Below are 57,671 nucleotides of genomic sequence, written 5' to 3' on the forward strand. Positions count from 1 at the left end.
ACAACAATATGTCCTTTTTCAACAATTTGTGTTGTAGAACCATCAGGACAGTTACAATGAATAATAGTATCGTTGCCCTCTTTTTCAAATTTAAAAGCTCTAAAATTTGGAAGAATTTCAATCCCTTCACTTTTCATTTGTTCAACTAAAACATCAGTAATGTCTTCGGTTTGACTTCGTAAAGGCCTATCGGTAAATTCTATGATACGTACTTTTACTCCTAAACGATTATATGCCATTGCCATTTCCAATCCGATATAACCTGCGCCCATTATGGTCAAGCTTTTGGGTTTTTCTTCCAAATCGAATAAGGACACATTAGTTAAATACCCAACTTCATTTAATCCTTCAATATTTGGAATATTCGTGGTTGCACCTGTTGCTATAACAACGTTTGTTGCAGTGTATGTGTCTTTACCATCAACAATAATGGTGTTGTTATTTACAAATTCTGCCCATCCTTTTAGCATCGTTAAGTTTTCAAAATCACTCACAACATCCATATACTTTTGCTGTTGCAGGGCTGCAACCAATGCTTTTTTGTCTTTTATTATTTGAGCAAAATCAATGTCAGCACCTTTTGGTTTTATTCCTGCAAAATTAGAATGTGTTGTATGGTAAGCCGTTTCAGCCGCACGGATTAAATTTTTGGAAGGTACACAGCCAACATTGACACAAGTGCCACCAAAATCTAATCCACCATTAACCATTAGTGTTGTGAGTCCTAAACTTTCAGCTTTTATGGCTGCTGAAAATGCAGCAGAACCACCTCCAATTACGATTAAATCGAATTGATTTTTTCCTTTGTTGGACGCTTTATCTGTCGTGCTATCCGAAATTGAATCACAACAATCCTCTTTTTCATTGCCTTTAACAACCGTATACTTACCAATGCTATTTACAGCGTTAATCAATTCCTCTTTATTCAACTTGGCAGTATCAAAAGTAAATTCTCCTTTACCAGTTTCGTGGTTCACAGAACTGATTAGAATACCATCTTTTTTATTGATATCCTTTTCGATATGTAATGAACAGCCACTACAGGTCATTCCTTCTATCTGTAATGAAACAGTTTCTGTTTTTTGAGATAACTCGTTTTTCTTTTTAAATAAATTCTTCATATTAAAAATGATTTGTTTTTATGTGGTGCTTAATAAATATAGGTGATTATTTTTAACAACATTTTAAGCCAATTTTATTCGATTCAAATAAATCTTCCATGGTTAATATCTTGCCATTTACATTGCTGTCAAGCCATTGTTTTGCGGTTTGTTCGCTTGCAAAAAAAAAGACGTGATTGCAAAAGGAACCTCTGATATTGCAAGAGTCCATTTTTTCAATCAAAGAGAGAAATATTGGATATGGATTAGATGATATCAAATGATCGCATTCAATATTCAACTCAATTATAGAATTGTCAATTGGGTCTTGAGATATAATTTGGGACGAAACATCCAGCCATTCGGTAAACAATATAGCGTCTAATGCACACCAAGTATAAAGTGTTTTGCCTTGCACTATAAACTTGTGGTTGGTAGGTGTAATCGACAAACCAGAAAAGGCTGTAATTTGGTTATTTTCATTTAGCTCTCCTAATAATTCCAACAGTGAATCAGCTTTCTCTTTAGTTGCATCGATAAGTGCATAAAATGTTGTTTTTGGCAGTGGATTGCCTTTAAGTAATTCCCTTTGGACATTCACGATAAAATTATTATCATCAAGTTGAATTTCAGATAACATGGTGTTTAATTGTTTGCCCAAATATTGCTTTGCTGTTTTCATTTTGTATATAATTTAGATTATGTTTATTTCATTTTCCGCACGAAGAAAATGCTGATCATTTTAACAAGTCGTACCTTGTCTGTTCTTTAAACTTAATGCCTTCAAATCGAAATAAGTAATACCAATATCACCGATGTCTTCTAAATTGAAAATGTCGTTGACCAATTCCGTATGGTTATCAAGATGAGTGCCTATAAGTGGAAATTGATTGCTAAAATTTTCCGTGAAAAGTATGTACTCATTTGAGCTAATTTTGTTTTTAAGAAGCCGATGTGCTATTATTAAATCTTTACCAAAGAGTTTACAATAGTCTTTTACCATTACAGAGCCAAGTTGTCCAAAATGAAGCACAAATTTTAGTGAAAGGTTATATAGATTTTGGCAAGACTCACACATACATTTCGATCGTTTAAATTCATCTATTCTTTGATGAAATTTGTCGAACATCAATTGACATTGACTAATTATTTCCGCTGCGGAAAATGGAAAATCATAACTGTAAAATAATATAGCATCACCTTCAATTTCAGAAATTTTAAATTTCAGGGAATTGTTTTCCAATAAGGATTCCAACAGCAATGCAATTTTATCTTGGCTATGTTCTATATTACACGAAGCAACATACTTTGTGAATCCGCTGATATCCGGAATAAGAATTAGAGACTGTTTACTTGTGTGACAAACTTCCATTTTGGCGAAATGTTTTAATTTATTTAAAAGTTAAATGACTATACCGATATAGTTTAATTAAAAGACTGGCTACATAAGCTTCAATTCTTAACCATCGTTTATTTGCCTCTATTCAAATTAATTTTTAGCAGTATTATTGTTTAAAAATGGCAATTCGGCTTTGTTAGAAGCCAAGTCGAAATTTTTTGTAACGTAAAACGATGCAGAAGCCGTATTTCCCAGTTGTGTTCCGTTATAATATCTATAAACTGGGATGTCTACAAGCAACGAAAAATTCCATTTATTTGTAGAGTAATTTAACTGTGGTGACAGGAAAACCAAATGACCTCCTGTGGCATCGAGCTTTGTGTCTTCAAAAGCATCTTTTCCTCTAAATTCGTGTCTTATCTGGGCAATTCCCGTATAATTGGATTGTTCCAAATTATAAGAGAAAAAGAATGCTGAAATCAATGCGGGTCCAAATTTATAATCTTTATAATCTTTGTAATTAATCTCTATTCTATTAATTAAGAATAATTGAATGCCATTAATAGGATAGCCTTTGTATAAAAAAGATTGACCAATAATTCCCATTGCATGTGATGATGTTTGAACATCCCTTGGCAATACTACATTGTTTTCTCTTGCATAATCTAAAATAAAAGGGAACTTAACACCTGATGAAACAGTCCACTCAAAAGGATTGTTTAAATTTGCTAAAACATTATACTTTGCAGAAATTATACCATTGCTAATACCTTGGTTTTTGATGTTTACATCAGATTCGAAATCATATATTTGAGATTTATCTAAATAATACCCAAATTCTGTTTCCACTGTGAGCTTATTAAATAAGCCATAAGACAAAATAGTTCCAACGTATTGATAGCTTGCTCTTTTTACAAGATTAAATATAGACTTATCGCTACCAGACCAATACCCAGCAGATTCACTATAACTAAAAAAAGAAGTGAAACGAAAATTATTCTTTTCAAGTATCCCAATATTTGTGCTCCCTCCAACTGGTATTCCTGCAGAACAACATTGAGCATTGACACTTTGGTACATAAACAATAAACTTATAAGTATAAAAATTAATTTCTTCATTTAATTAACTGTAATAGTCACTAAAAACTAACTTCAATAGTCACTGATTTGTGCTTCCAAGTATTCAGATTATCTCTAATAGAACATGTTATGGTATTACTCCCTTCACAACAAAATGCAGCTGTATAAGTTATTTGCTCACCGCTACCAACAATATCACCAAGGCTGGCAGACCAATAATATTCTAGTCCTTCTCCTGTAGCAGTTGCTGTAATAAGCGTACTCTCTCCAGTAGGTAAGGTTGTTTCATCTGCTATTAAGCTTGTATATTCAATTGTTGAGTTTGGGTTATCATCTCCGTTATCATTCCCATTCTCATCTAAAGCTTGCTCTTGAATCTGTTCATCATCATAAATTGTACAACCAACAGTGAAAGCTGATACTAACGTTATGACGACGAATAAGATTATTAATTTTTTCATGATTTTTAGATTTAGATTAACATTATCTATTATCATTTTTGGTTTCAAAACCTATTTTCTTTTTAAATTTTATAACTAATTTTTCTTTAGGTTTAAGAAACTCTTCAATAATTTTCTTACAATCACTGATAGGCTTTCCAATTAGTTTATCTATCAGTTCCTGTGGCGGATTTTGCAATTCGCAATCGCCAATCTCTATGCAACAATTCAAGTGGTCCGGATTGAAAACTTCCTTCTTTGAATGTTTCATACAAATAATTATTTTATTTAAATACTTAAATATATTTTGAAAAAAATTTGTGCTCCATATACACAAATTTTTTATTGATTAGTCTATTAACAATTTCATTGTTGATAGACTAACTTTTAGGTTTCATCAAACTCGCTGTATATGGTGTTTCATTAATCGCCTTAATAATGGCTTCTACTGTAGTTAACTTGGGATTGAAAGTCACAACCGCTCTGTCCTCTTTATACTCGACCAACGGTTCTATAACTCCCTCTACTTTTTTTAAAGCTTTCATCACATGGTTTGAACAAGACATGCAAGTCATGCCAGTGACTTTTAAGGTAACCGTTTTAACATCTTTACTAGTTACTTCTTTTTGAACTTCTTTGTTGTTGCTTTGTGCATTTGCTTGAAAAGATATTAAAAACAATGCTAGAACTGGTAATACTAATAATTTCTTCATAACTATATACTTTAAGATTATTTATTGATTATTGATATTGAATTGTCTCCATAATTAGAGACATATAATTTGCTGCCAATAGGTATAACCCCAATCGGTTTATTACCTGTTTTATATGAAATTGATTTCTTTTTGAGTGAAACTGCATCATACACGTATACTTCGGACAAATCAAAACTTACAACGTATAACAAATTTTCATCTTCTGATAAGACAGCTTCTTCTGGTGTTTTTATGTTTTCTATTTCCTTTACAATCTCTCCGTTTTTGGTATCTATAATATGAATTTTGTTTCCAAAGAAATTACTTATATATAATAGCGAACGGTCTTCGTTGCTGTGTATGAGTTCTGGTTTTCCTCCTGTTGTAATAATAGATTGTTTTCCTGTTTCAATATCAATTACAGAAATGCTTCCATCTTCTGTATTGGTAACGAACAGTTTTGAATCATCCTCAGAGATACCTATTCCGTCTGGTCCTTTTCCTGTAGAGAATGTTTTTAATATATTGAGAGTAGTAGCTTCCAATTGAAATACTTTATTGTCATCTATAGCTATTACATATATTAAATTTCCTTTTTTATTTGCAGTAATTCCACCTATATGAGTTTCAAATAGTTTCTCTTTTATAATCGTATGATTGTCAGAATCAATTATAACAACTTGCTTATCATAACCGCTCGCCGCAAGTAAATTACTTTCTGCTAACTGAGCAAAACCCCAAGGATACCTTATGCCTTCTATGTTTTTTAATACTTTATCTGTTTGGGTATCAATAACTGAAATTAATGTGTCCTCTACATTTGCAACATATAAAAAGGATTTATCAGGTGTTAAAAATAGCGCATCAGGTCCTTTGCCTACATATACAACCGAAGAACTGGTATTATTATCAACAGTATTACCCTCAATAATAGTCGTATCAGCTACTCTTTGTTTTTCCTTACAAGAAGTGAGTAATATGGTCATTATTAATAGGTAAAGAAACTTTCTCATCAATACCACACTTATTTGTTTATTACTTTATACCCTGTAGAATTAATTGCTTTTTCAATTTGTTCTTTAGAGGTTTTTGTATTGTCAAATTCCACTTCGGCATTAGCATTCTCATAAGAAGCAGCTACATTAACAATACCTTCTAATTCATTAACGGCATGTTTAACATGTTCCTCACAAGACGTACAGGTCATTCCCTTAACATCGAAGTTAACTGTTTGAATATCAGATTGGCTTACAACAACTACTTCCTTTTTATTGTCTGGGTAAAAAATTGAAGAATAATAAGGAAATGCAATTGAAACTACAGCAAATAATGTTATGCCAATTAAAAAGCCTTTGGTTTGATACCATTTTGGTTTTGCATCAACTTCGCAACAGTCATCGGCTTTTTTGGGCTTTAAGTAAGTATACCAGGCATACCCAATAGCTATTACAGCCAAACCTATTAAATAAGGCCTAAAGGGTTCCATCCATGATAATGCTGATGCACTTCCTCCTACACCTGCTATTAATGCAATAACTGGTGGTATGCAACACGATGATGCCGCAATAGCAGCAAACAGACCTGTATATGCTGCATTTTTTGATGTGTTTTCTGTTTTCATTTTTTAAAAATTATGCGATTTTTTTAATTAATTCTATGGATTTAAAAATACTTTCAAATAGCATCGTTTCATCACTATTTAATGAGTAGTAAAACGTTTGGCCGTCGCGTCGTGATGTAATAATTCCGGCATCTTTAATTTTACGAATATGTTGAGATATAGCAGGGACACTCATTTTTAGAATGTCTGCTAAATCACAAGGACACATTTCGCCTTCTTCTTCTAAAAGGTAGAGAATTTTTAAGCGTACCTCATTTCCAGCAATGGATAATAGTTTAGACATTTTTTTAAAGTTTATGTCCATACTTGCCAATGTTGACATACAGTTTAATAACTGTTTATGGTTGGCTTCTGCTCTTGTACAGGTTATTTCAAGTTTCATATTATTTACTTTAGACGCACAAATATATAATTAATTACTTCTTTAAGCAAATACTTAAATAATAAATATCAATTTGCGATAATTTTTAGTTTAGTTACTTTTGATAAAAGTGCTGGCGATATGCAGAAATAATCTAATTTCTGAAAGATTTATATAACAAAATCACTTCTGAAATAAATTGTATTACTATAGCTTTTAAACTTTTGGTTAACTCTAAAAAAATATCTTTCATAATGCTATTGCTGTTGTATGGATAGTAAAATGGCCAATGCCATAAATTTTATATTTGCGAAATTTGACAAATAACCGCCTTCATCTTTATTAGATAAGAAACCCAGCTCCAAGAGAACCGAAGCGCAATTATATACTGTTTCTCGAAGCACCTGAAAATTTGCAAACTTTACACCTCTACTCTCATATCCTATCTCTTTGCAAAGCGTCTTTTCAATTTGATAGCCGACATAAACAGATTCTTTAGAATATTCCGCTTGCTTTTTTGAAACATAAACTTCAATACCCCTAGCATTTGGATTATCCGAATGATTACAATGCAAGGAAACAAACACTTCAGCTTTTAGAGCTTTGGCTAGCTTCGTTCTATCCGATAGCGAAATAAGTGTATCATTATACCTGGTTAAATAAATATCCAGAGGCTTTTCTAAATTATTATTTAGCTTCAAAATGGCATTTGCAATACTCATTACAACATCTTTTTCTTTGATGCCATTTATACCTATTGCACCAAAATCTTTTCCACCGTGTCCAACGTCAATTACAATTCGTTTTTGAGTACTCGTTTCTTGTCCAAAAAAGATACACATTTTTAGAAGCAAAAAGACAAAACTGACGTTTTTGAGCACTTTTTTCATTTTCAATTTTCAGGTTATCAACAACTTTCCTTCAAAAACTCATAGAATTTGATACCAAATAATAGCAATTAAATTCAATTGATTTCAAAAAATATTTTATTCACAAATATTTGATTTTCAGTTATTTATAAACAAATATATGTAAATTTCTAACAACGAAAACAACACGAAAATCTAAACAATTTTATTATGAAAAAATCACACTATTTAGCATCAGTTCTTTCGCTCTTATCCACTTCGCTTTTCGCTCAAATTGGTGGCATAGAAGATTCCGTTAATGATGTTGGCGACACCATCAGAACCATTTTTCCAATTTTATTGGGTGTCATTTTCCTAGTTGGCTTTCTTTTTAATGCAGGGCATTTCTTTGGGGAAAATGCAGACCTTAAAAAAGGGATTACCAGAGTGCTTGTGTTTGTTTTGATTGCTGGCGCAGTTGTTGGCATCTTCACATACTTAATAGGAATCGTAGTATAAATGAACCCTCATCGAGGGCTTTATTAGAATAGCTGTATGAAGAAATACGAGGTCTATAAAAACATTAGGAAAAGGGCAGTCATTTTTGGGCTGCCTATTTCCCTGTTTGCGTTAATGATGGTTTCCATTTTGGCTTCGCTGCTCATCATAATCTTCTCTTTCAGCTTCGGGATAATAATTGGAATACTCGTTTTTAATGCTGCCTTGTACGTAGCCTTAACGAGAATAACACATAACCCACAAATTTTTCAGATGGCTAAGGCTTTTCCAAGAATAATAAGTAACAAAAGAAACTCTGGCTTCAACTATGAACAAGATTAATCTTTCAGCATATCAACCTATTGCAGATATTCAAGACAATATCATATTTGCCAATAATGGCAATGTAGTCCTGTGCTATGAAGGAACGTTACCAGAGATTTATTCCTTATCTGAAAAAGACTTTGAGGACATACACGGTGCCTGGTTTCAGGCTTTGAAATCATTGCCTATTGGTACAGTAGTCCAAAAACAGGACATCTACCTTAAAAAGACCTATACTTCAGAAGCACTTCCCAATAGAACATTTTTAGAAAAGGCTACGCACGACCACTTTAAAGGACGTGATTATATGGAACATCGTTGCTTTTTGTTCTTTACGCTCACTAAGAACAAGGCACTAAACAATTCAAAATATGTCAACCCTTTCCGAAAAGTTTCTAAGGGGATTGTCCAACAATTAGATGACAACATTAAAAGCTTTATCGGTTCTGTTAGTGATTCGGTTTCCTTCATAAACAATAGTCGTAAAATGAAGTTTGTTTCGCTCAACGCTCACGACATAAAGCAGTTAACCAATGGCTATTTCAATGGCTTTAATGATGGATTTGATACTGATATCATATTAGATAAAAAAAGCGTCAATATTGGCGAAAACCATTTTGATGCCCTGGCTATCAATAGCGAACTGTGCTTTGGCGAAAGTGTACAGAGTAGCAAAACCAATGAGAAATTCACTTCTGACGATTTTGTGTTTCATCAAGGGTTTATTGATGGCTTAGGGCTTACGCTTAATGAAAATCATATCGTCAATCAAATCTTATATCTGGATGACAAACAAAAGTGGCGTAAACTACTTGATAAGAAAGTTGAGGAACTCAACAAAAGTTCCAACTTCGGTTCGCAGAATAAAGTAGTCCTCGGTAAAATTCAGCATATCCTTGACCAAATCAACGCTGATGATAATGCACGCATTATTCGTGGTCATTTAAACATCATCTATTGGGACAAGAACCCAGAAAATTTAAGTCGAATTGGTTCAAAAATAAAGACCGAGTTTAAGGAACTAGACATTATTCCATACTACCCCAGAGGCGAGGAACGGAAGAACTATATACTAAATAGTTACTGCTGTTTTTCATCCAATTTTTCAAACAACGATTTATATGTTACTGATTTAAAACACGCCTTATGCCTTTTCATTAATAACACCAATTACAATTCCGATGCCATCGGAATCATCTTTAATGATAGGGAACATAACGTTCCAGTTCTAAAGGATGTTTGGGACGAGCGCAAGAAGCGCATTAAGGCACGAAACTTTGCCATTTTTGCCCCAACAGGTGAGGGCAAGTCCTTTTTGGCAAATAACATTCTACGCCAGTATTTTGAAAGTGGTGTCCGCCTGGTTATTATAGACCTCGGCGGATCCTACACCAAATTTGCCAAACTCTATCCCGAAAAATATACTGTGCTTCGCTATGAAAGTGGCAAAAACTTGGGTATCAATCCCTTTTATATAAGTGATACAAATGACCTGACACCTGAACGTTTGGAAGATTTATCAGTCTTTCTGTTTGAATTGTTTGCTTCAGACTTAAAAGTTACCAAAGCACAATCGGTTTCGGTCAAAAAGATATTGCGCCATTATTACAATAACACTACAAAAAATCATTCGCTGGATGGTTTCTACAACTTTATAGAGAGGAATCAGAAAGACCTTCTGGACACCTTAAAAATCCATCCCGACTACTTCAATATTACAAGCTTCTTGCACGTAATGTCCGAATATGTCGGCGATGGTCTATATAGCTTCCTTTTTGAAGTAAGCGAAGACCAGACCTATAAAATTGAGGATAAACGACTGATTGTTTTTGAGCTCGATGAAGTAAAGGATAACAAGGAAATCCTGTCAGTAATGTTGAAACTAATTAAGTCAGCCATCCAAAGAACTATTTGGAAAAACAGAGCTGAAAAAGGCATTATCCTTTTCGATGAGTTTGCAAAGCAATTGAAGTTTGAAAACGTATTGGAAAGTGTGGAATTCTACTATCAAGCGATTCGTAAACAGAATGGTGCGATAGGCATTATTCTTCAATCCATAAATCAGCTTCCCAACAATTCAACATCGGCAAGCATACTAGAAAATACACAGGTCATTTATAGCCTAAACAATGAAAAAGGTTATGACGAACTGGTCAAAAGACTCAATCTATCCAGCCACGATTTAAACCAATTAAAATCCATCAAAAACAATCTTTCTGGACCACGGAAGTATACCGAAATGTTCATCAAAATAGGAAAGGAAAGCAACATTTTTAGGCTGGAAGTTCCCAAAGAAGTGTACGCAGCCTACCTAACCGACGGACAGGAAAACGAGGCCATAATGGCCATTTATGAAAAGACCAATGATATGGAATTGGCTATTAAAAAATTCACATCTAAAACATAATATTATGAAATCGAAGATTCACGAATACCAAAACAAATTTTTTACAATGAGTAAAACAAAAATCAAAACAATCTTGTTCGGGCTATTCTTAACGGTTGGCCTTTTACTGCCTAGCGGTGCTACCGCTCAAGGAATGCCAGTTTATGACAATACCAACTTTGTAAGCTTGGTAAAATCGCTTGTGGAATCAGCAAAACAAACCTCACAACTTATCAAGTCCGTAAAGTTCTTGAAAGATGCAAAAGAAAGTATTGAGAAAGTATCAAGTGTGGTACAGCAACTCAGGGCGGTTCAGGAAATTGCCCAGAACAATCAACGCCTTATCAATGTAATGCAAAATGATTTGCAGGATATTTTAAACTCGCCTTACATCAAGCCCGAGGAAGTTACACGGGTTGCAGAATCATTTGATGCCATAGTCCAAAACTCTTTGGACACGGTTGATTTTATGGGCGAAATATTATCTAGCGATAATCTTAAAATGTCTGATGCCGAACGTGCTGAAGTCCTAAAGCAAAAAGAACAGGAATCAAAAGAAATGGTTTCCAATATCAAGACAAAAACTAAGCGCTATCGTGATATCATTTCCTTTAGAAAAATGCAGGATAAAGTGAATAACCGAGAAACAGAATATTAATAATGACCGCAACCATACTTTTAGGGATTGGACTGGAATACGTTGACGCAGTGTTTCAAACCATACAGAACAGCAGTTTCTCGCAATATACTATTGCAGGAATGAAAACGCTTGCCGTTTTGTTCTTTCTGGTCAATATCCTTAAAAAATACAATGAAGGCATTGCGGATAAAGATGGTTATACTTGGGGATTAAGCCCAGGGGAATTGACCAAGAATTTTGCTGTTGTTCTTCTGGTCATATTTTCAACACAAGTCCTGGGCTTTTTCGATAGCATCTTGGTTTCTATTGAAGCACAATATCGTGGTACAGCACCGGCTTTATTGCCTTTACAGATGCAAGATATTCCTATTGAAGAGGATGTAAGTATCATCGAGGTGGCACAAGCGGCAATGACGTTATTATACGAAGCCTTGGTCACACCACTTTACGGTTTCAAAATATTCGCATTCATCATAAGCCTCTTTCTTTGGATATTAGACTTGTTCATCTACCCTCTATTTCTTGCCGAACGCTATTTCCTCTTAGGCATAATGCAAGCTTTTTTCCCACTCGTAATAAGTCTGGCAGTTTTTGAAAAATTCCGTTCGCTTGCCTATACATTTTTCAAATTATACGCTGCCGTTTATATGTTGGTGCCGGCTTTCTTTTTGGTCAATGTATTTGTAAATGCCCTCTATACTGAAATCAATACGAACTTCTGGACAAACCTTTTTGGGACAGATGTTGGCCAGGGCTTTTTTGCACCTGTGGTTCAACTTGGTTCAGTTGGCTTCATTGTTTTTCTAAAATTCAAATTATACAAACGTGCCACATCATTTACCCTCAGATTGTTTACCAGTTAATTCCAATGAAAATGAAAACACCTTACAAAAATATCTACGCAGTCTTAAAATTGAACAGATTTATCGTGTTGACAGTTGTCATTTTTGCAATGCTATCCAGTACCTTTTCACTATTGATGGTATATAAAACGAATAAAGAAACTCTTAATAGTGCCTTTGCCATTAATACTGATGGAAGTATTATTCCCCTCAAGCTCGTCACACAAAAAGAAAACTTCAAGGTAGAAGCTCTCGCACATTTGGATTTGTTCCATAACTATTTCTATAACATCGATGCCAGTAATTATGAACGCAATTTGGAAAAGGCATTATGGCTGGGCAATAGTTCTGTGGACAATCTCTACCGCCAGAAAAAAGCGGATGGTGTCTATAACCGTTTGCTACAATATTCGCTAGTTCAGAAAGTACTGAGTATTGATTCACAAATCGAAGAACAAAACGGAACATACGTCTTCAGAACCGTTACCATTTTTGAAATCAATAGAGGTTCAATAATCGATACCTACGAACTTGTTTCTAGTGGAAACTTAATTCCAGTTGACCGAAACTTTCCAAACAATCCGCACGGGTTGTTGATTACAAACTATTTCGAGAACACATTAAAAAAAATAAATGATGAAAGTTGAGCCGATAATCGGCATTTAAAAACCACGATTATGAAAGTAGAAAAGAACAAAATTGTATTTACAGCTGTATTGGTTGTGATTTTCATATTCCTGATATCCTATTCTATGATGGTAATGGGCGATGACGAAAGTGAAAATGAAAACCTTGAACAGACCTTGATACCCGATTTGGATGAAAACCAAAAAGAGTATGATTCAAAACTAGATGCCATCAATGATTTAAAGGAAGTGCGCGAAAATAATGCGCCCAGCATCTATGACGAAAAACTGATTGATTCCTTGGGCTTTTATGACCCAGACCTTCCAGAACGAGAAAAAGAACGCATTGTAGATAGTATTTATGATGCTGGTAAGATTCAATACTCTGAAAAGAAGTATGGGAATCTTGGGCAAAAGAAAGTTGCTCAAAACAATACCCAGCAAATTGATTCTGCTGAAATAAAGCGAGAACAAAAAATTGAAGCTAAAGAATTAGGACTGGAACATCAACTGTTCTTTGCCGCTGCGCCTAAACCCAATGAAGTTTCCATTATAGGCAATACAGATGATACTATTTATGTAGTCGTAGATGGCGACCAGGTTGTTAAAGCCAATACTCGATTACGAATGCGCCTTACCAAATCGGCAACTATCAATGGTAAACTGATGCCAAAGAATACACCAGTTTTTGGGTTTATAAGTTTTCAGCCAAATCGTGCTTTAATCGAAATTGAAAACATAAAGCATCATCCTACCAAACTAAAAGCTTTCGATTTATTGGATGGCAGCGAAGGTATCTATGTACAAAACAATTTTAGAGCAGAAGCTACCACGGAAGTTTTGGATGATGTCATAGGCGATATCAACATTCCGACTGTTCCACAAGTGGGTGGCATTACACAGGTATTTAGACGTCGTAATAGAAGCGTGAAGGTAACTGTACTTAACAACTACAAATTAATTCTAAAACCAAAATTATGAGAACCCTATTTTTAATATTGATATCATTGATTTCTGCTTTCGCAAAAGCGCAAACAAGCACGGTACTAGACACAATTTACGCAAACGACACTAAAAATGTCGCGCTATTTTTCCCAGAACCCATAAGACAGGGCATAACCGGTTCAGATAATTTTGTCTTTACCTACAATCGTGAAAAAGAACAGTATTTCGGATTACTTCAGGCGAAGCCTGGGAAAGAAAGTAATCTACTGGTAGTCAATAGAAATGGTGCAATTTTTTCGTATATTGTAAGATATAAAAAGCAGCTATCAAAGCTCAATTATTTCATTCCATTTTCAAATAGTATTGGGAATGAAAAACCAATAGTAACCGATTCGATTCAGGTTGTAACTTCTGAAAAAAATATAGATAACAGAACCTACTATTATCAAAAATTCTGCTCCTATCTTCTTAACAGAAACCAACGTATCGGTCGGATTAAGAAGCGAACGCAAGGCATTGGTTTGACTGTTGAAAATATTGTTTTTGATAAAGAAGAACTCTACTTCGTTGTCCGGATTGAGAATAATTCTACGATGGATTACGATTTGAATTTCTTGAACCTTTCCATCGAGACTCGACAAAAAGGGAAAAGGAAATCTTTACAAAGTTTGTATCAAGAACCTATTTACAAGCAGCATCTGCCTTCAAAAATTGCAGAAGGTAAAATGGTGCGGTTTGTTTACGTTATGCCCAAATTTTCATTATCAGATGACCGTAGGGCAATTTTGGAATTGAACGAGAAGGATGGCGAACGCAATATAAAACTGAATATATCACATAGATATATCAATAACCCAAATTAATAATATTATGAAAAATTTAGTCATTTGCTCACTCGTACTTTTATTCATTTCTTGTTCAGAAAACAAGAATATGTCTCACACAGAAACCGCACAAATTGTTGCTGAAAGTTTTTTCTCAAAAGATAAATCAATTCTAAAAAAACATACAACACCAGCAGGTTATAGCAGTTTAATTATGGGTCTGAATGCGATGCCAGATTCCGATAAAGTAATCAAAGTAGAAATTTTGGAAGAAGCCATTGATGGGGAAATTGCTTGGGTAAAATACAAAACGTCTTTTGATGGAAAGTCAGGTATCTTTAAGCTCGTTAAGGAAAATGACGAATGGAAAGTGACTAGCAAAGGTCCGAGGGAAAAAGGGCCTTTTTAATAAACTTTTAGGCACTATTCAAAGTGGTAAAATCAAACATAAAATGTCTTATTACCATATCATCAGGGTGCTCTGATTCGTAATATTTATCGTGTAAGTGATAAAGTTTGGGTTTCAAAAATTCAGGCTGCCTGTCGTCTTTTTTTAAAAGCTTATTAACTCCGTCCACAGTATTGTCCAAATCTCCTTCAAGCACATACCCAAGTAGGCATCCGTTCTCATATTTCTTGGAAACAAAACTGTTAATTCCAGTATCAATATAACGTCGTTTTAAGCCAGAATCTTTTTCTTTAAGATTTTTGGCTTCCATATGGTATTCATACTCTAAGGAAGAATTTATGGTTACCAATCTAAGGTCTATTCTAGGTAGTTTTGCTGCAAAACCCTTTTCCCTTTCTATATCATCTTTTGGTAAATGCTGCTCAACATTCGTAACGATGCTCCACTTTAATCTTATTGGATTTTCCTTGATGTGTTCGTGCAATTCCGAAGTAATGTCATTTTCATCCCAGTTGAGTTTGATGACTTTGGTTTCCATAGCTGAAACATAAGATTCTGTTATCAGCTGAAAGCATTTTTCTTCAAAGCCTCTTTTGAAGCTGGCAACTATTACTTTGTTTAATCCCATTTACTATACTTCATTAAGGATTTCCAGTATTAATTCTGAAGCATCTTCAATCGCCATCGATTGAGTCCAGAATCGTCTCTGATTGGGACGAACAATAAAAATCTCGTTGCCTGTTTTATAATTTAATTTTTTTCTGAAATAGATGTTAGTTGCTTTCTTTTGCCACAATTCTTTATCCAAGTCCCGCAATATGTCGTGTATATCAACACTAGATATTGAAACTTCCTTTTCAGAATCTCCAAACGCAACCTTAGTTATCATTAAGGGTGAGAAATGTCTTATGTTTTCATAAACGGTACAATTAGCGTAGAGATTCTGATTTTGTAAAAAGTCATTTAAATGCTGCGAAACCTTTATGGCATAATCTTGAATTTCATCTTTGTTAGTTGGACCAAGAACATATTGATACCTCTTAATTAATAATGGAATTGTAAATTCTACAAAATTGTCTACAATTAAGCCTTCATCGATTGAAAAGTTAAAACATTTAGATATATAACTATCAATCTCCTGTTCAAACTTTTTCGTATTTGTGTTAAAAATTTTAGATTCTTCAATTATCATCCTATCGTAAATATCAGCAAGATGATATAAGTTCTTTTTAGACAAAGAAAATGGTAGTCGATAGACTTCATTAGGTTTGATTTCTTCTCTTTCTATTCCAATAGATGCTGAACATAAGAAAAGATAATAATAAGCAAGTTTGGAATTTATAAAACACGTTAACCCTTTAAGTACTTTTGAATCAGTATGACTCAGACCTAGAACTTTACTATTAAACGAACAGGCTTCATCTTCATAAGAAGCACAAATTTTCCAGTTGGAAAGACCTTCTTTAATTAGAATATGTGGTGCAAAATAAGTCTTTTTCGCTCCCACACGTCTAAATACATTAATTGTAGGTAAGTCATCTACCTGCACACCGTAATGCTTAGCATATATTTCTTTTGACCGCTGAGTAAGCCCAGAATTTAAATCTGAAAATGAATGTGAAACGTAACGTCTAATATTCTTAGGGGCAATGTATCTATTTGGAATTTCATTATCTACTTTAGGATTTTTAGTGGAATTATTCAAAAACTGTAATCCAGAGCCCCTATCAATTTTTTCATCCGAAATAAACTGTTCGAGACCGTCTGAAGCATTTAGTTTTTGTATCAAATTTATATCTGCAATTCCACCCCACATTGCAATTTTCCAAATTTTTGAAGTTGGTTTTTTGCATTCTTCCCGTGGAAGATATTTCAAATCTGTGCCATCAATGCTAACACCTTCTATAACATTGGATTTAATGTAAGTCTTTGGCGCATAATAGATAATTGTGTCAGATTTTTTCTTAGGTTGACTTTTTCTATAAAATGCAATACTGATTGGTCCAGTTGCTGAACCAAACAATTGACCACCAAAATCTTTAGGTGCATTTCGTAATATCGAGAAATTATATATTTTCTCTACATAGCACTCATTGAAAAGCCACTTCCTGAAATTTTGATATGTTATTTTGGTATTGGTAAGGATTTTGGTATTGAAAATCAAGGCAATTTCTCCATTATCAGAGAACTTTGTCGCCTTATGAAGAAATGGAAGAACCATCTCCTTTGCGAACCCATATTTATCGCTATAATCTCGAATAGATTGGGATAGGTTCTTAGTGCCAAAAGGTGGATTCCCTACCACTAAATCAAAATCAATTTGTTCTATTTCTGGATTCTCCTTTATAGTATCTGTACGAAACAAATTATTGCCCTGTTCAAATAGAGTATCATCCGAAGGGTCATTTATCAGATATGGTAAGCGATAGTCTTTATTTTGCCAAATAGTCTTTGGATTCAGGTTATCAACCAAAGCCAAATAAAGACTAAAAGCGGCTACCTTGATTGACTGAGGGTGTATCTCTATACCAAATATATTATCCGTCAACAGCTTCTTCAGCTCATTAAAGTCTGTCAGCTTTTCTGAATTGGCATTTTCGTGACGTTTGACTAGACGTTTAAAACTTTCAACCAAAAAAATCCCCGAACCACAAGTAGGGTCTAATACCTTAACATTAAATTCTTTTTCCGTCCTAGAGATTGGTAATTTCTCATTCAATATGAGTTCAACTAGGGAAGGTGGTGTGTAATAAGTACCCGTATCTTGCTTTAAAGTAGGGTTTATTTCAGCGAGGAAATTCTCGTAGATTTCACTCAACAATTCTATTTGAATAATGCTAAAATCGAACAGGCGTAAATCTTCAAAAAGATTCTGCTGTAAGGAATTATCATTACCGTTGATAAAACACTTTCGAATAATTTTTAAATGTTCCCTAGAGATTGACTCATTGCTATCTACAGTAAAAACATTACCGTTAAAATATTCTTCTAGTTTTTTAAAAAGAGAATATGTTTTATCTGCATTGTCCAAAATGTCGAAATAAGACTTTGCACCTTTCTTTATTTCAGAATAAAATTTTTCATCAGTTGCACCTCTATCTTCTAAATACAGAAGAAATAGAGAACGCATTATTATTTTATGGATAAGGTTTATTTCTAATCCTTCTGCCTGTAGTTGCCTAGCAGTATAAGTAAGGCTCTCTACAAGGTACTTATCAACCCTTCGTTGAAGACTTATTTTCTTTCTAATCTCAAAAGCTTCTTCCAATGTCCATATGATACCTGTATCAATGGCAATGGTGGAAAAGAGGTTTTGAAGTTGTTTGAGCTTGGTTTTATCCGAGAACTTGTAAGACTCTATTTCGAGTGTTTTAAGCTCCTTCTTATAGTCAAAATCATCTGATTTGATTATAAGAGGTTTCTCGGCACAATTGTAAATACGGATTTCAGTTTCCGAATAAACATATAGAAAAATTACCTTTTTGAAGTTCCAGATTTTTTTTTGAGCCTTTGCAACTTGATGAAGAGCCCGGTCATCAAATTTTTTAACTTTTTTTAAAAAAACCGCAGGATAACTATTATGATTTTCGTCGGTACTGAAATAAATTTCATCAATACCGAAGTCTTTTACTTGATTAATTACAACTAACTGACTTTCAGAGATTTGATTAGATTCCGAAGTAACAGAGACGGCCTTATCCAAGCCTAAATTTTCTATTATATCAAAATCAATCATATCGAAAGTTGTCCAAAATACCTGATAGTTAGTTACATACTAAATTAATTCCAAAGGTACAAATGATTTTGCGATTTTGATAATCGAAGTTTTACTATTATTTGGACATATTCCAAAAATTTGGACAAATCATTCATTTGCTTCACTAACTAATTCATTAATAATATTATAATTCGGGCCTTAATTAACTTAAGTACAGAAGTGTTACTCAAATATCGACTTCGCTTCCTCATAAACTCTCTCAAAATTAGCCTCTAAATCAGCCTGAGAAAACGGTTTTGATACCATCGGTAATTCTCGTTGAATGTTAGCCAATTTAAACTGAACTTTCTTATCCTTTCCATCAGCATAGGTAATAAACTCGCCTTGTTTTAATCTAAAGAAAACATCTGCTCTAATTTTTGGAATTTCTTTTTCTCCAGTTGTAATACGTGTATCAAAATCGAGATTGTGTCCACGACTAATACTTTTGGTAGGGTCTTTAATTATTTCAAAAAAGCGTTCGTAATATTTAGCCGTGTCAGGGTCGTTTACCTTTCCAAAAAATTGATAGGAAAGATTACTTAATATAGCTTTGCTTGCTTTGTCGCCATACATCATATCGTTTTGAATTTTATCCTGCATCACATAAATAGTAGCGATATCATAACTACGCAAAGTTGCAGGGATTCTGTGCATATTCAATAATCGGATTGTTGGTGCTTCTTCCATCAACAAAAAAGAAGGTTTGGAATTCCGAACGCTCATTTGTTTGGTAATGGTGTGAATAATGGTAGCAATTACAGGCGAATAAGACGTTTCATATTTTGGATTGTTTACTACTGAAATTATTGCAGGGTTTTCTTCGCTATTGATATTCAATGGAACATCATCTACGGATAATGCCATAAAAATGCGCTGTGTGCTAATTCGTTTAAGTGCATTGGCCAGGGTGCTTTTGACGCCAGCTGTCTGCCTATCCGAATCCTTACCACTAATAAATGCATCTGCCATTGCTCTCGACGTGGTGTTGGTTTCCAAAAACTGAATAAGGCTATCTGTGTCCAATAATTGATAAATAGCTATCAAATGTGGAAGAGTACAGTATTTAGGATAGTCGGTTTTTAGTTTCCAAATCAAACCACCAATTAAACCTTCAGCTGCATCGTTAAAGAATTTTGTTGTACCAGTCGTTCCTGATTCCCTTTGCTCCAAAAGGTTTTCAATCAACACCCTAGAAACTTCGTTTACGCTTTCCTCGTTCTCTAAATAGTGGGGTGCGATAGGATTTACCCTATGGATGATTTTATCGAAGGAAATGACCTTAAACGGAATATCACTATCCTTGAATAGTGGATAAGCCATTTCGGTCAGCTCAAAATCTTTATAGTCGTGAATAATTCCGCAAAAACTCTCTTTCCGGAAATGTTTTAGAAATCCATAAACGACACTTTCGGTTTTTCCGCTTCCGGCGGATCCGATGACGGATGCGCCACGTTTAATATTATCTAATTTGAAGTTTCCTTTATTCGTAGAAAAACTGACCTGATATTTAGTGTTTCCATTTTGTGCGTTTTCAGTTTTATGCAGAAAAACGTACAGTCCTGTATTAATTAGCATAAGAGGACACACCAAATAAAGTAATATCGATACTAATTCATTTCCTTCAGAAGTATAGAAAACGAGAAATGAAAGCATAGTGATATTTAATAAAAATGCATATTTGCTTACTCGAAACATCGCATAGAAAACAGTACTGGTCAAACCAATGATTGAAAGTATCGTTATAAGATTGTCTATTTGCATACCCACTATATTCCTATTGAACTTGATTTTATGGCCACCTCTGCACCACGTCTTAATCGTTTGAAAACCCGAAGTGCAATTTGTGCTTGACTAACTGGAATACTGGGAACGATTGGTAATCCTGTTTTTGTAATCATTTTGAAAGCTAATGCTTTTTCGTTGGCTGGTAATTTCATCAAAGCAGCAAAGTAGAGCTTGGGATTTTTTACAAAATCCTTTCGTGCCTTATAGGTTTCGGCAAAGTTTCGTTTGTAGCCAAAAGTCTTGTCAAATGTCTTTTCTGCTTTCTCAAAAAATTTGTCTCTGTCAAAACCTCGTTTCACATTCTTACCGTGCATTTCAACTTCGGAAGCTTTGTGCTTGCTTCCTGGGGAAAGGCTAACAGAGTTGGAAGCGTCCTTTCTGCTCACGATGATATGGATATGACTTTGGTTTCCATCTTTTCGCATTCCCTGGACTATCCGTTTTCCATTTTGTTGATGTGGTGCTTGGCGTTCCAGTTTAGCAATTTCCTTTTTCATCTTTTTGATATTCCCTTCAGCTCGTCCTTCTTGGATGTTTCGGATATCCGTTTTGAGCTGAAGTATTTTTGTAGCAAAAGGTTGATTTTCTTTTATCTGCTTATCCGTTCCTTTAAATGTGCGTTGGTGTTCTATTTTAGCATAGTATTTTATGTCATCGATGGTTATGGGTCGCCCATTAATTTCCCTATTGAATGAAGCCACATAATCCTTCATCAATTCACGAGTGTAGCTTTTTAAATCTTGGCTGTTGTTCTGAAGTTTTCGTAATTCATATTTTGATGGACTGACCGTAATCGAATAAAACTTAGGTTCTTTCTTTTTTAATTTTGCGGTGTTTCCATCAATTTCTTTTACCACTTCTTCAGCAGAAATTTCATCGCCATATTGATTGAAAAAGTGTTCCATATCGTGCTGTTCCAAGCCTTGATTTTCTTTCTCTAAATAGCCTACAAAATCAGCCGAACTTTGTGAATAATTGTTACCTAATTTTTGAGGTGTTATTGTAATATACATAGCTCAAAAATTTATAGTTGGTTACTTGGGTTTTCCTTTTCGCGAAAGCGTACTTCCTTTTTCTCTTCAGCATATTTCTTTTCTACAATCAGCGGTTTTTTTGCTGGTTCTTCTGTTTCAAAGAGCGATTGAATCATAGCCACCGTAGGTTTTGTTTGCGTCTTTTCGACATCCCGCATTATGGCAATGACCGCATTGATTCTTTTGAGTAATTTAGCTTCAATGGTACGTCCTGTTGGTCCTAATTTTTCCTTTGGCGAAATTTCGTTGTAGAAGAAAAAATCCAGCATTGTGGACATTGCTTCGGTGTGCGATTTGAAGTAAGTGCGTGAGAATGTTTGGAAACGTTTTGCTGTTTCCTTTTTAAATCTAATTCCAGTAAATGAGTCCATATTTCGCCGATTTGTCGCAAAATCTTCCCTAAAAATGGGCGTTCCCAGCCCGTTTGTCGCAAATCGGTGATTGTCAGGAAATTAAAACATATTCAAGTCGCTGATAATCAGCTATTTGAAAACGAAAAGGAATCCGAAACATCGCGCAGCGTGTTACCCTCTTGCTATTCCTTTTCGTCACGCGCAAGCGTGACAAAAATCCATCCAATCCGGTTAAAAAACCGATTGCCATTTTAGGAAAATAATTTTCCGATATGTTATATTTCGATGTGTATGGTTATCGGCGAAAGTCGAAAAGTGGATAACCCTACTTTAATTTGTGTGCTGTATTTCCAGCGGAATAAAGATACGTTTTTTTATTGATATGATATAAATTGCATACAAAAGCACCTCCAGAATTTAGAGGTGCTTGTTTCTTATTTCAAAAAAATTAGATATTGAAAATGAATTTATAGGAATACAAATTCCGAAGGGCTTCTTCTTCAATCATCGTTTCAAAGCAAGTGTAATTCTTGGTTACGTATTTGCGAATACTATCGCCAAATTTTCGTTCAACATCTATTTTAGAATTCTCTAAAAGTCGGTTTTGAGCTTCTTCACTCAGGTCTGTAAAATTGAGATATACCATAGCTTTAGATTTTAGTATTCGTTTGGTAACATCAGCGTATTATTTACAAAAAATAAACGCAATTCATCAAGGGGAAAATCGGTTACTTTATATCCATGTTTTTCGAGAATATTATCGTTGCCATCGGTATAAATAATTTCAGCTTCATAACCTGTAAAATCCTGTTTTTCTTTGGACAATCTTCTAAAGTCTATGGTTACAAATTCACTTCTATTCATCAGACTTTTTGCAATTACGGATGTGTCCGTAATCAGCCAAAAACATTCTGCGACCTCGGACAAATATTTTAGTCCGTCCGTAAATCGGGTTCGTAATAATGGAATAGAATAGAACATTTCCGTACCGTGAAAATGTTGTAATCCTTCTTTAATTTCGTTAACTTGTACTTTCATTGTGAATATATTTAATGTGTGAATAATGAAAAAAAGAGGGCGCATCTTTAGACGGTTACGCCCTCTTTAATTTTTGAATCCTACTTTTCGTTTTTACTTCCAAGTAATAGGATTTCATTTGCTTCAACCTCTGTTACATAGCGTTCATTGCCATCATCGGTTGTATAGGTTCGGGTTTTAATTTTCCCTGTAACACCTAGTTCTTTACCCTTGCTTACAAATTTTTCTATAATTTCAGCAGTCTTTCCCCAAGCAACTACAGTATGCCAATTGGTGTCCGTTTGTTTTTCGCCTTTGGCATCTTTGTAATACTCGTTTGTAGCCAATGAAAAACGTGCTACTTTTTTACCGCTTTCAAGGTTTGTAATGGTTGGCTCTTGTCCAACGTTTCCGATTAACTGTACGTGATTTTTTAAAGTACCCATATTAAAATATTTAAGAATTAATTAAAATCTATCTGAACCATTCAGACAGTTTGCATTTATATTTTTTGAAGTGATTTACTTATTATATCTTGAGCGTTTTCCTTTTTTGTTTTTTTTGGTGCTGCTTCCTTTTTGATGTTTTTGTAAGATTTCATAAGATTCATTTTAGATTTACTTCCCATAGCGCCCTCGCTGTTACCTTTTTTTGTTGCTGATACATTTTCAATATTTGGAATTGATAAGGACTTATAAAAAGTGAAGCGTAGCGAGAACGGTTTATGCAGTCCGTTCAACTTCAAAATGTTGGTATTTTGCTTTCGAAAAAAGGGTATAACGGCGAGGGTGCGGATGTAAGTCTAAAGGCTTTTGTGAAATACAAAAACATAGGAAGCGGTACCAAATGAATAATGGAATTCCGATTTGGCGGACGCTATTCACAGTTTTAGCTCTGAAATGAAGTGTCCCGTTCCAGGGCAGCGGATCGGGTTAACGGAATGGAAAGCTAAAATTGGGGATTGTGTCCAAGACCTGTGCAGGGAAGCTCTTTTCCCGAAATGTAGTTTTTCGCGAAATGCAGGGGAATGTGCTTACCGGATTATGAAAACTGATTATTCTCGTTTAGTAGTATGTTAAGCGGACTTGACTTTAAAGGTGTAGATTGGGAATGAAGTGTTTCCCGCTTTTTTTAAGGGATTAATGAAATGGAAATCGGAAACTTTGAAGTTGTGTCCAAGATATTTAAAGTGAAGCGTATTTACCGAAATGAAGCTTTTTCTGCGGAATGCAGGGGAATGAGCTGAATGGACTACGGAGAAAGTCAATCCTTTTTAACGTTATATGGAATATCTTATTCTTCAGATAATACATCACGGAACTTATCTACCATTAATTCTCTCGGAAATTTATATTCCGAAAATCGATTGCTTACAGGGGAAAGTTTGTGATGGAAATAGCCATTAGCTTGTTCACGCCCATTTTTTAAATTAGGGTTATTAATTTTCTTTTGAAAATTCATACCGCGGTGATGCTCTTCTATTATTTTTCTAAAATTGGAATCTTTTTCCTTTAGATGTGGTAGCCAATAAATTAAAGTATCCATATCTATAAAAGTCAAATCTCTAATAAAATTACGATTGTATTTATCCCCAAGTTTTTCCTTGACCAGCTCCAAATACCATTTATTCAAGATATAGTTCATCCCTAAAATCTCAAAAATTCTATCGCTAACTAATAGTATAGGGAAAATTGTTATATTCTTTTTATGGTTGACATACTCATCGTAAGGGAACTTATCCTCCAAAATTTGTTCGATAGATTTTACTAACTGCCCGATTCCTACTGCACGATTATCATCCTTAAGAAACTTTTTTTTTAATAACTTTTTAATTTCCGCTATATCGGATGAACTTTTAATGCCTGCGGCTACAAGAATGTCCTTATTTTCGAAGAGATAAACCCTGTTGTTATGACGTACGTAATAATCGGGTTCATTGTCTTTTGTATTTTCAATCTGTTTCTTGACCAGATATTTCCAGTGAAAGATGTCGTCAAGAACAATTTTCATTAGAAATTCCTCAGAAAATTCAGTGTTGTAAAAACTAAAGAACCTACCGTCCTTTGGTTTTAAATTATGGTGCTTGTTATATGCATCTTTAAGTATGAAACGAACACTCTTAAAAAACTTATCTACTACAAAGAAAAAGTCGATGATAGAAAAAGTCTGATGATCAATTTCATAGATAGGATAATTTTTAAGGTTTGTAAAATCTGTCGACTCTTCTATTTCAGCTGAAGCCAAAGTTTTGAGAAAACGTAATTTATCTTTTTCTTCTAATCGGAGTTTGTAGCTATTATTGAGTTTTAAATTTAGAAGAGTTGCAAAGAGCAGTTTGACTTGTTTTTTCAAATCTTCGGTATCGTCTTCACCAAATATTTCACAGAGAGCATTCCGTAAATATTTATATTCTGCTTTTGATCCCAAAAACTGAAGAAGGTGTTCAAACTTTATCAAAGTAACATATACCAATTTTCCAAATTCCAAGTCGGTGTTAGAATAGATGCCAATGTCCGCAGAAGAAAATGCCATCGTAATGAGCATTTCTGCCATCCTATCAATATTCTCTTGTGCATCGCCGAAGTATTGCTTGGTATTGACCTCTTTATTAATTACCAAGAATGCCTTTAAAATATTTAGCTCATCAGCCGTTTTGTCGTCGTTAGGATTGTCGTCCAACAAACACTTGCGATTGGCCAAGATAGTTTCAGAAAGCCTTAAACTGGCCTCTCTTGAAATGACTTCAGGTTTTTCAAGAATCTCATTTTCCTTACCATATTTAGTGACTCTTTGAATTATATCCCAACTAACGTCGGGATCAGAAATAAAATTATCAAAATTAGGTTGTGGAACGGTGGTCGTAAAACCTATGATTCCAAGTAAGGTTGAAGAAGATACCTGGCTTAAATAATATAATATAGGTTTTGGTTCCTCCTCGGGAAAAACATTTTCGAATTCAAGTCTTTGAACAGTTCTTATCATATGCGCCCCATAAAATTAATTATTTAATACTCGTGAAAATAGTATTTGAAATCAAAATGCGCTATTTGGTATCAACTTAAATATTAATGCAAAAATACCAAAATGTTTTACCTATGTTGTACCTGTCCTTTTTTTCGGTTCGATTTCAAACAAAAAAAAGCCGAAGATTTCTCTTCGGCTTTTGTACAGGTGGGGAGACTCGAACTCCCACACCTTGCGGCACCAGATCCTAAGTCTGGCGTGTCTACCAATTCCACCACACCTGCATTTTAGAATCTTTTTCGACTTTTACTTGTCTAAGTCCTAAGTCTAGCGTGTCTACCAATTCCACCACGCCTGCATACTTTCCAAAACCACAGATATCGTGATTATCGGGGTGCAAATATAATGCAAAAATTCAATTCTCTAAATTTTAGCTATTTAAAAATTACTCTTTTTGTACTTTTATCAAAAGTTACATAAAATATAGCATGCAAAACGTAAATAAATATCTTTCGGAAAACAAAGACCGATTTTTAAATGAGCTCATTGAACTACTTAAGATTCCGTCTGTTAGTGCCGATCCTGCCTTTTCACAAGATGTTGTGGATACGGCCGAAACGGTTAAGATAAGATTAGAAGAAGCAGGTTGCGATGTAGTGGAAATTCATGAAACTGCAGGATACCCTATTGTTTATGGCGAAAAAATCATTAATCCAGATTTACCGACCGTATTAGTTTATGGCCATTATGATGTACAACCAGCAGACCCAATAGACTTATGGGATTCTCCTCCTTTTGAACCTGTTATCAAAAAAACAGACGCACACCCAGAAGGTGCTATTTATGCTCGAGGCGCCTGTGATGATAAAGGCCAAATGTACATGCATGTAAAAGCAATGGAGTTGATGGTGAAAACCAATCAATTACCTTGTAATGTTAAGTTCATGATTGAAGGCGAAGAAGAAGTTGGTAGTAACAATTTGGGTATTTATGTGGCTGCGAATAAAGAGAAGTTAGCTAATGATGTTATTTTAATTTCTGATACCGGTATGATTGCCAACGACGTACCTTCTATTACTACAGGACTCAGGGGATTAAGTTATGTAGAAGTTGAAGTTACCGGACCAAACAGAGATTTACATTCGGGCCTATATGGCGGTGCAGTTGCCAACCCTATCAATATTCTGACAAAAATGATTGCCAGTCTGCATGATGAAAATAATCATGTAACCATACCTGGTTTTTACGATAAGGTAGAAGAACTGTCAAAAGAAGAACGAGCTGAAATGGCAAAAGCACCATTCAGTTTAGAGAATTATCAAAAGGCACTTGATATTGAATCTGTTTATGGTGAAAAAGGATATTCTACTAATGAGCGTACCTCCATTAGACCAACATTAGATGTCAATGGTATTTGGGGCGGTTATATTGGTGAAGGTGCCAAAACTGTCATTGCAAGCAAAGCCTTTGCAAAAATATCAATGCGTTTGGTACCCAATCAAGATTGGAAAGAAATCACAGAATTATTTAAAACTCATTTCGAAGCTATAGCTCCAAAAGGTGTCAACGTAAAAGTAAAACCGCATCATGGCGGACAAGGATATGTTACACCAATTGATACCATTGCGTATCAAGCTGCTTCAAAAGCATATGAAACTACTTTTGGCAAAAAGCCAATTCCACAACGAAGTGGTGGTAGTATTCCTATTGTTTCTTTGTTTGAAAAAGAATTAGGTAGTAAAACTATTCTAATGGGCTTTGGCTTGGATAGTGATGCCATTCACTCCCCTAACGAGCATTTCGGAGTTTGGAATTATTTTAAGGGTATAGAAACCATCCCGTATTTCTACCAGTATTTTACGGATATGAACAAATAAAATAAACATCTTTGCGAGTAAAACGAAGCAATCTGTAAGTTTAGAATACCAAACTTACAGATTGCTTCGTCGCTAAATAGCTACTCGCAAAGACGTTTTATATTTTCTTCACGTACTTTGTAATAATAACAGTAAGCGTAGGTCCTACTTTACCTTCAATAAATTCTGCATTCTCGCGATCTAAAGAAATTCTACGAACCGCAGTACCTTGCTTGGCAACTTGGCTAGACCCTTTTATTTTAAGGTCTTTGATCAGCACAACACTATCTCCATTCTCTAGAATAACACCATTCACATCTCTATGAATAATTTTATCGGCTTCTGCCATTCCTTCCCCTGTGGCTTTTGCCCAATCTAAAGCTTCTGGCTCCAAATATATCATATCCAAAAGGTCTTTAGGCCATCCCTCAGACTTTAAACGCGATAACATACGCCATGCAATGACCTTGACAGAATCATACTCACTCCACATGCTATCATTAAGACAGCGCCAGTGATTGGCATCCATTTGCTCTGGGTCTTCAATTTGGGTGCGACAAGTTTCACACGCCAAAATACTAGAGTCAACTCCACTTATAGATACTGGCTCCACTTCAAATACTGCTAAATTATTGGTACCCGTACACAGTTCGCAAGTTGAACCGCTACGTGCTTCCAAATCAGATAATACACTCATTATTGGTTGTTTTAAAAACAAACTTACATCTTTTTCATGGGGTGGTTGGGCCTTTCCCAAAAGAATTGGGGTCGGGCTATTCGTTACAAGTACGCTTCGCAAAAGGCGAATGCGGGCTTTTCACTTCTACCCCTAAGGCAAAAATAGATATTTAGCCTCTACATTTGTAGAATTAAAATATTTGTTCTATGTTTGTAGAATACATTCTAAACTTGTAGAAAATGCAGTTGTCAAAATCAGAAGAAGAATTAATGAATATCCTCTGGAAACAGAAGAAAGCTTTTATGAAAGATTTGCTTGACGCTTATCCAAACCCTAAACCTGCCACCACTACGGTAGCAACTCTTCTTAAACGTATGACTGATAAAGGCTTTATTGATTACAAAAAATTTGGACGAAGTAGAGAATACTTTCCGCTTGTGAAAAAGAAAGACTACTTCTCAAAACACGTAAACGGACTCATTAAAAACTTTTTCAACGATAGTGCAAGTCAGTTCGCTTCGTTTTTCACCCAAGAAACCAATTTGAGTAAAACCGAATTAGAAGATTTAAAGAAATTGATAGATAGTGAAATATTAAAGAAATAATTATGCTAGTATATATTCTAAAATCCACGGTCTGCCTCGCTATTCTGTACGTGTTTTACAACGTATTTTTAGAAAAGGAAAGTATACATAGATTAAAACGGTTCTATTTGCTTGGCGCATTACTATTCTCACTAATAGTCCCTGCCTTGGTATTTACAGAATATGTTGAACCTGAGCCTGTAAATCAAATATCCAACGCAACAGAACAAGCTGTTCAACAATCAGAAGATATCATCAATGTACCACCAGCATTAGAAACGGATGTTTTAGATGTAGCTCCTTTACTGTGGAGCATCTATTTTGTTGGACTTTTCTTTTTTGGTTTAAAATTCTTGAGAAACCTATTACAGATAGTTTCTAGAATACGTAAAAACCCAAAGCATAAATTAGCTAGAATAACACAAGTACTCTTACAAGAAAAAATTACACCTCATACCTTTATGAGTTATATTTTTCTCAATAAATCTAAATTTGAAAGCAATCAGATTCCCAAAGAAGTCCTGTTACATGAAGAAACCCATGCCAAACAAAAACACAGTTTAGATGTTCTTTTTGTAGAACTCTTACAAGTTATACTTTGGGTAAACCCATTGATTTATCTGTCTAAAAAAGCCATAAAATTAAATCACGAGTTTTTGGCAGATCAATCCGTATTAGAAAACAACATCGACCAGACATCTTATAAGAATACGTTACTATCGTACTTATCACCCGATAGTGAAAAGAAGTATCAGCCGCTGTCAAATGCCATCAATTATTCATCAATCAAAAAACGTTTTACAATCATGAAAAAACAAACATCAACAAAAGGGATTGTTTTGAGAAGCACACTACTTCTCCCCTTACTCACAGTTTTACTTGTAGGTTTTAGTGAAACCAAAACTATCGTCGAAAAAGAAAATACTACAAGTAGTGTACATATTGCTGATTCGGAGATAAATCTAGAAATTGAAAAGTACAATGCATTAGCTAAAAAATACAATGCCATTCCAATTACAGAAAGGGTCATCCCTTTTAATGATTTAAACTTATTGGAAAGCTTGTACAGAAATATGAGTGCTACTCAAAAAGAGACCGCGCAACCTTTTCCCGAATGTTTGCCAAAAGAAAATCAAGAAAGCGCAACAAAAGCACAAATACTTGAATATAATGAACTGGCAAAAAAATACAATGAGATGATAGGGATAAATGGCAACATTAGAATACTAAAATCAGATGTAGACCAATTAACTTATATCTATGGCATAATGTCTAAAAAGCAAAAAGCATCAGCGCAACCATTCCCAGATTTCCCTGAGCCACCGCCTGCACCAAAAGCTCCAAAGGCACCTAGTACTTCTGATTATGCAGATAAAGAAATAAAAAGAATAATATAGACCCAAGACCCTAATGACTCAAACACCTTAACAAGGATTGAACCTTCTGGAGTAAACCCTCCAAAAGCACGAATGGCCCCTAAAGTAAAAAAAGGAGAGAAAAGTAACATTCCACCACCACCTTCTGCCCCACCAACACCAACACCACCTTCACCTTTAGACTACGTTATTGACGTAGCAAAAAAAGGAGCTACTTTTATGTATGAAGATGATAAGGTTTCTTCAGACAAAGCCATTGATTTATTAAAGAAAAACAAAGAGTTAAATATTGAATCGCGCAACAAAAACGGCAAGCAAATTGTTCGAATTACAAAAGACCCTGTAACAATCGAATAGAAATAACGTCAAACATATGTTAAAGCCCTCTTTTCGAGGGCTTTTTGCGTACCAAAAATTAAATAGTTACGTTCTCACGTTATACACCATCATCAACTTGCCTGCCGTAAGGTGGGTCAAAAAACAAATCAATCATCATGATACAAAAATTTTTTATTCTTTGCTCTGGGGCAGATGCCGAACTCTTAGAAACCTGTTCTAAAGGAGAACAAAACAAGTATGCCGGTATAGGAGCCACAGTATTCTTTACGGCCGTTATGGCATTTATCGCTAGTAGTTATGCGCTTTTTACGGTATTCGATAATGTGTATACCGCAGTATTCTTCGGTCTCATTTGGGGTTTATTGATTTTCAACTTAGATAGATTCATTGTTAGTACCATAAAAAAGCGAAACAAGTTTAGTCAAGAATTCTTTCAAGCTACTCCACGAATACTATTAGCCGTTATTATAGCAATAGTAATTTCTAAACCTCTAGAGATGAAAATCTTTGAAAAGGAAATCAATCAAGTATTATTAGAACAAAAAAATGAATTGACTTTAGCCAATAAAGAACAATTAGCGCTACAATACACTCCACAAGCTGAAAAATTAAATCAAGATATTGCTGCCCTAAAATCAGAAATAGCAACTAAAGAAGCCGAAACAAATGCCTTGTATGATGTCTACATTAATGAAGCCGAAGGCACTGCAGGCACCAAATTATTAGGAAAAGGTCCGGTGTATGCAGAAAAACGTGAAAAGCATGATGCCGCTTTGACTGAATTAAACGAACTAAAAGCAGCAAATGCTGAAAAAATAACTGGTATTGAAACTCAAATTACTGCATTAAATATTGAATATGCAGAAGTAGTAAAAAACTCCCAACCCATTATTGATGGTTTTGACGGGTTAATGGCAAGAATTACGGCTTTAGATGAACTGCCTTGGTTACCATCATTCTTTATTTTCCTATTGTTTTTGGCAATCGAGACTTCTCCAATAATTGTCAAATTATTAGCCCCAAAGGGTGAGTATGATATAAAATTAGAAGAAGAGGAAAGTATTCTTTCATCATGGGTTGCGCAAAAAGTGGCACAGCGTAAATTGATTGTTTCTACAGATGGCGATATCAACCAAAAAATTTATGAAGATTTGAAAGGTGAAGAAGAGTTATATGGGTACAAAAAGAAAAAAGCAGAAGAATTGTTACGCTTACAAGCAGATAGCTTCCATAACATTCAGGTAAAAGGTCTTAAATAAAAAAGGACCGATATTTCTATTGGTCCTTTACAGATTTGGGGGAACTACTTAAACAATTATTATATGGCCATAGCTTCTAAATCTAACTCTGTATTGGTAATATTATAATTACAGATTTCATAAATTTCATCTTTACTGGTTGTTTCAAAATAACCTAAACATCTTGTCATATTTTTAACCGATTTCATATGTAGAATAATTTGGTGAAATTCTTAATTTATCATTTTCTACACTCCAAAGGTATCTACTTCATTAATGCTTAATTATGACTTATCGTTAAAACCAACTTTAGTGTAGTTAGAATGAAGATATATATCGATGAGTAAAAACACCATAAAATAATTAAGGAGATTTTAGCAAGAAACTCAATAGCTATATAGATAATCTTAATTCGAAATAAGTTAAAATTATAGTACAGTAGTCTTAACTTTGCATCATTATGGCAACATTTAAAGAAACCAAGAAAAAGAAGAGAAGGTTTTATAACCTGGTTATCATAATAGTACTACTAATTATAATTGCTACAGGTTTTATGGCGCAGCTTGGATCTTAGTTTATCAAAGCTCAGAATTGAATATGACTATTCAATCTTAAAATGTTTACCATATGACCATGAAAAATCTAAAAATTAAAAAATATTTAAAACTCTTCGGGAAGATTATTCTCAGTGTTTTAATACTATTTTTTATTTTAGTTTTGGTAATTAGAACCCCTTGGGCTCAAAATCTCATTGTTTCTAAAGTAACCAAGTACATTTCAGATAAGACGAATACAAAGGTTGCCGTTGGTAATTTATTCTTAACTTTTTCTGGAGATTTAAAAGCAGAAGAAATTTACTTAGAAGATATAAAGGGTGACACTTTATTTTACTCCAAGTCACTTCAAGCAGACATTCCTATTTACCCCGTTCTATTTAAGAATCAGTTATCGATAGATGGGGTTATTTCCAATGGTGTTGTAGCAAACATCAGCAGAACCAATAAGGTAGCCGAATTTAACTTCTCTTTTCTAATAGATGCATTAACCGCTCCGACCGATAGTAATGCTACAACTACTGAACCAATGAAGATTTCATTGGGTGACTTAAATTTATCTGATTGGGAGTTGAATTATAATGATGCTTACTTAGGAACGGACATAAAACTTATTTTAGGGAAACTAGCTGTTAATGTTAATGAATTTGACTTGGAAAAGATGAAATTCTCGATAGACGAATTCTCCTTAAATGACACACAATTCAGCTATTTACAGTCACATCCATTTCCTGTGAGTGAAGACACTACTAGTACGTTGTTGCCTTATATTGAAGTCGATGAATTTAGCATAAATAATCTTTTAGTCAATTACAATGGTAAACCAGATGGCCTCAATACCGATTTAAAATTAGGAACAATTAATCTGACTAATATTTTGGCTAATGTTGCCGATAATCAATACGAAACAGATGATCTAATATTTAATGACTCTCACATTAAACTAAATCTGACCACTGAGGAAACTATAGTACAGAATACCAACGCAGATACGAGCTTTAAATGGCCCGAATTTATTTTAGCGGCCAAGAACATAGAGATTCAGAAAAACTCGTTTACCTATACGCTAAACAACACCCAACAAAAAGAAAATCTATTTGACTCAAATGCATTTCAAATACAACAGTTAAAACTACGCGCATCTGACTTTGAATATCATCCAGAAAAGTTTAACCTAGATGTGTCCGAATTTTTATTTTCTGAGCCAAGCGGTATTCATCTAAATCAATTAGCTTTTAAAGCTGGGTTGACCAACACGTATGCTTTGTTGTCAGATGTTATACTTCAAATAAACCAAAGCTCGGCAGAGGCAAATTTAAAAGTTCAATTTCAATCATTGAACAAAGCATTCAAAAATCCGAAGAACAGTACCTTATCCGCCTCAATTTCAAACCTAATTATAGACGTTGGCGATGTACTAAAATTTGCACCCGAACTTACCCAAAATAAATACTTAGATTCTTTATCAAAACATAACATAACAGGCTTTTTTAAAGCTGAAGGAAACTTAAAGAAAGTTGATAATCTTAATACCAAATTACAATGGGGACCTAACACTAAATTAGCCACAAAAGGATCAATAAACAATCTGACCAATGTAGATTCACTTCAATACAGCTTGAACAATATTAACTTATCAAGCACTAAAAATGATATAAATCAATTAATATCGTCAAAAGAAATCGGAATTTCGGTTCCAGAAACCTTAGTAGCCACAGGCAGCCTATCTGGAGGAACAACTTGGGTAAAGTCCGATTTAGATATCAAAATACCCGAAGGTTATGCTCATGTTAAAGCCAAGGTTGATTTTGGGAAAATGATGCGTTTCAATGGTGCAGTTTCGGTCGATAGTTTACAATTAAATAAACTTCTTCAAAACGAACAATTGGGCAAATTATCCCTCAGCCTAAAAGGCTCAGGTTCCGGTACAACTTTAGGCACTATAAACGCAGATGTTGAAGGAATCATTTCACAATTTCAATACGCCGGTTATACCTATAAGACCATTGATATTTCTGGTAATATGAAAGATGGTAATGGAAAAGTTACAGCCAATATCAATGACCCTAATTTAAACATGAAGGCCATATCTACTCTTGTTTTAGAATCAGAAAATAATGACATTACATTTAGTTCAAATATTATTGGAGCAGATTTGCAAAAGTTGGGACTTACAAAGAATAACATTAAAGTTGCAGCGAATATAGATGGAAATTATACCGGAACACCTTCAAACTTTACTATTAAGACTGATATAAACGATGGTATTGCAATAGCGGATAACGAACAATATCAAATTTCAACAGTAACATTAAGAGCGCATATTGAAGATTCTATTACCGATGTTTCTATACGCAGCAACTTTCTAAATGGGGAACTTTCATCGAATGCATCACCCAATCGTATTGCAGATGCCCTTAAAAAACAAATAGAACATTACTTCACAAATGACACTCTGGCTTATGAGCCAAAAGATAGCATCGAGGCAAAACTGGCACTCGCGATAGTACCAACCCCAGTTTTATCGAAAGTATTTTTCAATGGAGTAAAAGACTTAGATTCCTTGAATATCGACGCCAGCTTCAATTCAAGAACACAACGAATCTCAGCCGAAGTAAAAGTGCCACATATAACTTACGCTGGAAGCTCTGTAGATAGTTTAAATGCCTTTTTAAAAGGAGATTCTCTTGACCTTAAATTCTCAGCAGGTATAGCCGAATTAATTTATGACCCGATTCACTTAAAACAAACCTACCTAGAGGGAAGTCTTAAAAACAAACAACTCGTTTTAGATTTTAACTCTAAAAATGACACAGTTCAAGTAATGCATATATCATCTTCATTAGTATTTCAAAAAGATACACTGAAGCTGCATATATATCCTGAGAATTTGACACTCAACAATAAACAATGGGAAATACCCGAAGATAACAACATAGTAATTGCAGAGTCGTATACCGGTTTTCAAAATATTATACTAAGCAGAAATTCTCAAAAATTGGAAATTTCTACTAAGGTTCCTAGAATGGAAGTGGACCATATAGGTATCTTATTCGAAAATTTTCAATTGCAGACCTTTCTAAGTTTTTTCAATCCTGATGAAGCTTTAGCAAAAGGCAAGGTAGAAGGCGATTTTGTGATTCTTAATCCGTATGCAGCAACTGGTTTGACGGCCAATATTGATATCAAAGATTTTCACATATTATCTAACCCGTTAGGTACGTTAACGCTAGATGCTTCTTCAAAATCACTGACTGAATATGACTTCGATTTAGCATTAAAAGATGGCGCTGCCAATTTGACCTTAACAGGCGATTATACAGCAAAAGAAACTTCCGCAGACCTAAACATGGAGCTTGACATTCAAAAATTGGAAGCTAGCATAATACAGGGGTTTGCCAAGGAACAACTTACTGATGCCAAAGGATATATTGACGGTAGTTTACTCTTAAGAGGAACACTTTCAGAACCGAAATATTCTGGAAGACTAAACTTTAATGATTTTGGATTAAGCTTATCTTCTTACAAGACTGCTTTAGTAATTAATGATCAAGCAATAGATATAAATCAAAATGAAATAACTTTTAATAGCTTTAAAATTGATGATGTCAACCAAGGCACACTAAATTTAGATGGACGAATTACAACAAAAAACATATTAAACCCTGGTTTTGACCTTACCGTTAAGACCGATAAATTTAGAGTGTTAGATTCTAAAAAAGGCGATGATGAACTAGTGTATGGTATCGCCAGTATTAGTGCCGATTTACAAGTTGGAGGTAATTTAGAACTGCCCGTCATAAATGGTAAACTCAGAGTTAGAGATATTACTGACCTTACTTATTTAGTACCACAAGACCAATTAGACATACAAGAGCGTGATGGTGTTGTCATTTTTGTAAATAGAGAAAATCCTGATGCTATATTGACACGTAAAGACAGTGAGGTATCAAATTCGTTCTTCGCTGGCATGGATATCAACACCACCTTAGAAATTGGCAATGAAGCTAAATTTACTATTGTATTAGATGAAAAGACACAAGATAAATTACAGGCTTCGGGTGATGCAACCCTAAACCTAAACATCGACCCAAACCAAGATATTCGTTTATCTGGCAGGTTAGAACTTAATTCGGGTTTTTATCGAACCAGTTTATATAATTTGGTGAGTCGCGAATTTACATTACAAAAAGGAAGTAGTATAGTTTGGAGTGGTGACCCTTATGATGCTAAAATGGATGTGACCGCTATTTATGAGATTGAAACTTCGGCTGCTTCTTTAATGTCTTCTATTAGTTATGGTCAAGATAGCAGTGTATCTGGCGCTTACCAACAATCTGCACCCTTTTTGGTCTATTTGAATATAGATGGACAACTTATGCAGCCAGAACTGTCTTTCGCATTGGATATGCCCGAAAATGCTCGAGGTAATTTTGGTGGAGCTGTTTATGGCCGCATTCAACAACTGAACCAACAGGAATCTGAATTGAATAAGCAGGTATTTTCATTATTGGCGCTCAATCGATTCTACCCTACTACAGGTAGTGATGGTAGTTCTGGTGGGGCAATATCTATTGCACGAAATAATGTAAACAAAGTTCTTTCTAGTGAACTAACTTCCATTTCGAACAAACTGTTAGGTAAAACCGGTTTTCAACTAGGCTTTGATTTAGATAGCTTTGACGATTATGAGAGTGGCACAGCACAAAGCCGTACACAGCTTAATATAAACGCCAGTAAAAAGCTTTTTGATGATAGATTGATAGTTACCGCAGGCAGTGCTGTAGATGTAGAAGGTAGTGCTTCGTCGAGCGATACGGCAACACCTTTAATCGGTAATGTAACTTTAGAGTATTTGTTAACCGAAGAAGGTACCTATAGATTAAAAGGGTTTAGAAGACAGGAATATCAAAACGTTATCGATGGTCAATTGATCGTTACTGGGGTAGCCTTTATTTTTGACCGTGAGTTTAATAAGTTCAGTCAATTATTTAATCCGTTGAAAAAAGAGAATCCCGTAAAAAATCCATCAAAAGAAGTTGAACAGAAAAAAGAAAAAGTAAAAAATAATTGATTTCACACTATTGAAAAACAACAACTATACATATAAAACATTATTCAGTTTGGTTTTCTTGTTTATCTATTCATGCGGTATAGAGAAGTATATACCCGAAGGTGAACAATTATACACTGGTGCTGAACTTGAACTAGAAACAGTAAGTGCTTTAAAAGACGGTAAAGAGGTTAAAACAGAATTATTCAATCTTATAGAACCAAACCCAAACGCTACTTTTTTAGGGATGAAACCCGCTCTATTTTTTCATTACAAAGCACAACGTGAAAAACCTGGCTTTTTATATAAATTCTTGAATAAATCATTTGGTGAAGCGCCTGTTTATTTTTCAGATGTAAATACAGAACGGGTAGAAGAATTGATATTAAATAGACTGGATAATAATGGTTTCTTCTATAGTCGCTCAGATTCAGAAACGACCGTTGACGGCAAATTTGCTTCCGTGAATTATTCGGCAAGTTTACCAGAACCTTATGTATTGGAGAATTACAATCTAGAATCAGATTCCCTACCTATTTATAAGGAAATAGAAAAAATGTTGTCGGAAACTGCTTTAGTCAAAGGAGACCGTTTCGACCTCGATTTATTAAAAACGGAAAGAGCTCGATTAAACAACGGTCTTAAACAACGAGGATTTTATAATAGCCAAGAAGACCTTTTGATATTTGAAGCGGATACCAATCAATATAAAAACAAAAAGTTTGACCTTTTTCTAAGGCTTAAAAAAGATGTGCCCGCTCGTGCTTCTATTCCTTATACAATTGATTCTATCACGGTTTACCCAAATTACTCCATTGAAGGAGATACATTGCCTTTGACAAAAATTAATGTCACCCAAATTGACAGTATCGACTTTGTTCAAAATGAATTGTATTTTAAACCAGAATTACTAGAATCCTATCTGCTATTCAATAAAGGTGACTTGTATGATGCTAGCATATCAAAACAAACTAGCAACCGGTTATCCGCATTAGGGAGTTACAAATATGTAAATATTCAATATACCGAGCTAGACACCACTGCCACAGATGGTGATGGTGGTTCTTTGGCTGCCAATATCTATTTAGCACCATTAACAAAGCGCTCTATACGGGCAGAATTACAAGCCGTAACCAAATCTAACGGATTTACAGGCCCAGGAATTCTATTGACCCATAGCAATAGAAATGTTTTTAATGGTGGAGAAACTTTTAGTGTTTCAGCTAATTTTTCTTATGAATCTCAGCTTTCTAGCGGAAGTAATTCGAGTTTAAGTAGTATCGCAGGTGGTATAAACGCAGACCTTATTATTCCTAGGTCTATTCCATTTTCACCAAGTAGATTTAAATATGCTGTACCTAAAACTAAGATTTCTTTGGGCTTAGATTTTCTCCAGCGAAGCCAATTGTTCACATTAAGTTCTGCAAATGCATCTTTTGGGTATACATGGAAAGAAAACCAATATGTATATCATCAGTTAGACCCCATTAGTATTAATTATTCTCGACTAACGAATGTAACAGATGAGTTTCAAACGATACTTGATGACAACCCCTTCTTAAGTTTAAGCTTTGAGCAACGATTTATTGCTGGTCTTTTATATAGTTTCACCTACGATGAAGTCTCAAACATTAATAAAGAATATCCTCTTTATTTTGCCACAAATTTCGATTTAGCTGGTAACATGTTAAATCTTGTAAGTGGTAGTTCAAAAACCATTTTCGGCTCAGAATATGCTCAATATGCCAAAGTTGATGCTGATTTAAGGTTTTATATGCGATGGAAAAAAGAACGCACTTTGGTTTCGCGGATCTATGCCGGTTGGGGAGTGCCTTATGGCAATAGCCAAACCCTACCATTTGTAAAACAGTTTTACTCCGGTGGCCCTTATAGTGTAAGAGCTTTTAATATACGCTCTTTAGGACCTGGAAATTTTAACGCCGAAACTGAAAATTCAACAACAGATTATTTTGACCAATCTGGTAATTTAAAATTAGAAGCCAATGTTGAATATCGGTTTCCTTTATTCTCTTATTTAAAAGGTGCCTTTTTTATTGATGCCGGTAATGTATGGCTAACTGGCGATTATTCAGATATTGAAGATGACCAACTAACAAGCAGCTTTTCTCAAACCCTTTTTACCGATGGTAAGTTTGAAAAAGATTGGTTAAAGGAAGTTGCGGCTGGGGTAGGTTTTGGACTTCGATTAGATATTCAAAATTTTGTTATTCGGCTTGATTTAGCTTCACCGTTACGAGTTCCTTACCTACCTGAAAACAATCGATGGAATGCACCCTTCTTTGGAAATGTTGATAATAACATGACATTGAATTTTGCCATAGGATATCCATTCTAATAATTTAATTCCCCCAAATACGTAGCCATAAAGATGCCATAAGACGTTTAGCATCCCGTTTAAATTTTGGCATTTCTTCAACGCTTATATCTTCCCCATTGGGTACAAGCTTGTAACTGAATGCAAATTGAGTATCAGTTTCATCCATACTAATTAATCCGAATCTTAGGTCATTAAAATAGAGCTGGCCATTCTTTTCTGAAATGATATACCAACCTTCGGTTATTTGTATGAGTCGTTTTATCTTATCATTTGATTTTAAACTTCCCAATAGTTCGTGATTTTTTGGGTATGATTTAAACGCAATGGGCTTGGAGTCTAAAAAAGAATAATCACCCATTAAATAGGCTTCCTCTGTTTCAATATTGGCCATCCAAAGAATAGTATTAAAGGGTGCAGGTCTTGTATTCATTTGAATGTAATCTAGACCATGAATATCAAGCGCATTTTCAAACTTCTGAAAAGCAATCCCTTTTAGTAGTAGTGTCAACAATAAGTATGAACTACTTATGATTAGTCCGAGTCTAACATATCTTCTTCGTTTTAGGGATGTTCTATTTTGAAACATTGCCAATATCAAGATGATGATAAAAGGTACGGTGTATAAAGGGTCAATAACAAAAACACTTTGAAAGGCCAACCGGGTTTTCAATGGCCAAAAGAGTTGTGTTCCCCATGTAGTAAATGCATCTAAAACTGGATGAGTGAAAAGGCCCCAAAACATAAGCCAAGACCAATCTTTCCAAGAAGCATCTTCTTTGCGATTCAACCTCCAAACTAGCCAACCAAGAATTGGTGCAAATAACACCGAAAAGAAAATCGAATGACTGAATCCTCTATGCCACTCGGTTGCAGTAACCGTATCCATAAAATAGCGCGTAAGCACATCTAAATCAGGAATGGTACCTGCAATTGCACCATAAAACATCGCCTTATTCCCAACTTTTTTACCTAGTACAGTTTCACCAACTGCTGCACCAAGGACAATTTGAGTTAATGAATCCATTTATAAATTTAAAATCATGTGCATTAATTAATCAAAAGGTTTTGCTCCCAAGAAATTAAATTTCCGTCTGCATTCATTCCTTCAATAAAAAAAGAAATATCTTTTTGTAATGTGTTTAATATTTTAAATGTAGCAACTCCATTATCATTGATTTTTAAATCGGGAACCCAATGTATAGTTCCAAAATTTTCAAACTCGTCAGAAAGGTAAGAACTGTATTTAGGCGTATAAAACTTTTTAACCGGTTCAAAACCCTCCCGTAATTCATACTTCAAAATGTTTTCATCGCTTTTATCAAATTGAGCATCGAGATCTCTAGGTCTTCTTCTTGTATATATTCGAATAACACCACCAGATCCTCTTATTCCTTCGCGCGCACCTGTTTTATCAATTAAAAACCCTTCAACTTCATTAGTTGGCATTCTATACAACAAATCGAAACTCGTCAATCGTACATTATCCAAATAAATTACAGGAACTGGCATGGACCTTTTTGAATCAAAAGACTGTACCGTTCGTACCCTAATAATTACACGATCCGTACTGCCCCAAGTGAGCTCTTCACGAACATAGTAACCCCTAGAACGAATTATATCGCTAATTAGCGGAAAGCTAAATTCAATATCTTCAGTTACTTCTGTCACCTTGCCTTTTAAATACTTAGGAATAAATACATTATTTTCAATAACAGTTTTTATCTTATCATCAACTACGGTAACCTCATTTAAACTAATCGTATTATCCAAATAAATTAAGTCAGGCCCTTTCATTTCAACACTTGTATTCTCATTTACAACTTCAGCTTTTTCCTTCCATATATTTTTAATTCTATCTGGAATTTCACCAAACCTTACATTCAAATTAATATTCGGTTTCGTCAATTTTTCATTTTTACTTATAAGTGCGAAATTCAATTGCTCCCCTTTAACCGGAAAATACTTTTGCACAAGAAATCGATTATTCAAGATATCTAAGTAGATACTCTTATTATCAGGAAAACTCAACAGTAATTTATCCTCTGAAGAAATTCCCGTACTGTTTATAGTTCCTTCCAAATCAACCCCATTCTCAAATTCATAAAATTGATTCGGCGGACTTTTAAGGATGTCGCTCCAATCATATTTTGACCATCCTTGGGTCAATAACAACAAATCTAAATCATTCTTCTTTTTAGCCGTAATTTCCTTAAAATAATAACTTGGATTCTCAATGATACCTTTTACGTAGGGTTTTAAATAAAATGTACTGTAAATAGAATGCTGGTGATTATAAGATATGGTACTACTTGGTAAAACAGACACACTTAAGTTTTGTTTTCCGTTATTCAAACCCAACACTTTAATTTGAATTTTTAAGGAATCCCCTTTCGTCGATAACTTATTTACTTCTACTTTTCCTTCCAAAAGATTTAAGTGGTTGAACACAAGCCTCTCTGCTATCGGTTTTCCATTCGGGTCAAAAAGGGTTAAAATATTCATTCCAGCAATAAGCACATCCTTATTCAATATTTTTGATACAAACAATTCGTTTTTTGGAAATATAATTGGAATTCTATTCGCATTACCATCTCGATGAATCAACAGATTAAATGGTTTGTCTTGAATATATTCTTTCGTAGCACTATTAGTAATTAAACTAATGATTAATCTTTCATCATCAACATTTTTAACGCTCAACGAAATACCCATTGGCTCAGCCTTTTGAATAGTTGACGTTTGTACGCTACCGTTACTAAACTTAATTTTTGCAATATATTCCATCCCCTTCCTTGGGTTGAAATTAAATTTCCCTAATCCAAATATTGATGTTGAAAATCTGGCGACTTGAACATTATTTGTGTCAAAAATAGAACCTTCTAAAATATCTACCCCAAAACCATAATCATCTACAATTTTAACACCCATTACATTAGGCGCATTTTCTATAAGATTACCCCCTTCTGGCATAAATTGAACATGATATTTATCGACTAAAGCAGGCTTCGTTATTGGTTCCTCATTTAGAATTACAATTTTCTGAATAAAGGAATCATCTTCCTCGAAGTTTTTCATCCAATTTGTACTAGTTCTTACATAATAATCGCCACTTGGGAAGGTAGAATCTATTTCAATATTTCCATTAAAAAAACCATCTTTAGCCCTGAATAAATAGTCACGTATGCGTTTACCATTCGCGTCATATATACCTAAATGTGCCGTTGAACTTTGTCGAAAAGGTTTACTATTATGTCTGTCATAAATATATCCTTTTAACCATATTTCTTCATTTACTATGTAAGTACTCTTATTTAAATGAACAAAAACAGACTCTCTAGGTAATTCGAAATATTTCAAAAATTTCTCTTTAACTAGTTTATTACCTATATCGTTTTGTGCCAATAATAAATTGGATAATAGGACAAATAATACAAAGTGAATTCTATACATCTTTGACAGTAGCTTATTTTGATGTACCTAAAATACAAGTAAAAATATTAATCAATAATCCCCATTTTTTTCAAGAGAAATGAAGCATTCATATTCTGACAGATACCATCTTTAAAGGTATAATCGAAATGTAGTTCGTCATCAATAATTTCAGCGTCAAAATAATGATTCTTAACTGCCGAATACTCATTGGCCACTTCACATAAACTTAAATCATGTGTTGCAATAATACCGGTAGACTTACTTTTAACCAATCTTTCTAAGAATTTTCGAGAACCTAATGCTTTATCAGTGCTATTGGTACCCTTTAAAATCTCATCTAATACAATGAAATAACGATCGGTCTGAATTTCATCTACAATGTAACGTAGTCTTTTTAGCTCAGAAAAGAAATACGATTCATCGTCAGTCAAAGAATCGGTCGTACGCATACTGGTAATCAATTTTATGGGTGAATACGTAACCGCCTCAGCACAAACTGGCAGCCCAACATTGGCCATCATAATCTGTAAAGAAACAGTTCTTAAAAAAGTACTCTTGCCAGCCATATTGGCCCCTGTAATTATAAAAAATTGACCACCTTCAATAGTAATATCATTTAAAATACTTTTTGCAGGGTCTAATAACGGGTGTCCTGCATTTTTTGCTTTTAACACCACATCATCATTGCTAATCTTAGGATACGTAAAAGAAGGGTGATTAAATGCGAAATTTCCTAAACTACTATAAGCATCAAAAAAAGCAATGGTTTCAAACCAAGTTTCAACAGCACTGCCATGATTACTAATCCATTTTTCAATTGCTAAACAATCAGTTAACGAACGTAAAAAAAATCCGTTGGCAAAAATTAGATACAGCAAGTTATTGTTGCGATCAAGATTACTTAGTAGCGATGCGAATTTTTTAAGAACTTTTGAATTTTTTTCTCCCTTACTTAAGATATTAGCCTGTTTCTTCTTTAATAACACGGAAGTAAAATCTGTTGCCTCAATCATTTCTAATAATTGATTGTACTGGTCAAAAGTAGATTTCATTTTGGTAGCACTCTGCCCTAAACTAGTTACTTTTTTAGTAAATACCCCAACTATAATTATCCCTAAAACCAACCAAGTAATTAAAAACGATTCAGGTATTTGATCTAAGAAATAGGCAATGAAAATACCGATTGAAAATACCGAGAAAACCATTGGTATATAGTTCATGGCCTTTGGCACAAATGGCTTGTAATGTTTCAACCATTTAGCAATAGTATGGGTAGAAGTTTCTGTTTTAGTTAAAGCAGCCATTGCTGAAAATTCTTGGCGCCAATCAACCTTTTCACCCATTTCTGTAATGGCCTCTTGCTTATCCGCTATATTATTAATAGTATTTTCTTTATAGATATTAGCCAGCAGTAAACTACCCTCAGTCAATTTAGTTCGATTAGTCACCTGATAAAAGGAACCTTCACCAAACAGGTCTATATCTTGACTAAAAAAATGGGTGTCCTCGGCAAATTCTTTACCATTATGTAATAATGAATAATCCCTTTTCAAAACTTTCAACTCAAGTAAATTGAGTTTTTTTAATTCTTCTTTCTTAGATTTTAAATACTTAAGATTCGAATATTTGGTGACCAAAAATAAAAAAAGAGGAATGCCAACACATAAAACACCAATTACATATTTGGCATTGACCGAAGCAAAATAAACCGCAACAATAGTTCCTAAAAATATGATTAAGCGTAAAGTGCTAAACAAAAACAGTTTTTTATTTAATGCTTCAACATCTTCATCAAAACCCTTAACTTTCTGGGTGTAAAATTCCTCTAAATTCTTCATGAATACCAATCTATTTTTGGAACTGTAAAGATAACCTTAGAAAATGGTTTCGCCTTACTTTTCACATAGCATCGAGTTCTGCCTTTAATTTTTTCGTGAATTTAGAAACCACAAGATCATAGGAATGATCAATCAATTCGGTAAGTAATTTTGGTGAAAGCTGGGCCAAATATACTGTATTCCAATGCTTTTTACTCATGTGCCAACCCTCGATTATGCCGTCATGAGTTTCGCGAAGTTCAATAGCCCTATCTGCGTCACATTTTAAATTTAACCGCAGCGGCACATGATCCAACCCACAAAGCGCGAACATTTTACCCATGACTTTAAAGACCAACGTAACCTCATCAAAAGGAAACGTTTCGGTAACCCCTTTTTTAGCTAAACAGTAGTCCCTAAATTCTTCGATGTTCATTGTTAATTAGTTGTTGGTTGTTGGTTGTTGGTTGTTGGTTGTTGGTTGTTGGTTGTTGGTTAAAAGTAAAACCACTTATTAATTACTTTTCAATCCGAATTTTAGTTTTAACCACATTAAGGAAGGCATTCATATCCTTCCATGCATATCTTGTTTTTCGAAAAACGGCATCTCCAATATCATTGGCCTCTACAGTCTCTAAAGCTTCACCTCCTATACGGTCATAAAAAGTAATCGCTGCATAATTGGTATTCAAAACCCATAAGTAAAAACCATTCTTATAGTTTCTACTACTAATTTCTTGGACAAGTTTACGCATCAATTTTGTACCGATTCCTTTTCCTTTAGCAGCATCACTTACATGAAGGTTATCTAAATAGGTACCATAAATTGGGCTCTCCTCAAAATAGGAACATATGAATCCTAACAATTGCCCATTGTCCTCAGCAATAACAATATGCTGATTCTCTTTTGGATTATGGAAACGTTCTGTCCACACTTTTAACCGATCTGAATGGACTTCATCATCCAAAAATTCATCACTAAATGAACCTCGGTAATTCTGTTGCCAACTCTGTGCATGCAAATTTGAAATACGGTCAACATCTGTGAGTTCAGCCTCTCGAAAAACGAACATATCGTTTAGATACTGGTAGAATCGTAAACGATTACTTTATTCCACAATTTTTCAGATTCCACAATAAATAACTTATGAGGAGCTTCATCTTGATATTCTTTCTGAGATTCAGCCGAATCAAAAGTAAGTATCAGGGAATAGGTAAATGATCCATCAACAACATCTCTACTAGCTCTTGGTGGCATACCTATAAACTTGGTCTTCGCATAACCAGAATTATCTAAAAATTTCTTTAAAGAAGTTTCAAAAGCTGCGCGGTCTGCTGCATTATCTGGATTTTTCAACCAAAAAAATACAGTATGGGAAAAATTGGAATCGAATTCTTTCATTTCATTTTCATTTTGACCAAAAACAGTGCTGGTCATTAGTGTTATTGCAAGAATACAAATTATGTTTTTCATTTTTAAATTTAAATAGTTTAACGTTAGTTTTCTAATTTATCTATTTGTTGTTGTGGTATTTTTAGTGCGGAATAATCTAATTTCCACCCTATAGTTTCCACAATTTTTTCCATTATCAAAACAGTCTGTAAAGCTTCTTTACGAGCAGTATCCATTAATCCGCTTTCGGGTATTTTTTCACGAATGTGTTTTTTCGCCTCTGAGTTCAACTTGGTTAAATCTTCAGGTACGAAAAAATTGAAAAATCCACTCTTTATATCGTAAAACTCTAATTCTGGTTCTATGCTCAACACCTCAGGTTGAGGAAAATTATCTAAAACTATCAGTTTTCTGTCCTCATCGGCATGCATCATCAACTTACTAAGATCATACCCAATATGGGCTTTTGCCTTTATAACGACCAAGGCTTTTTTCTTACTGCTTACCAAGCTCATAAAATCCTTTACATTCTCATACTTATAAATTTCAGCAAAGTCACCCTCCACTGATATGAGTTTGCAAACACTCTTCATTTTCTCTAATAGCACCGTAGACTGGTGTGTAGTAATTTCTTTGGTTTTCTTTCCTCTAAAAAATGTAAAAACCCAATATGTACCAATAGCACCTAAGAGTAATCCAAGAAACGTATCAAAAACATTATCCATTTTTCTTTCCTATTTCGCCTAAATGAGTAAACTTAAACCCTTTATCATATTTAAGTCCGTAACCAAAGATACGGTCCATGGCTATATGTATAAAAAGAATTGTACCGATTAATTCTACTATGGGTAACATAAAATAGGCACCTACGAAATACAATAGTATAGCAACAGCCCTATGATGGACTATATTATAACATAACGCACCAATCTTAGACCCTAACAGATAACCCAACATAGAAACATCTGGAGTTAATATCAACACAGGCAACCACCACCATTGATAACCCAATAAGCCAAACATAAATATACCCAGGCCCATTAAGGCAACTTCTTCTAATTTCAATACATTTTTCATGATTATTCTATTTTATAAAGTACTGGTCTACTAGGACTTGCATCGTTTTCAAAGGGAGCTACTTGTAGGTTTAAAAAATAGCTTCCATCAGCGATAGCATCCTTTACATAGATAAATTCCGTGATTGTTGCACCTAACCTTACCTCTCCATTAAAATTCCAAAATGCTTTGTGTGCTAATAATTGCCCATTATCTTTTTCTTTATCTACAGATGGCAAATCAATCAACAGATGGTCTACTCCCAAATCCCGAATGTATTCCATTGTATCCTCTAAAATGTATGGTGGGTTAGTATTTGAATATTGCCTTTTTATTTTAGAATTAGAATTCGGTATGGTACGAATTACAAGAGCATTAGGGGTTTTATCTTCTAGCAGCTTTTTTAGATGATTTTTGGTAATGACCAAATCGCCGTTCTCTTCTGAAGGAGCTATTGTAATAACCTCAGCCAAAAAGAAAAACTGATGTAAATTCTGGTTTACAGATTGATGCTCTTTAGATATATGCCCAACACATTCCGTATGTGTACCATGAGAATGCGGATTAAACCAAATGTCATAAAAATTAGTACTTGATCCTGCCGAAATACTACCTACAAAATCACCATTGGTATGTGGTTCAATTTTCGGGGCATCAATATACCAGGCATTTACATTTTCTTTATTACCTCTAACTGCAATCGAAATATCTAACGGTTTCGAAAGGTCAATATGGTATTCTTTAGTTTTATAGAATATGGTGGTCTTCATTTTACTACTGTCAATAGGTGTGCAGATGAGTGGTTGATGTAACCTTGTATTTTGAATTAAGAAAATTACAACTTTTTAAACGGTTCTTAATAAAGTTATTCAAATCGAGAAGGTTTTCTATTCCCAAGGTTATTTCAGATTGACCATAAACAAATCTGCCGCAATGCCGTCCGCCAAAAACATACCTTTCTTGGTGGTTCTAAGGGTTTCTTTATCTATAAACAAAAGATGTTCTTTAATAAATTTATCGGCTTGCAACAATGCATATTCCTTGAACTTTGGGCCAAATTCGGTTGCTATTCTATCTAAAGATACTCCCCAAATAGTTCTAAGGCCTGTCATTATATATTCGTTGTATTTATCTGTTGCAGAAAGGACCTCAACTTCCATAGGAACGATATCTTGCTCAATCGATTTAATATACTTCGGATTGTTGTTTATGTTCCACCCTCTACGTAATCCGTCAAATGAATGTGCTGACGGACCAATACCTATATATTTTTTCTGCTGCCAATAAGCGGAATTATTTTTTGAGTAATAACCAGGTTTTCCAAAGTTGGAGATTTCATAGCAATCAAATCCCGCAACTAAAAGGGTTTCGTTTAAGAGGTTAAAATGCTCTTGTGCTTCTTCATCACTGGCAGGTGAAACTAATCCTTTTTCTACAAATTTAGCAAGGGCGGTTTTAGGTTCTACGGTTAATGCATAACTAGATATATGCGGAATTCCGTATCCAAGAGCTTTATCAATATTTTCTTTCCAACGCGCTAAACTCATGTTGGGCATTCCATAAATTAAATCAATGGAAATATTATCGAAATATTGCCTTGCCAACTGCAAACTTTTTTCAGCCTCTGCAGCATTATGCGCCCTATTCATCAGCTTTAAATCCTCTTCAAAAAATGATTGAATACCAATACTTAATCGGTTTATAGAACTCGTTGCCAATTGCACTATTTTCTCTTCGGATAAATCATCAGGATTCGCCTCTAAAGTGATTTCAGGATTATCAATAACCTTATAATTCGCACGAACCGAATTCAATACTTGTTCAATTTCATCGGTTTGCAAAACGGATGGTGTTCCACCACCAAAATAGATTGTCTCAACAACCACGTTAGAAAACTCCGCCTTACGTAGTTCCAATTCTCTGCATAACGCCTTCACCATTGCCTCCTTCTTCCCCATAGAAGTAGAGAAATGAAAGTCACAATAATGACAAGCTTGCTTACAAAAAGGAATGTGAATATAAATTCCGCTCATTTTTTTAGTTTTCAGTAATCAGTTGCAGTTGACAGTAAATTACTCTGAGCCAAATTTTGTTGGGTTATTAATCATATAATTTAAAAGCTTACCTACTTCTTCACTATCGCTTTTTAACTCATCAAAAGTACCTTGGTCAATATACTCACACTTTAATGCAAATTCAAGCCATGTTTGTGTTTCTGAGTTTTCCGCATCACTATCGGTCAACTTACTTATAAAATGTTTAGGAAATCTTCTTTTTCGATAAGCTTCTGCAATATTAGCACTGACACTTCTTGACGAACGTCGCATTTGGTCAGTCAAAGAATACTTTTCCACTTTAGGAAACAACTTTGAAATATGAAAAATCTTCATTGCTAATGCAAAAGACTTCTTATAAGCCAATAAATCTTGAAACTGCATTTATTATTATTTATCTGTTCACTATTACTGCCTACTGAAACTGATTACTGAAAACTACTTCTTAACCCTTTTCTCATTCTGCTTCACAAAAGCATCCCAGCCAGTATAACTTTTACCTACTTCTACTCTACCCTCATTATAAAAATGACAAACGGCAGCTGCTAATCCGTCGGTACTGTCGAGATTTTTTGGTAATGTTTTTAGTCCTAATAAACTTTGTAGCATTTTTGCTACCTGTTCTTTACTGGCGTTTCCATTACCGGTAATTGCCATTTTAATCTTTTTAGGAAGGTATTCAGTAATCGGTATTTGTCGTGAAAGTCCCGCAGCCATGGCTACACCTTGAGCTCTACCTAATTTAAGCATCGATTGAACATTTTTACCAAAGAAAGGTGCTTCAATCGCAATCTCGTCTGGGTGGTACGTGTCGATTAACTCAATGGTACGCTCAAAAATGAGCTTTAATTTCGTGTAGGGATCGTTATATTTTTGAAGCAATAGCTCGTTCATTTGAATGAACTCCATTTTTTTTCCTACTACTTTAATGAGTCCGAAACCCATAATAGTTGTACCAGGGTCAATACCCAAAATAATTTTCTCGTTCGCCAAAATGCTTAGTTTGTATTTAATTGAACAGGTATTCGGTATTTGGTATTCACCGGAATCCCCCTTTTTAAAGCGGGTGCAAGTTTAGGAAGATTCTTTAAGCTTTGGGTAATGACTCCGTCAAATTCTGGCATTTGGGTTAATACCGAAGCATCTTTTTCTATATCGGTGACATTGATTCTACCCATCGTATCGATTACAAAAATAACCGCTGCCGTCTCACTTTCCTTATCGGTAAGTGTGAATTCAAAATCATTTAAGGTTTCTTGAAAATGAGAAATTAAAGTTTCCTCAAAGCATATCTTCTGTTCTGCTTTAGTTGCCGCTTCATCGCAGGTGTAGAAAAAGGGATAAGAGTCAACACTATTCCAATCTATATGACGCAATTCTTCGTTTATAAGCTCTTGAGTTCGTTTTTGTTTAGATTCAAATAACGAACAAGAACTTATACCAATAAAAAGAAGAAAGTATACATATCGTTTCATCACACCTGTTCTACGGGTGAAATTACGATTTTTTTGAGGAGTTCCTCAATCAATTAATATGTCGATAAGTAATACTAATCATGTTAACTATTCTATTGTAACTTAAATTGAACGGGGATAGAAAAAGGCACATTTACAGATTTACCGTCATTTTTTCCTGGAATCATGATTGGTAATTTTTTAATAATGCGTTCAACCTCATCTTCCAATAATTTATCTGGTCCACGCATTTTAATGTTTTCAATTACTCCTTCCGAAGAGATCATAAACATAGTGCTAACTCTACCTTCAATATTTGCGTCTTGTGCAGCCTGAGGATAATTAAAGTTTTTACTAATATGTAATTGAATTTTATCATTAAAACAAGCCCGTTTATCAGTAGCATCCTCACAGCCTGGGAAAATTGGAGCTTCATCCACAACGGCAAAAGGAACTTCACTTTTATTTTCAGAATCCTTATTTGAATCTTTTGACGAGTTTAAACCCAATTTAAAAGCTATTGGAATAGAGTAAGGTATACCGACCTCTTTTCCTTGATGTTTCGCTGGTTGCATTTTTGGCAATTTGCTAATAATTCGCATAACCTCGCCCTCCAATAATGGGTCGGGTCCCTTCATTACTAAATCAACAACATTTCCGTTCTCATCAATCTTAAAAATGATGTTTACCTTCCCTTCTATCCCTGCTTTTTGTGCCTCATCTGGATATGAGAAATTCTTACTAATATGTCGTTGCATCATTTCATTAAAACACGCTCTTTTATCAGCAACATTTTCACAACCTGGAAAAACAGGTACTTCATCTATCATTGAGAAATTTAAATCTAATAATGAATTTTCTCCGTTATTAGATTTTGGTTTCACCTCACAAGAGGTATAAAACAATATCCCCAACACCATAGGAATTAATAGTAAATACTTTAACTGCCAGACTTTTTTTGATTTTGATTTTTGTAACATGACGATTCGTTTTTTGATTAATGATTTTGTAAAAAATTGATTGATGAATGAAATATATTCTGTTTGAAAAACTTGCGATAATAACTGCTGATATTGCTCTGATTTGTCTTCTTTGGCTACATAAGCATCTGCAATAAATTCGTGCAATTCTGAAACTCGATTTTGATACACATATACTAAGGGATTGAACCAAGCGACAATTCGCATGAATTCAAAGAATAATAAATCCCAAGTATGACCTTGTCTTATATGGACCAACTCATGTTCAATAATGGTATCGTGTTTCATTTTTAGCACCTTGTCACCAATAAAAATGGATTTAAAAAATGAAAAGGCGATGCTACTATTTGTTATGATTACTTGTGTGAAATTTGGAAATTGAACCTGCTCACCATGCTTTTTCAATAGATATACTTGCCTTAGTTTTATTACGAAAAACAAAAGCGCAAAAAACATTCCTGAATAAAAAACACCTTCTTGCCAAGATAATTGCCAACCTGAGGGATTCTCAATAGTTACTCCTTGTGCTCCATTTAAATTCCATAAAAAATCAGGATACGCAGCAAAAGTTGGTGGTACTTGTTGCTTAAATGCTTTAATTTTTACCCATGGCAAAATCAGAGATAGTAAAAATGTACCTAGTAAATACACCCTATTCCATTGAAAAAAAGTTTCTCGCTTTAGAAAAAAGTCATAGATAACCAAAAAGAGTAATTGAAAGGCAATGCACTCAAGAATGTATTGTATCATGGCTTTTCCTTTTTAATTTCATTCAATACCGATTCAAGTTCAGACAAGCTCATATCATTTTTCTTCATAAAAAAAGACACCATACTTTTAAAAGAACCTTGAAAATAACCGTCTACTAGTTTATTAATAGACTGATTACTGTAATCGGCTTTTTGCACCAAAGGAAAATACAAGTACCCTTTCCCCTCTTGCTCATGATCCACAAAGCCTTTGCTTTCAAGAATACGTACTATGGTAGAAACCGTATTGTATGCCGGTTTTGGTTCAGGTAATTTTTCTATAACTGCCGCAACATTACATTTCTGTAATTGCCACACAACTTGCATAATCTCTTCTTCGGCTTTTGTCAACTGTTTCATTCAACTAATCTTTTAGTTTGATATTCAAATATAACTAAATATTTAGTTTGAACTAATTTTTTAGTTGAAAAAAATAATATTCGCTTATTCTCTTGTAACTTTAGAGAACTATATTAGTCTAATAAAAAGCACTTACTTTAAATTATGGATATATTCTTATTGATACTTGGCTTTATACTAATGCTTATAGGCATAATTGGCAGTTTTTTACCTATTCTACCTGGGCCGCCAATTAGTTGGATGGGGTTACTTCTACTTCATTTTACAAGCGCAATAAATATGACTTGGACGTTTCTAGGAATCACTTTAGCCATTGCTTTACTAGTTTTTGCCTTAGACTATGTGATACCTGCTATAGGAACTAAAAAATTTGGTGGCACAAAAGCTGGTGTAATAGGCACCACGGTTGGCTTGGTGGTCGCACTTATTTTTCCTGTATTCGGACCTTTCGGAATCATCATTTGGCCTTTTATAGGTGCTTTAGTTGGCGAATTGTTAAATAAGGCAGACAAAAAAACCGCTACGAAAGCGGCTTTTGGTTCATTTCTAGGGTTTTTAACCGGTACTTTTATGAAATTCTTGGTTGCCATTGTATACTTAGGCTTGTTCATTTCAGAAGCCTGGCAACACAAAGCTGCGCTATTTCCTTTCTTTAATTAACCTTATTCGTTAATCCAATCTGTTTTTGAAGCAATCGGATTTCGTTCTCCCTCGGGAAGGTTTCCGTCAAAATTCCCCATATAAAAGAATCCTAAACATTTTTCACCTTCGTCCAAAGTTAAAAACTCATCCATGAATTTTATGAGTCCTGGTGAAGACCAATAGCAACCTATACCCATTTCTGTACATAACAACCACATATTTTGAACAGCCATAGCTACTGCAGCCACTTCTTCCCATTCAGGTAAAGATTCCGTTTTATCTCGCTGCATACAAATAGCAATAACAGCACTTGCCTTTTGAGGATTCTCCTGAAGCTTTTTAATTTTTATCGCTTTTGGCCTAGGGTCTACCTCCTCATATTTCTTCGACAAGAATTTCCCTAATCGACTTTTGGCATCACCTTGAATTACTTTAAATCGCCAAGGTTCTGTACACTTATGGTTAGGTGCCCAGTTAGCAGCTTCAAGCACCTTTTCAATATCAGCTTGAGCAATGGGTGTACCATTATATTGTATTGGAAATACGGACCTTCTTTTCTTTATAATTTCAAATATCATATTCTCATTGTTCATTGTTCATTGTTCGTTGTTCGTTGTTCGTTGTTCGTTGTTCGTTGTTCGTTGTTCGTTGTTCGTTGGTTATCGTAACCAATGTAAAATTAAACCTTCGCAAACTCATATTATGTTAGGTAACTGCTAAAAAAGCTATTCCTTTTTACTGCCATTATCCTTCTAACAGCAACTCCATACAGTTTTTTAAAACAGGATTCGTATGTTCTTTTTTCCATATAACCGATAGTTCTGCACGCTGAGGAATATTCTTAAGTTCAATAAATTTTACCCTCATTTGAAATCCGTTCTGTAAAGCTGTAGGTACAATAGCTATACCCATGCGATTCTCTACCAATTTAAAAATTGTATGTGCATGAACCGACTTATGTGAGACTTTCGGTGCAAAACCTGCGTCTTTACAAATACTCATGATGGTATCGTAGTACAAAGGGCTATACGCTTGACTAAAAAGTATAAATTCCTCATTTACAAATTGATGCATTCCTTCAAATTCACGTGTCAACATTGGATATCTTTCTGGTAGTACCAATGAAAAAGTATCCCTAAAAACAGTTTTCATATTTAAAGTATTGGGCACACGAGAAACCCGTACGAAACCCATATCTAATTGATCATTAAGAACTCCATCTACCTGTGCAAAATTTGAAAGCTCTTCTAACGATGTTTTTACTTTGGGGTAATTCTCTTTAATTTTCAATAACAAATCTGGAATAATCTGTTGCATGGCCGAACCTAAGAACCCAATTCGCAATTCGCCACTATTACCATCGCCAACTAACTTTAATTGTCTTTCAACATTTTCAAGATGATTGAATATAAACTCAACTTCTTTCTTTAAATAATGACCCGCTGGTGTAAGCGAAACTTTTTTCTTGTTTCGTTCAAACAATTGCGTTTCAAGAATATCCTCCATTTGCCGTATTTGTCGACTTAGTCCGGGTTGGGATATAAATAATTTCTCTGCAGCTTTTCTAAAATGTAATTCATTCGCTACCGCAAGAAAATAATTTAAATGACGCAGCTCAAGTTGATTACTCATAGTTATGGATTGATGACAAAATTGATATTACCAAGTATTAAAAATAGGTATTAATTTTAATTAAAATTTTGAAACGCAAAAGCAATGAATAAACAGACTTTTAAACTAGGTGAAGATTGGCTTACCACTGGGAAGGCATTAGAAATTACTGAGAATAAAATTTCTGTAATTCTTTCTAATGAAACAGAGAAAAAAATAGAAAAAAGCTGGAGTATCGTTCAGAAAATAGTAGACAAAGGACATCCTGTTTACGGTATCAATACTGGTTTCGGGCCCTTATGCACTACCAAGATTTCAAAATCGGAAACGAATATTCTTCAAACCAACATTCTTCAAAGTCATAGTGTAGGTGTTGGTGACCCAATAAAGACAGACATTGCAAAATTGATGCTAATTCTTAAAGCACAATCCTTAGCAAAAGGCTTTTCAGGTATTGCGCTGAAAACCTTAAAAAGAATTATTTGGCATATAGAGAATGATGCTATTCCTATAGTACCTTCTCAAGGTTCAGTTGGTGCATCGGGTGACTTAGCTCCTTTATCTCATCTATTTCTTCCCTTAATTGGCATGGGTAAGGTGGAATATAAAAATGAATTAATTACAACAGCAACCCTGTTTGAAAAAACCGGACTCGAACCTATAGCGTTGGGTCCAAAAGAAGGTTTGGCCTTAATAAATGGAACACAATTTATTGCGGCTCATGCGGTAAAGGTAGTTTCGCAATTACATTCCTTATTAGCGCAAGCCGATATTATTGGCGCCATGATGATTGAAGGGTTACAAGGTTCTGTAAAACCTTTTTACAATGAACTTCATGCTTTACGCCCATTCAAAGGGAATATTCATGTTGCAAAAAGAGTGAAAAAATTATTGAAGGGTTCTGAAATTATGGAGGACCATGTTGATTGCGAAAAGGTACAAGACCCCTACTCCATTCGATGCATACCGCAAGTTCATGGTGCTTCTCGTACCGCTTGGCTACACCTAAAAGAACTGGTAGAAGTTGAATTGAATTCTGTTACCGATAACCCAGTAATTATTGATGAAGAACTGACCATTAGTGGTGGTAACTTTCATGGTCAGCCTTTGGCCATGGCATTAGATTACGCATGTTTAGCAGCATCGGAATTAGGAAATATTTCCGATAGAAGAATTTATTTAGCGCTCGAAGGTAATAGTCCCGGTGTACCTAAATTACTGATGAATGATACAGGCATCAATTCTGGTTACATGATTTTACAATATACTACGGCAGCCTTGGCAAGTGAAAATAAAGGACTCTGTTTTCCTTCAAGCGCAGATAGTATTCCGACATCCCTTGGCCAAGAAGACCACGTAAGCATGGGTTCTATTGGAGCGAGAAAAGCGTTGCAGGTTATTGGAAATGTCGAGAAAATACTGGCTATAGAATTGTTAACCGCAGCACAAGCATTTGAATTTCGAAAACCATTAAAATCTGGAGTTTTCCTAGATGAAGTTCATAATGCAGTACGTGAGAAGGTCGCCTTTGCTGTAAAAGACCGCATTTTCGCCGACGATATTGAAAAAGGAATTGAAATGATTCAGAATAAAACCATCATAAAAGTTGTAGATCGGGTTCAAAAGGAACACAACATTTCTTTAAAAACCAAATTTTCAACAGAATTCGAAGTATATTGAAAATATGGAAAAAGTAACATTAATAGGCCCTTTCAAACAAATTATTACCATGACCGGCATACCTTTAAAAGGCGCTGTTAAGGATAGTGAATTGCACATAGTTTCAGATGGCGGTATCATTATTACCGGTTCGACTATTACTAAAATAGGAGATTTTGAACTTTTAAAAGAAAGCGATAAAATTGCAGAAACCATAACCCTAAAAGGAAATCATGTTTGTGTACCGGGCTTCATCGACGCTCATACACATATTTGTTTTGGAGGGTCACGCGCAAAGGATTATGCTATGCGAAATGCAGGTAAATCTTATTTAGAAATAGCACATGCGGGTGGTGGTATTTGGGATACGGTTACGCAAACCAGAAAAGCAACACAAGAAGAATTGACCAAAAGCACCATAAAACTTGCTAATCGTCATTTAAAAAACGGCACTACTACTATCGAAGTAAAAAGTGGTTATGGTCTTTCTGTAGATGAAGAACTAAAAATGCTAAGGGCCATTAAAGAGGCTAATATTACTGCGTTGCCAGATTTA

60 protein-coding genes and 1 tRNA gene (1 of these 61 running past the window's edge) are annotated in these 57,671 nt (G+C 34.6%); 19 read left to right on the forward strand and 42 right to left on the reverse strand.

What is annotated here, in order from left to right; all coding sequences use genetic code 11:
- The 11 genes from AAC084_RS19815 to AAC084_RS19865 form a co-directional block, all read right to left on the reverse strand.
- On the reverse strand, positions 1–1,121 hold a 1,121-nt coding region (locus AAC084_RS19815; RefSeq protein ID WP_339842043.1), incomplete at its 3' end, for an FAD-dependent oxidoreductase.
- A gap of 52 nt (positions 1,122–1,173) precedes the next feature.
- Complete coding sequence (gene merB, locus AAC084_RS19820; RefSeq protein WP_026775753.1) at positions 1,174–1,782, reverse strand: organomercurial lyase; 609 nt, start codon at positions 1,780–1,782, stop codon at positions 1,174–1,176.
- 60 nt (positions 1,783–1,842) lie between these two features.
- Positions 1,843–2,472: a DUF2652 domain-containing protein gene (locus tag AAC084_RS19825; protein WP_051931089.1), complete on the reverse strand. Its 630-nt coding sequence runs from the start codon at positions 2,470–2,472 to the stop codon at positions 1,843–1,845.
- A gap of 117 nt (positions 2,473–2,589) precedes the next feature.
- Positions 2,590–3,558 carry a hypothetical protein gene (locus AAC084_RS19830; protein ID WP_034887665.1) on the reverse strand — a complete coding sequence of 323 codons (969 nt, stop codon included), beginning with the start codon at positions 3,556–3,558 and terminating at the stop codon, positions 2,590–2,592.
- 20 nt (positions 3,559–3,578) lie between these two features.
- Positions 3,579–3,980 carry a hypothetical protein gene (locus tag AAC084_RS19835; protein WP_218773370.1) on the reverse strand — a complete coding sequence of 134 codons (402 nt, stop codon included), beginning with the start codon at positions 3,978–3,980 and terminating at the stop codon, positions 3,579–3,581.
- Between the two features lie 22 nt (positions 3,981–4,002).
- On the reverse strand, positions 4,003–4,230 hold the full coding sequence (locus tag AAC084_RS19840) for a hypothetical protein (protein ID WP_339842044.1): 228 nt from the start codon (positions 4,228–4,230) through the stop codon (positions 4,003–4,005).
- A 109-nt stretch (positions 4,231–4,339) separates the two neighbouring features.
- Complete coding sequence (locus AAC084_RS19845) at positions 4,340–4,672, reverse strand: cation transporter (protein WP_339842045.1); 333 nt, start codon at positions 4,670–4,672, stop codon at positions 4,340–4,342.
- A 17-nt stretch (positions 4,673–4,689) separates the two neighbouring features.
- The gene (locus AAC084_RS19850; RefSeq protein ID WP_165776544.1) at positions 4,690–5,640 is read right to left on the reverse strand and encodes a YncE family protein; all 951 of its coding nucleotides are present in this window, start codon (positions 5,638–5,640) and stop codon (positions 4,690–4,692) included.
- Positions 5,641–5,678: 38 nt separating this feature from the next.
- Complete coding sequence (merTP, locus tag AAC084_RS19855; protein WP_339842046.1) at positions 5,679–6,275, reverse strand: mercuric transport protein MerTP; 597 nt, start codon at positions 6,273–6,275, stop codon at positions 5,679–5,681.
- A 10-nt stretch (positions 6,276–6,285) separates the two neighbouring features.
- On the reverse strand, positions 6,286–6,657 hold the full coding sequence (locus tag AAC084_RS19860) for a metalloregulator ArsR/SmtB family transcription factor (RefSeq protein ID WP_339842047.1): 372 nt from the start codon (positions 6,655–6,657) through the stop codon (positions 6,286–6,288).
- A gap of 236 nt (positions 6,658–6,893) precedes the next feature.
- Positions 6,894–7,478, reverse strand: a complete 585-nt coding sequence (locus AAC084_RS19865) for an N-acetylmuramoyl-L-alanine amidase (RefSeq protein WP_339842048.1) — start codon at positions 7,476–7,478, stop codon at positions 6,894–6,896.
- Between the two features lie 237 nt (positions 7,479–7,715).
- On the opposite strand from AAC084_RS19865, the gene AAC084_RS19870 reads away from it, so the two are divergent.
- From AAC084_RS19870 to AAC084_RS19910, 9 genes are read left to right on the forward strand one after another with little or no spacing between them, the layout of a single operon-like run.
- Positions 7,716–8,003 (forward strand): hypothetical protein, encoded by a 288-nt coding sequence (locus tag AAC084_RS19870; protein WP_089369763.1) that lies wholly within the window; start codon positions 7,716–7,718, stop codon positions 8,001–8,003.
- Positions 8,004–8,039: 36 nt separating this feature from the next.
- On the forward strand, positions 8,040–8,324 hold the full coding sequence (locus tag AAC084_RS19875; protein ID WP_089369764.1) for a hypothetical protein: 285 nt from the start codon (positions 8,040–8,042) through the stop codon (positions 8,322–8,324).
- Positions 8,311–10,713 carry a TraG family conjugative transposon ATPase gene (locus tag AAC084_RS19880; RefSeq protein ID WP_099543816.1) on the forward strand — a complete coding sequence of 801 codons (2,403 nt, stop codon included), beginning with the start codon at positions 8,311–8,313 and terminating at the stop codon, positions 10,711–10,713. The genes AAC084_RS19875 and AAC084_RS19880 overlap by 14 nt, the downstream gene beginning before the upstream one ends.
- A 46-nt stretch (positions 10,714–10,759) precedes the next feature.
- The gene (locus tag AAC084_RS19885) at positions 10,760–11,350 is read left to right on the forward strand and encodes a conjugal transfer protein (RefSeq protein WP_339842085.1); all 591 of its coding nucleotides are present in this window, start codon (positions 10,760–10,762) and stop codon (positions 11,348–11,350) included.
- A gap of 2 nt (positions 11,351–11,352) precedes the next feature.
- Entirely contained in the window at positions 11,353–12,195 is an 843-nt protein-coding gene (locus AAC084_RS19890) for a hypothetical protein (RefSeq protein WP_303507634.1), read from the forward strand.
- 11 nt (positions 12,196–12,206) lie between these two features.
- Positions 12,207–12,821, forward strand: a complete 615-nt coding sequence (locus AAC084_RS19895; RefSeq protein ID WP_339842049.1) for a conjugal transfer protein TraK — start codon at positions 12,207–12,209, stop codon at positions 12,819–12,821.
- 30 nt (positions 12,822–12,851) lie between these two features.
- Positions 12,852–13,781, forward strand: coding sequence for a conjugative transposon protein TraM (gene traM, locus AAC084_RS19900; protein ID WP_339842050.1), 930 nt, complete (start codon positions 12,852–12,854; stop codon positions 13,779–13,781).
- Positions 13,778–14,608, forward strand: a complete 831-nt coding sequence (locus AAC084_RS19905; protein ID WP_339842051.1) for a DUF4138 domain-containing protein — start codon at positions 13,778–13,780, stop codon at positions 14,606–14,608. Before traM ends, AAC084_RS19905 begins: the two co-directional genes overlap by 4 nt.
- Before the next feature lie 7 nt (positions 14,609–14,615).
- Complete coding sequence (locus AAC084_RS19910) at positions 14,616–14,978, forward strand: hypothetical protein (RefSeq protein ID WP_339842052.1); 363 nt, start codon at positions 14,616–14,618, stop codon at positions 14,976–14,978.
- 7 nt (positions 14,979–14,985) lie between these two features.
- On the opposite strand, the gene AAC084_RS19915 is transcribed toward AAC084_RS19910, so the two are convergent.
- The 12 genes from AAC084_RS19915 to AAC084_RS19970 all read right to left on the reverse strand — a co-directional run bounded on the left by AAC084_RS19915 (position 14,986) and on the right by AAC084_RS19970 (position 26,291).
- A complete protein-coding gene (locus AAC084_RS19915) occupies positions 14,986–15,606 on the reverse strand; it encodes a hypothetical protein (protein WP_099543826.1) in 621 nt (206 codons plus the stop codon).
- A gap of 3 nt (positions 15,607–15,609) precedes the next feature.
- A complete protein-coding gene (locus AAC084_RS19920) occupies positions 15,610–18,714 on the reverse strand; it encodes an N-6 DNA methylase (RefSeq protein ID WP_099543828.1) in 3,105 nt (1,034 codons plus the stop codon).
- A 204-nt stretch (positions 18,715–18,918) separates the two neighbouring features.
- Positions 18,919–20,499: a type IV secretion system DNA-binding domain-containing protein gene (locus AAC084_RS19925; protein ID WP_099543830.1), complete on the reverse strand. Its 1,581-nt coding sequence runs from the start codon at positions 20,497–20,499 to the stop codon at positions 18,919–18,921.
- A 5-nt stretch (positions 20,500–20,504) separates the two neighbouring features.
- Positions 20,505–21,536, reverse strand: coding sequence for a MobB family relaxase (gene mobB / locus AAC084_RS19930; RefSeq protein WP_099543832.1), 1,032 nt, complete (start codon positions 21,534–21,536; stop codon positions 20,505–20,507).
- 11 nt (positions 21,537–21,547) lie between these two features.
- Complete coding sequence (locus tag AAC084_RS19935; protein WP_099543834.1) at positions 21,548–21,928, reverse strand: BfmA/BtgA family mobilization protein; 381 nt, start codon at positions 21,926–21,928, stop codon at positions 21,548–21,550.
- Positions 21,929–22,358: 430 nt separating this feature from the next.
- Entirely contained in the window at positions 22,359–22,556 is a 198-nt protein-coding gene (locus AAC084_RS19940; RefSeq protein WP_339714476.1) for a hypothetical protein, read from the reverse strand.
- 11 nt (positions 22,557–22,567) lie between these two features.
- Positions 22,568–22,948: a DUF6876 family protein gene (locus AAC084_RS19945; RefSeq protein ID WP_339842053.1), complete on the reverse strand. Its 381-nt coding sequence runs from the start codon at positions 22,946–22,948 to the stop codon at positions 22,568–22,570.
- A gap of 80 nt (positions 22,949–23,028) precedes the next feature.
- On the reverse strand, positions 23,029–23,373 hold the full coding sequence (gene ssb, locus AAC084_RS19950; RefSeq protein WP_339842054.1) for a single-stranded DNA-binding protein: 345 nt from the start codon (positions 23,371–23,373) through the stop codon (positions 23,029–23,031).
- A 56-nt stretch (positions 23,374–23,429) separates the two neighbouring features.
- Positions 23,430–23,672 carry a hypothetical protein gene (locus AAC084_RS19955; RefSeq protein WP_339842055.1) on the reverse strand — a complete coding sequence of 81 codons (243 nt, stop codon included), beginning with the start codon at positions 23,670–23,672 and terminating at the stop codon, positions 23,430–23,432.
- 548 nt (positions 23,673–24,220) lie between these two features.
- The gene (locus AAC084_RS19960) at positions 24,221–25,909 is read right to left on the reverse strand and encodes a hypothetical protein (RefSeq protein WP_339842056.1); all 1,689 of its coding nucleotides are present in this window, start codon (positions 25,907–25,909) and stop codon (positions 24,221–24,223) included.
- Between the two features lie 184 nt (positions 25,910–26,093).
- Positions 26,094–26,175 (reverse strand) — tRNA-Leu (locus AAC084_RS19965).
- Positions 26,154–26,291, reverse strand: coding sequence for a hypothetical protein (locus tag AAC084_RS19970; RefSeq protein ID WP_339842057.1), 138 nt, complete (start codon positions 26,289–26,291; stop codon positions 26,154–26,156). Before AAC084_RS19970 ends, AAC084_RS19965 begins: the two co-directional genes overlap by 22 nt.
- A gap of 88 nt (positions 26,292–26,379) precedes the next feature.
- On the opposite strand from AAC084_RS19970, the gene AAC084_RS19975 reads away from it, so the two are divergent.
- Positions 26,380–27,768 (forward strand): dipeptidase, encoded by a 1,389-nt coding sequence (locus AAC084_RS19975; RefSeq protein WP_339842058.1) that lies wholly within the window; start codon positions 26,380–26,382, stop codon positions 27,766–27,768.
- Between the two features lie 97 nt (positions 27,769–27,865).
- On the opposite strand, the gene AAC084_RS19980 is transcribed toward AAC084_RS19975, so the two are convergent.
- Positions 27,866–28,444 (reverse strand): PhnA domain-containing protein, encoded by a 579-nt coding sequence (locus tag AAC084_RS19980; RefSeq protein ID WP_339842059.1) that lies wholly within the window; start codon positions 28,442–28,444, stop codon positions 27,866–27,868.
- Positions 28,445–28,665: 221 nt separating this feature from the next.
- On the opposite strand from AAC084_RS19980, the gene AAC084_RS19985 reads away from it, so the two are divergent.
- The 4 genes from AAC084_RS19985 to AAC084_RS20000 all read left to right on the forward strand — a co-directional run bounded on the left by AAC084_RS19985 (position 28,666) and on the right by AAC084_RS20000 (position 31,984).
- Positions 28,666–29,031, forward strand: coding sequence for a BlaI/MecI/CopY family transcriptional regulator (locus AAC084_RS19985; protein WP_339842060.1), 366 nt, complete (start codon positions 28,666–28,668; stop codon positions 29,029–29,031).
- A gap of 2 nt (positions 29,032–29,033) precedes the next feature.
- Entirely contained in the window at positions 29,034–30,407 is a 1,374-nt protein-coding gene (locus AAC084_RS19990) for a M56 family metallopeptidase (protein WP_339842061.1), read from the forward strand.
- Positions 30,408–30,479: 72 nt separating this feature from the next.
- Positions 30,480–30,743: a hypothetical protein gene (locus AAC084_RS19995; protein ID WP_339842062.1), complete on the forward strand. Its 264-nt coding sequence runs from the start codon at positions 30,480–30,482 to the stop codon at positions 30,741–30,743.
- A gap of 137 nt (positions 30,744–30,880) precedes the next feature.
- Positions 30,881–31,984 carry a DUF4407 domain-containing protein gene (locus AAC084_RS20000; RefSeq protein WP_339842063.1) on the forward strand — a complete coding sequence of 368 codons (1,104 nt, stop codon included), beginning with the start codon at positions 30,881–30,883 and terminating at the stop codon, positions 31,982–31,984.
- A 59-nt stretch (positions 31,985–32,043) separates the two neighbouring features.
- Here AAC084_RS20000 and AAC084_RS20005 read toward each other — a convergent pair whose 3' ends face one another.
- A complete protein-coding gene (locus AAC084_RS20005) occupies positions 32,044–32,172 on the reverse strand; it encodes a hypothetical protein (protein ID WP_339842064.1) in 129 nt (42 codons plus the stop codon).
- 424 nt (positions 32,173–32,596) lie between these two features.
- Between AAC084_RS20005 and AAC084_RS20010 the strand changes: the two genes are divergently transcribed.
- Both AAC084_RS20010 and AAC084_RS20015 read left to right on the forward strand, forming a co-directional pair.
- The gene (locus tag AAC084_RS20010; RefSeq protein ID WP_339842065.1) at positions 32,597–37,591 is read left to right on the forward strand and encodes a translocation/assembly module TamB domain-containing protein; all 4,995 of its coding nucleotides are present in this window, start codon (positions 32,597–32,599) and stop codon (positions 37,589–37,591) included.
- A 10-nt stretch (positions 37,592–37,601) separates the two neighbouring features.
- Positions 37,602–39,926 (forward strand): BamA/TamA family outer membrane protein, encoded by a 2,325-nt coding sequence (locus AAC084_RS20015; RefSeq protein WP_339842066.1) that lies wholly within the window; start codon positions 37,602–37,604, stop codon positions 39,924–39,926.
- Between the two features lie 4 nt (positions 39,927–39,930).
- Here AAC084_RS20015 and AAC084_RS20020 read toward each other — a convergent pair whose 3' ends face one another.
- The 15 genes from AAC084_RS20020 to AAC084_RS20090 form a co-directional block, all read right to left on the reverse strand.
- A complete protein-coding gene (locus tag AAC084_RS20020) occupies positions 39,931–40,932 on the reverse strand; it encodes a metal-dependent hydrolase (protein WP_339842067.1) in 1,002 nt (333 codons plus the stop codon).
- Between the two features lie 23 nt (positions 40,933–40,955).
- Complete coding sequence (locus AAC084_RS20025; RefSeq protein WP_339842068.1) at positions 40,956–43,265, reverse strand: hypothetical protein; 2,310 nt, start codon at positions 43,263–43,265, stop codon at positions 40,956–40,958.
- Positions 43,266–43,405: 140 nt separating this feature from the next.
- Positions 43,406–45,178, reverse strand: a complete 1,773-nt coding sequence (locus AAC084_RS20030) for a DNA mismatch repair protein MutS (protein ID WP_339842069.1) — start codon at positions 45,176–45,178, stop codon at positions 43,406–43,408.
- Between the two features lie 61 nt (positions 45,179–45,239).
- Positions 45,240–45,593 (reverse strand): MmcQ/YjbR family DNA-binding protein, encoded by a 354-nt coding sequence (locus AAC084_RS20035; RefSeq protein ID WP_339842070.1) that lies wholly within the window; start codon positions 45,591–45,593, stop codon positions 45,240–45,242.
- Between the two features lie 82 nt (positions 45,594–45,675).
- On the reverse strand, positions 45,676–46,230 hold the full coding sequence (locus AAC084_RS20040) for a GNAT family N-acetyltransferase (RefSeq protein WP_339842071.1): 555 nt from the start codon (positions 46,228–46,230) through the stop codon (positions 45,676–45,678).
- 5 nt (positions 46,231–46,235) lie between these two features.
- Positions 46,236–46,631 carry a Dabb family protein gene (locus tag AAC084_RS20045; RefSeq protein ID WP_339842072.1) on the reverse strand — a complete coding sequence of 132 codons (396 nt, stop codon included), beginning with the start codon at positions 46,629–46,631 and terminating at the stop codon, positions 46,236–46,238.
- A gap of 23 nt (positions 46,632–46,654) precedes the next feature.
- The gene (locus tag AAC084_RS20050; RefSeq protein WP_339842073.1) at positions 46,655–47,275 is read right to left on the reverse strand and encodes a DUF4230 domain-containing protein; all 621 of its coding nucleotides are present in this window, start codon (positions 47,273–47,275) and stop codon (positions 46,655–46,657) included.
- On the reverse strand, positions 47,268–47,627 hold the full coding sequence (locus tag AAC084_RS20055; RefSeq protein ID WP_339842074.1) for a DUF4260 domain-containing protein: 360 nt from the start codon (positions 47,625–47,627) through the stop codon (positions 47,268–47,270). The genes AAC084_RS20050 and AAC084_RS20055 overlap by 8 nt, the downstream gene beginning before the upstream one ends.
- Positions 47,628–47,629: 2 nt before the next feature.
- Complete coding sequence (locus AAC084_RS20060) at positions 47,630–48,376, reverse strand: cyclase family protein (RefSeq protein ID WP_339842075.1); 747 nt, start codon at positions 48,374–48,376, stop codon at positions 47,630–47,632.
- A 129-nt stretch (positions 48,377–48,505) separates the two neighbouring features.
- Positions 48,506–49,639: a radical SAM family heme chaperone HemW gene (hemW, locus tag AAC084_RS20065; protein ID WP_339842076.1), complete on the reverse strand. Its 1,134-nt coding sequence runs from the start codon at positions 49,637–49,639 to the stop codon at positions 48,506–48,508.
- 39 nt (positions 49,640–49,678) lie between these two features.
- Positions 49,679–50,044 (reverse strand): four helix bundle protein, encoded by a 366-nt coding sequence (locus AAC084_RS20070; protein ID WP_339842077.1) that lies wholly within the window; start codon positions 50,042–50,044, stop codon positions 49,679–49,681.
- A 54-nt stretch (positions 50,045–50,098) separates the two neighbouring features.
- Complete coding sequence (gene ruvC / locus AAC084_RS20075) at positions 50,099–50,653, reverse strand: crossover junction endodeoxyribonuclease RuvC (protein WP_339842078.1); 555 nt, start codon at positions 50,651–50,653, stop codon at positions 50,099–50,101.
- Between the two features lie 5 nt (positions 50,654–50,658).
- Complete coding sequence (locus tag AAC084_RS20080) at positions 50,659–51,135, reverse strand: hypothetical protein (RefSeq protein WP_339842079.1); 477 nt, start codon at positions 51,133–51,135, stop codon at positions 50,659–50,661.
- 92 nt (positions 51,136–51,227) lie between these two features.
- A complete protein-coding gene (locus AAC084_RS20085) occupies positions 51,228–52,844 on the reverse strand; it encodes a M56 family metallopeptidase (protein ID WP_339842080.1) in 1,617 nt (538 codons plus the stop codon).
- The gene (locus AAC084_RS20090) at positions 52,841–53,203 is read right to left on the reverse strand and encodes a BlaI/MecI/CopY family transcriptional regulator (RefSeq protein ID WP_079511789.1); all 363 of its coding nucleotides are present in this window, start codon (positions 53,201–53,203) and stop codon (positions 52,841–52,843) included. Before AAC084_RS20090 ends, AAC084_RS20085 begins: the two co-directional genes overlap by 4 nt.
- A gap of 144 nt (positions 53,204–53,347) precedes the next feature.
- On the opposite strand from AAC084_RS20090, the gene AAC084_RS20095 reads away from it, so the two are divergent.
- The gene (locus tag AAC084_RS20095) at positions 53,348–53,863 is read left to right on the forward strand and encodes a DUF456 domain-containing protein (protein ID WP_339842081.1); all 516 of its coding nucleotides are present in this window, start codon (positions 53,348–53,350) and stop codon (positions 53,861–53,863) included.
- Between the two features lie 2 nt (positions 53,864–53,865).
- On the opposite strand, the gene AAC084_RS20100 is transcribed toward AAC084_RS20095, so the two are convergent.
- Together AAC084_RS20100 and AAC084_RS20105 are read right to left on the reverse strand one after the other, a co-directional pair.
- Complete coding sequence (locus tag AAC084_RS20100; protein WP_339842086.1) at positions 53,866–54,423, reverse strand: nitroreductase; 558 nt, start codon at positions 54,421–54,423, stop codon at positions 53,866–53,868.
- A 166-nt stretch (positions 54,424–54,589) separates the two neighbouring features.
- Entirely contained in the window at positions 54,590–55,477 is an 888-nt protein-coding gene (locus AAC084_RS20105; protein ID WP_339842082.1) for a LysR family transcriptional regulator, read from the reverse strand.
- An 84-nt stretch (positions 55,478–55,561) separates the two neighbouring features.
- Here AAC084_RS20105 and hutH point away from each other — a divergent pair, with 84 nt between their 5' ends.
- Together hutH and hutI are read left to right on the forward strand one after the other, a co-directional pair.
- On the forward strand, positions 55,562–57,136 hold the full coding sequence (hutH, locus tag AAC084_RS20110; RefSeq protein WP_339842083.1) for a histidine ammonia-lyase: 1,575 nt from the start codon (positions 55,562–55,564) through the stop codon (positions 57,134–57,136).
- A 4-nt stretch (positions 57,137–57,140) separates the two neighbouring features.
- A protein-coding gene (hutI, locus tag AAC084_RS20115) for an imidazolonepropionase (RefSeq protein WP_339842084.1) crosses the window boundary here: on the forward strand, positions 57,141–57,671 show its beginning. 717 nt of this gene lie beyond the right edge of the window; 531 of the gene's 1,248 nt are visible here — the first part of the coding sequence; it begins with the start codon at positions 57,141–57,143; its stop codon lies beyond the right edge, outside the window.

The sequence above is a fragment of the uncultured Maribacter sp. genome (genome assembly GCF_963977385.1).
Classification (GTDB): Bacteria; Bacteroidota; Bacteroidia; order Flavobacteriales; family Flavobacteriaceae; genus Maribacter.

Bases quoted from the DNA above. Each gene is read 5' to 3' on its own strand.
- merB (WP_026775753.1), bottom strand. From the start codon at position 1,782: ATGAAAACAGCAAAGCAATATTTGGGCAAACAATTAAACACCATGTTA.
- AAC084_RS19825 (WP_051931089.1), bottom strand. From the start codon at position 2,472: ATGGAAGTTTGTCACACAAGTAAACAGTCTCTAATTCTTATTCCGGAT.
- AAC084_RS19830 (WP_034887665.1), bottom strand. From the start codon at position 3,558: ATGAAGAAATTAATTTTTATACTTATAAGTTTATTGTTTATGTACCAA.
- AAC084_RS19835 (WP_218773370.1), bottom strand. From the start codon at position 3,980: ATGAAAAAATTAATAATCTTATTCGTCGTCATAACGTTAGTATCAGCT.
- AAC084_RS19840 (WP_339842044.1), bottom strand. From the start codon at position 4,230: ATGAAACATTCAAAGAAGGAAGTTTTCAATCCGGACCACTTGAATTGT.
- AAC084_RS19845 (WP_339842045.1), bottom strand. From the start codon at position 4,672: ATGAAGAAATTATTAGTATTACCAGTTCTAGCATTGTTTTTAATATCT.
- AAC084_RS19850 (WP_165776544.1), bottom strand. From the start codon at position 5,640: ATGACCATATTACTCACTTCTTGTAAGGAAAAACAAAGAGTAGCTGAT.
- merTP (WP_339842046.1), bottom strand. From the start codon at position 6,275: ATGAAAACAGAAAACACATCAAAAAATGCAGCATATACAGGTCTGTTT.
- AAC084_RS19860 (WP_339842047.1), bottom strand. From the start codon at position 6,657: ATGAAACTTGAAATAACCTGTACAAGAGCAGAAGCCAACCATAAACAG.
- AAC084_RS19865 (WP_339842048.1), bottom strand. From the start codon at position 7,478: ATGTGTATCTTTTTTGGACAAGAAACGAGTACTCAAAAACGAATTGTA.
- AAC084_RS19870 (WP_089369763.1), top strand. From the start codon at position 7,716: ATGAAAAAATCACACTATTTAGCATCAGTTCTTTCGCTCTTATCCACT.
- AAC084_RS19875 (WP_089369764.1), top strand. From the start codon at position 8,040: ATGAAGAAATACGAGGTCTATAAAAACATTAGGAAAAGGGCAGTCATT.
- AAC084_RS19880 (WP_099543816.1), top strand. From the start codon at position 8,311: ATGAACAAGATTAATCTTTCAGCATATCAACCTATTGCAGATATTCAA.
- AAC084_RS19885 (WP_339842085.1), top strand. From the start codon at position 10,760: ATGAGTAAAACAAAAATCAAAACAATCTTGTTCGGGCTATTCTTAACG.
- AAC084_RS19890 (WP_303507634.1), top strand. From the start codon at position 11,353: ATGACCGCAACCATACTTTTAGGGATTGGACTGGAATACGTTGACGCA.
- AAC084_RS19895 (WP_339842049.1), top strand. From the start codon at position 12,207: ATGAAAACACCTTACAAAAATATCTACGCAGTCTTAAAATTGAACAGA.
- traM (WP_339842050.1), top strand. From the start codon at position 12,852: ATGAAAGTAGAAAAGAACAAAATTGTATTTACAGCTGTATTGGTTGTG.
- AAC084_RS19905 (WP_339842051.1), top strand. From the start codon at position 13,778: ATGAGAACCCTATTTTTAATATTGATATCATTGATTTCTGCTTTCGCA.
- AAC084_RS19910 (WP_339842052.1), top strand. From the start codon at position 14,616: ATGAAAAATTTAGTCATTTGCTCACTCGTACTTTTATTCATTTCTTGT.
- AAC084_RS19915 (WP_099543826.1), bottom strand. From the start codon at position 15,606: ATGGGATTAAACAAAGTAATAGTTGCCAGCTTCAAAAGAGGCTTTGAA.
- AAC084_RS19920 (WP_099543828.1), bottom strand. From the start codon at position 18,714: ATGATTGATTTTGATATAATAGAAAATTTAGGCTTGGATAAGGCCGTC.
- AAC084_RS19925 (WP_099543830.1), bottom strand. From the start codon at position 20,499: ATGCAAATAGACAATCTTATAACGATACTTTCAATCATTGGTTTGACC.
- mobB (WP_099543832.1), bottom strand. From the start codon at position 21,536: ATGTATATTACAATAACACCTCAAAAATTAGGTAACAATTATTCACAA.
- AAC084_RS19935 (WP_099543834.1), bottom strand. From the start codon at position 21,928: ATGGACTCATTTACTGGAATTAGATTTAAAAAGGAAACAGCAAAACGT.
- AAC084_RS19940 (WP_339714476.1), bottom strand. From the start codon at position 22,556: ATGGTATATCTCAATTTTACAGACCTGAGTGAAGAAGCTCAAAACCGA.
- AAC084_RS19945 (WP_339842053.1), bottom strand. From the start codon at position 22,948: ATGAAAGTACAAGTTAACGAAATTAAAGAAGGATTACAACATTTTCAC.
- ssb (WP_339842054.1), bottom strand. From the start codon at position 23,373: ATGGGTACTTTAAAAAATCACGTACAGTTAATCGGAAACGTTGGACAA.
- AAC084_RS19960 (WP_339842056.1), bottom strand. From the start codon at position 25,909: ATGATAAGAACTGTTCAAAGACTTGAATTCGAAAATGTTTTTCCCGAG.
- AAC084_RS19975 (WP_339842058.1), top strand. From the start codon at position 26,380: ATGCAAAACGTAAATAAATATCTTTCGGAAAACAAAGACCGATTTTTA.
- AAC084_RS19980 (WP_339842059.1), bottom strand. From the start codon at position 28,444: ATGAGTGTATTATCTGATTTGGAAGCACGTAGCGGTTCAACTTGCGAA.
- AAC084_RS19985 (WP_339842060.1), top strand. From the start codon at position 28,666: ATGCAGTTGTCAAAATCAGAAGAAGAATTAATGAATATCCTCTGGAAA.
- AAC084_RS19990 (WP_339842061.1), top strand. From the start codon at position 29,034: ATGCTAGTATATATTCTAAAATCCACGGTCTGCCTCGCTATTCTGTAC.
- AAC084_RS19995 (WP_339842062.1), top strand. From the start codon at position 30,480: ATGGCCCCTAAAGTAAAAAAAGGAGAGAAAAGTAACATTCCACCACCA.
- AAC084_RS20000 (WP_339842063.1), top strand. From the start codon at position 30,881: ATGATACAAAAATTTTTTATTCTTTGCTCTGGGGCAGATGCCGAACTC.
- AAC084_RS20005 (WP_339842064.1), bottom strand. From the start codon at position 32,172: ATGAAATCGGTTAAAAATATGACAAGATGTTTAGGTTATTTTGAAACA.
- AAC084_RS20010 (WP_339842065.1), top strand. From the start codon at position 32,597: ATGAAAAATCTAAAAATTAAAAAATATTTAAAACTCTTCGGGAAGATT.
- AAC084_RS20020 (WP_339842067.1), bottom strand. From the start codon at position 40,932: ATGGATTCATTAACTCAAATTGTCCTTGGTGCAGCAGTTGGTGAAACT.
- AAC084_RS20030 (WP_339842069.1), bottom strand. From the start codon at position 45,178: ATGAAGAATTTAGAGGAATTTTACACCCAGAAAGTTAAGGGTTTTGAT.
- AAC084_RS20035 (WP_339842070.1), bottom strand. From the start codon at position 45,593: ATGAACATCGAAGAATTTAGGGACTACTGTTTAGCTAAAAAAGGGGTT.
- AAC084_RS20040 (WP_339842071.1), bottom strand. From the start codon at position 46,230: ATGTTCGTTTTTCGAGAGGCTGAACTCACAGATGTTGACCGTATTTCA.
- AAC084_RS20045 (WP_339842072.1), bottom strand. From the start codon at position 46,631: ATGAAAAACATAATTTGTATTCTTGCAATAACACTAATGACCAGCACT.
- AAC084_RS20050 (WP_339842073.1), bottom strand. From the start codon at position 47,275: ATGGATAATGTTTTTGATACGTTTCTTGGATTACTCTTAGGTGCTATT.
- AAC084_RS20055 (WP_339842074.1), bottom strand. From the start codon at position 47,627: ATGAAAAATGTATTGAAATTAGAAGAAGTTGCCTTAATGGGCCTGGGT.
- AAC084_RS20060 (WP_339842075.1), bottom strand. From the start codon at position 48,376: ATGAAGACCACCATATTCTATAAAACTAAAGAATACCATATTGACCTT.
- hemW (WP_339842076.1), bottom strand. From the start codon at position 49,639: ATGAGCGGAATTTATATTCACATTCCTTTTTGTAAGCAAGCTTGTCAT.
- AAC084_RS20070 (WP_339842077.1), bottom strand. From the start codon at position 50,044: ATGCAGTTTCAAGATTTATTGGCTTATAAGAAGTCTTTTGCATTAGCA.
- AAC084_RS20080 (WP_339842079.1), bottom strand. From the start codon at position 51,135: ATGAAACGATATGTATACTTTCTTCTTTTTATTGGTATAAGTTCTTGT.
- AAC084_RS20085 (WP_339842080.1), bottom strand. From the start codon at position 52,844: ATGATACAATACATTCTTGAGTGCATTGCCTTTCAATTACTCTTTTTG.
- AAC084_RS20090 (WP_079511789.1), bottom strand. From the start codon at position 53,203: ATGAAACAGTTGACAAAAGCCGAAGAAGAGATTATGCAAGTTGTGTGG.
- AAC084_RS20095 (WP_339842081.1), top strand. From the start codon at position 53,348: ATGGATATATTCTTATTGATACTTGGCTTTATACTAATGCTTATAGGC.
- AAC084_RS20100 (WP_339842086.1), bottom strand. From the start codon at position 54,423: ATGATATTTGAAATTATAAAGAAAAGAAGGTCCGTATTTCCAATACAA.
- AAC084_RS20105 (WP_339842082.1), bottom strand. From the start codon at position 55,477: ATGAGTAATCAACTTGAGCTGCGTCATTTAAATTATTTTCTTGCGGTA.
- hutH (WP_339842083.1), top strand. From the start codon at position 55,562: ATGAATAAACAGACTTTTAAACTAGGTGAAGATTGGCTTACCACTGGG.